The sequence below is a fragment of the Bacteroidia bacterium genome, assembly GCA_033391075.1.
In the GTDB taxonomy this organism is placed as follows: Bacteria; Bacteroidota; Bacteroidia; order J057; family J057; genus JAWPMV01.
Genome location: JAWPMV010000001.1, coordinates 3862233 through 3919903 on the forward strand (window position 1 = coordinate 3862233; position 57671 = coordinate 3919903).

The 57671-nt window shown below is 42.7% G+C and carries 43 protein-coding genes (1 of these 43 only partly in view); 19 read left to right on the plus strand and 24 right to left on the minus strand.

The window, feature by feature from the left end:
- Positions 1–63 precede the first annotated feature (63 nt).
- The 9 genes from R8P61_15495 to R8P61_15535 all read left to right on the plus strand — a co-directional run bounded on the left by R8P61_15495 (position 64) and on the right by R8P61_15535 (position 17004).
- Positions 64–3285, plus strand: a complete 3222-nt coding sequence (locus tag R8P61_15495) for a SusC/RagA family TonB-linked outer membrane protein (GenBank protein MDW3648469.1) — start codon at positions 64–66, stop codon at positions 3283–3285.
- A 20-nt stretch (positions 3286–3305) separates the two neighbouring features.
- Positions 3306–4724, plus strand: a complete 1419-nt coding sequence (locus R8P61_15500) for a SusD/RagB family nutrient-binding outer membrane lipoprotein (protein ID MDW3648470.1) — start codon at positions 3306–3308, stop codon at positions 4722–4724.
- Between the two features lie 70 nt (positions 4725–4794).
- Complete coding sequence (locus tag R8P61_15505; protein ID MDW3648471.1) at positions 4795–7653, plus strand: hypothetical protein; 2859 nt, start codon at positions 4795–4797, stop codon at positions 7651–7653.
- Between the two features lie 215 nt (positions 7654–7868).
- Positions 7869–9689: an FG-GAP-like repeat-containing protein gene (locus tag R8P61_15510; protein ID MDW3648472.1), complete on the plus strand. Its 1821-nt coding sequence runs from the start codon at positions 7869–7871 to the stop codon at positions 9687–9689.
- 76 nt (positions 9690–9765) lie between these two features.
- Positions 9766–12993, plus strand: a complete 3228-nt coding sequence (locus R8P61_15515) for a hypothetical protein (protein ID MDW3648473.1) — start codon at positions 9766–9768, stop codon at positions 12991–12993.
- Between the two features lie 174 nt (positions 12994–13167).
- Positions 13168–13935: a cyclase family protein gene (locus R8P61_15520; protein MDW3648474.1), complete on the plus strand. Its 768-nt coding sequence runs from the start codon at positions 13168–13170 to the stop codon at positions 13933–13935.
- An 8-nt stretch (positions 13936–13943) separates the two neighbouring features.
- Positions 13944–14933 (plus strand): hypothetical protein, encoded by a 990-nt coding sequence (locus tag R8P61_15525; protein MDW3648475.1) that lies wholly within the window; start codon positions 13944–13946, stop codon positions 14931–14933.
- A gap of 100 nt (positions 14934–15033) precedes the next feature.
- Positions 15034–15804 (plus strand): class I SAM-dependent methyltransferase, encoded by a 771-nt coding sequence (locus R8P61_15530; protein ID MDW3648476.1) that lies wholly within the window; start codon positions 15034–15036, stop codon positions 15802–15804.
- Positions 15805–15876: 72 nt separating this feature from the next.
- Positions 15877–17004 (plus strand): alpha/beta hydrolase-fold protein, encoded by a 1128-nt coding sequence (locus R8P61_15535; GenBank protein MDW3648477.1) that lies wholly within the window; start codon positions 15877–15879, stop codon positions 17002–17004.
- An 18-nt stretch (positions 17005–17022) separates the two neighbouring features.
- Here the strand turns inward: R8P61_15535 and R8P61_15540 are convergent, their stop codons facing one another.
- From R8P61_15540 to hisS, 3 genes are all read right to left on the minus strand, one after another.
- Positions 17023–19104 (minus strand): M48 family metalloprotease, encoded by a 2082-nt coding sequence (locus R8P61_15540; GenBank protein ID MDW3648478.1) that lies wholly within the window; start codon positions 19102–19104, stop codon positions 17023–17025.
- A gap of 122 nt (positions 19105–19226) precedes the next feature.
- Positions 19227–20039 (minus strand): hypothetical protein, encoded by an 813-nt coding sequence (locus tag R8P61_15545; GenBank protein MDW3648479.1) that lies wholly within the window; start codon positions 20037–20039, stop codon positions 19227–19229.
- A gap of 265 nt (positions 20040–20304) precedes the next feature.
- Entirely contained in the window at positions 20305–21663 is a 1359-nt protein-coding gene (hisS, locus tag R8P61_15550) for a histidine--tRNA ligase (protein MDW3648480.1), read from the minus strand.
- A 139-nt stretch (positions 21664–21802) separates the two neighbouring features.
- On the opposite strand from hisS, the gene R8P61_15555 reads away from it, so the two are divergent.
- Positions 21803–22783 (plus strand): SPFH domain-containing protein, encoded by a 981-nt coding sequence (locus tag R8P61_15555; protein MDW3648481.1) that lies wholly within the window; start codon positions 21803–21805, stop codon positions 22781–22783.
- A gap of 129 nt (positions 22784–22912) precedes the next feature.
- The gene (locus tag R8P61_15560) at positions 22913–23815 is read left to right on the plus strand and encodes a sugar phosphate nucleotidyltransferase (protein MDW3648482.1); all 903 of its coding nucleotides are present in this window, start codon (positions 22913–22915) and stop codon (positions 23813–23815) included.
- 50 nt (positions 23816–23865) lie between these two features.
- On the opposite strand, the gene R8P61_15565 is transcribed toward R8P61_15560, so the two are convergent.
- The 10 genes from R8P61_15565 to R8P61_15610 all read right to left on the minus strand — a co-directional run bounded on the left by R8P61_15565 (position 23866) and on the right by R8P61_15610 (position 36875).
- On the minus strand, positions 23866–25059 hold the full coding sequence (locus R8P61_15565; GenBank protein MDW3648483.1) for a serine hydrolase: 1194 nt from the start codon (positions 25057–25059) through the stop codon (positions 23866–23868).
- 6 nt (positions 25060–25065) lie between these two features.
- Complete coding sequence (locus R8P61_15570; GenBank protein MDW3648484.1) at positions 25066–27453, minus strand: penicillin acylase family protein; 2388 nt, start codon at positions 27451–27453, stop codon at positions 25066–25068.
- A 62-nt stretch (positions 27454–27515) separates the two neighbouring features.
- Positions 27516–28700, minus strand: coding sequence for a T9SS type A sorting domain-containing protein (locus R8P61_15575; protein MDW3648485.1), 1185 nt, complete (start codon positions 28698–28700; stop codon positions 27516–27518).
- Positions 28701–28798: 98 nt separating this feature from the next.
- Entirely contained in the window at positions 28799–30211 is a 1413-nt protein-coding gene (locus R8P61_15580; GenBank protein MDW3648486.1) for a pyridoxal-dependent decarboxylase, read from the minus strand.
- Positions 30212–30323: 112 nt separating this feature from the next.
- The gene (locus R8P61_15585; protein MDW3648487.1) at positions 30324–30848 is read right to left on the minus strand and encodes an NUDIX domain-containing protein; all 525 of its coding nucleotides are present in this window, start codon (positions 30846–30848) and stop codon (positions 30324–30326) included.
- A 9-nt stretch (positions 30849–30857) separates the two neighbouring features.
- Positions 30858–31355, minus strand: coding sequence for a hypothetical protein (locus R8P61_15590; GenBank protein ID MDW3648488.1), 498 nt, complete (start codon positions 31353–31355; stop codon positions 30858–30860).
- Positions 31356–31447: 92 nt separating this feature from the next.
- A complete protein-coding gene (locus tag R8P61_15595) occupies positions 31448–32776 on the minus strand; it encodes an FAD-dependent oxidoreductase (protein ID MDW3648489.1) in 1329 nt (442 codons plus the stop codon).
- 37 nt (positions 32777–32813) lie between these two features.
- Entirely contained in the window at positions 32814–33800 is a 987-nt protein-coding gene (locus tag R8P61_15600) for a glycosyltransferase family 2 protein (protein ID MDW3648490.1), read from the minus strand.
- Positions 33801–34023: 223 nt separating this feature from the next.
- A complete protein-coding gene (locus R8P61_15605) occupies positions 34024–36507 on the minus strand; it encodes an Hsp70 family protein (protein MDW3648491.1) in 2484 nt (827 codons plus the stop codon).
- A gap of 29 nt (positions 36508–36536) precedes the next feature.
- Entirely contained in the window at positions 36537–36875 is a 339-nt protein-coding gene (locus R8P61_15610; GenBank protein MDW3648492.1) for a hypothetical protein, read from the minus strand.
- A 162-nt stretch (positions 36876–37037) separates the two neighbouring features.
- Here R8P61_15610 and R8P61_15615 point away from each other — a divergent pair, with 162 nt between their 5' ends.
- On the plus strand, positions 37038–37550 hold the full coding sequence (locus R8P61_15615) for a hypothetical protein (GenBank protein ID MDW3648493.1): 513 nt from the start codon (positions 37038–37040) through the stop codon (positions 37548–37550).
- Between the two features lie 122 nt (positions 37551–37672).
- On the opposite strand, the gene R8P61_15620 is transcribed toward R8P61_15615, so the two are convergent.
- A complete protein-coding gene (locus R8P61_15620; protein ID MDW3648494.1) occupies positions 37673–38644 on the minus strand; it encodes an NAD-dependent epimerase/dehydratase family protein in 972 nt (323 codons plus the stop codon).
- A gap of 72 nt (positions 38645–38716) precedes the next feature.
- Between R8P61_15620 and R8P61_15625 the strand changes: the two genes are divergently transcribed.
- The 5 genes from R8P61_15625 (at position 38717) to R8P61_15645 (ending at position 44407) form a co-directional block, all read left to right on the plus strand.
- Positions 38717–39871 carry an arginase family protein gene (locus R8P61_15625; GenBank protein MDW3648495.1) on the plus strand — a complete coding sequence of 385 codons (1155 nt, stop codon included), beginning with the start codon at positions 38717–38719 and terminating at the stop codon, positions 39869–39871.
- Between the two features lie 47 nt (positions 39872–39918).
- Entirely contained in the window at positions 39919–40686 is a 768-nt protein-coding gene (locus R8P61_15630) for a class I SAM-dependent methyltransferase (GenBank protein MDW3648496.1), read from the plus strand.
- Positions 40687–40756: 70 nt separating this feature from the next.
- On the plus strand, positions 40757–41887 hold the full coding sequence (locus R8P61_15635; protein MDW3648497.1) for an FG-GAP-like repeat-containing protein: 1131 nt from the start codon (positions 40757–40759) through the stop codon (positions 41885–41887).
- Between the two features lie 387 nt (positions 41888–42274).
- Positions 42275–43567, plus strand: a complete 1293-nt coding sequence (locus R8P61_15640) for a DUF3179 domain-containing protein (protein MDW3648498.1) — start codon at positions 42275–42277, stop codon at positions 43565–43567.
- A 114-nt stretch (positions 43568–43681) separates the two neighbouring features.
- Positions 43682–44407, plus strand: a complete 726-nt coding sequence (locus R8P61_15645; protein ID MDW3648499.1) for an ATP-binding cassette domain-containing protein — start codon at positions 43682–43684, stop codon at positions 44405–44407.
- A gap of 78 nt (positions 44408–44485) precedes the next feature.
- Here R8P61_15645 and R8P61_15650 read toward each other — a convergent pair whose 3' ends face one another.
- On the minus strand, positions 44486–44911 hold the full coding sequence (locus R8P61_15650; protein ID MDW3648500.1) for an SUF system NifU family Fe-S cluster assembly protein: 426 nt from the start codon (positions 44909–44911) through the stop codon (positions 44486–44488).
- Complete coding sequence (locus R8P61_15655; protein MDW3648501.1) at positions 44908–46116, minus strand: SufS family cysteine desulfurase; 1209 nt, start codon at positions 46114–46116, stop codon at positions 44908–44910. The genes R8P61_15650 and R8P61_15655 overlap by 4 nt, the downstream gene beginning before the upstream one ends.
- Before the next feature lie 180 nt (positions 46117–46296).
- Here R8P61_15655 and R8P61_15660 point away from each other — a divergent pair, with 180 nt between their 5' ends.
- The gene (locus tag R8P61_15660) at positions 46297–47493 is read left to right on the plus strand and encodes a molybdopterin molybdotransferase MoeA (protein ID MDW3648502.1); all 1197 of its coding nucleotides are present in this window, start codon (positions 46297–46299) and stop codon (positions 47491–47493) included.
- A 79-nt stretch (positions 47494–47572) separates the two neighbouring features.
- Here R8P61_15660 and R8P61_15665 read toward each other — a convergent pair whose 3' ends face one another.
- The 8 genes from R8P61_15665 to R8P61_15700 form a co-directional block, all read right to left on the minus strand.
- Positions 47573–48103, minus strand: a complete 531-nt coding sequence (locus R8P61_15665) for an SRPBCC domain-containing protein (GenBank protein MDW3648503.1) — start codon at positions 48101–48103, stop codon at positions 47573–47575.
- Positions 48104–48152: 49 nt separating this feature from the next.
- Positions 48153–48953 (minus strand): RNA polymerase sigma factor, encoded by an 801-nt coding sequence (locus tag R8P61_15670; GenBank protein MDW3648504.1) that lies wholly within the window; start codon positions 48951–48953, stop codon positions 48153–48155.
- 23 nt (positions 48954–48976) lie between these two features.
- On the minus strand, positions 48977–50248 hold the full coding sequence (locus tag R8P61_15675) for a serine hydrolase domain-containing protein (protein ID MDW3648505.1): 1272 nt from the start codon (positions 50246–50248) through the stop codon (positions 48977–48979).
- Between the two features lie 90 nt (positions 50249–50338).
- Positions 50339–52057: a hypothetical protein gene (locus R8P61_15680; protein MDW3648506.1), complete on the minus strand. Its 1719-nt coding sequence runs from the start codon at positions 52055–52057 to the stop codon at positions 50339–50341.
- A 183-nt stretch (positions 52058–52240) separates the two neighbouring features.
- Entirely contained in the window at positions 52241–53338 is a 1098-nt protein-coding gene (locus R8P61_15685; protein MDW3648507.1) for an adenylate/guanylate cyclase domain-containing protein, read from the minus strand.
- Positions 53339–53390: 52 nt separating this feature from the next.
- On the minus strand, positions 53391–54953 hold the full coding sequence (locus tag R8P61_15690; protein ID MDW3648508.1) for a T9SS type A sorting domain-containing protein: 1563 nt from the start codon (positions 54951–54953) through the stop codon (positions 53391–53393).
- Between the two features lie 14 nt (positions 54954–54967).
- A complete protein-coding gene (locus R8P61_15695; GenBank protein ID MDW3648509.1) occupies positions 54968–55498 on the minus strand; it encodes a redoxin domain-containing protein in 531 nt (176 codons plus the stop codon).
- A 28-nt stretch (positions 55499–55526) separates the two neighbouring features.
- Positions 55527–55868, minus strand: coding sequence for a translation initiation factor (locus tag R8P61_15700; GenBank protein MDW3648510.1), 342 nt, complete (start codon positions 55866–55868; stop codon positions 55527–55529).
- Between the two features lie 315 nt (positions 55869–56183).
- Here R8P61_15700 and R8P61_15705 point away from each other — a divergent pair, with 315 nt between their 5' ends.
- On the plus strand, positions 56184–57671 hold the 5' portion of the coding sequence (locus R8P61_15705) for a TonB-dependent receptor (protein ID MDW3648511.1). It continues 1224 nt past the right edge of the window; 1488 of the gene's 2712 nt are visible here — the first part of the coding sequence; its start codon is at positions 56184–56186; its stop codon lies beyond the right edge, outside the window.

Genomic DNA, 57671 nt, shown 5'->3' on the forward strand with positions numbered 1-57671 from the left:
GAGAGTATAAGGGCAAATCTCTTTTCTCTTATAAGAGATACACTGTAACCTAAACTCTACTATATGAAGTATATTAGATTTCTACTAATTATTGGCCTTAGTATGATTTCTGCGAATCTGTTTGCCCAAAAAACAGTTTCCGGAACTCTGACATCCAGCGATGGACAAGCCCTCATTGGGGTAACCGTACTGGAAGAAGGCACAACCAATGGACGCTTTACTGATGATGAAGGTAAATATACCATCACAGTAGCTGGTCCGAATTCTGTTCTTGTATTTTCTTATACCGGCATGAAGCGGGTGATGATGCAAGTGGGAGATCAATCAACCATCAATATTCAGATGGAAGCTAGTGATCTTTTACTGGATGAGGTAGTTATATCTGCACTGGGATTTAAAGAAAGTAAAGACCAGTTGGGATCTACCTACTCTGTGATTGATCCGGTTTCTGTACAAAGATCCGGAGAAGCAAACTTACTCAATGCGCTGGGTGCAAAGGCATCAAACGTACGGATCAATCGTACCAATGGAGACCCCGGAGCAGGTAGTACCATCCGTATTCGTGGAGCAAATACCATCTCTGGTGATGGCTCTCCACTGGTCGTTGTAGATGGTGTTCCCCTGAACAACTCTACCACTTATGGAGGGGGAAATAATATCACCGGTGGAAGAACCGGAGGTACATCTCAGCAGTCTCGTTTGAATGATATCAACCCAAATGATATTGAGTCTGTTCAGATTTTGAAAGGTGCTTCTGCTGCAGCCCTGTGGGGAAGTAGAGCAGCCAATGGGGTAATCGTTATCACCACTAAAGATGGTGCTGCTGGTAAACCCAAAATCAATTATAAAGCTTCTTACTCAATTGACCGTATCAACGAAAGGGTACCTATGCAAACGGTATGGGGACAAGGTCGTAGCGGTTCATTCATAGCTGGTAATGCTGAATCCTGGGGAGATTACATTCCCGATCGTGCGGGTGGCCAGGATGAATTTGACATGAGTGGGGAGAGATTTGTAGCTGAAAGTGGTAATATCTATTACCCCATCGAATCGAAAAATTCCAGAGAAACCTTTGTGGAAGAAAACTGGAACGAAGCTTTCGGGAATGGAGGATTCTTCCAACAAGACTTTTCTATCAGCGGTGGTGGCCAGAAGGCTACTTATTTCTTCAGCTTGGGTAGACTGGACCAGGAAGGAATCATCAAGGGCTCTTCTTATGACAGAAACAATATCCGTTTCAACAATAAACTTTTCCTCACAGATTGGTTGACAATGACGACCAAGTCTTCTTATACTTTGACTAACTCGAATCGTATCCAGCAGAATTCAAATACTGCAGGTTTGATGCTGGGTTTGTTAAGAACATCCCCTGATTTTGATGGAAGAGACTATTTGGGAACCTACATCGATGATGATGGACAGGAATTCAACAGAAGACATCGTTCTTATCGTCGTCCCTTAGGAGATAGAGACAATCCCACTTATAATAGTGCAGGTTGGACCGTAGAGCAGCAAGTCTCTTCTTCTAATGTAAACCGTTTTACGGTAACTCCGATTTTTGATATCACTCCGACCAATTGGTTGCAAATCAAATTGAGAGGTAATGCAGACATCTCTGACGATAAGCGTGTTTATTTCTTCCCCATTGGATCAGGAGGTAACCGTAGCGTAGGGATCTTCGCAGAAGATATCATCGGTAGAAGAGAGTTGAACTTTGATGCGATTGCAAAAGGTAATTTCAAATTGACCGACGCCATTGACCTAACGGCTACTGCAGGATGGAGTATCAACGACAGAACCTATAGAAGAAATTCCGGTCAGATTACCGGTTTCCTCGTAAACGCTTCCAAAGAGACTACTTCTTTGAACACTGCTGCGGAAAACTCTGAATTTGAAAACTTCAAAACATTCAGAAGAAGTAATCGCGGATACGGTATCCTGGGATTTGATTTTGATGATCAACTCTTTGTAAACCTATCGGGTGGATATGAAGCATCTTCAACCATTAGCGATCAGTTCTTCTATCCTGCAGTTGATGCAGCATGGGATTTCACCAAATCAGGATTAAAGTCTGATGTACTTTCCTTTGGTAAACTGAGAGCTTCCTGGGGTAAAGTGGGTGTACAACCACGTTCACATGCTTTCCAAACACTGGCAGAAGGTGGATTTAGCTATAGCACCTATAGTGATCCGCTAAATATTTCACTCTTTGGTGGTGGATTTAGAATTGACAACAACCAGGGTAATCCTGACCTCCAGCCTGAGATCAAAACGGAGTGGGAGATTGGTACGGATTTGAGATTTTTCAATGATCGTCTCGCCTTCTCTTTCACTTATTATAGCAATGAGATCGATGGTATCCTCCTTGACGTAGACCTTTCGCCATCTTCTGGTTTCTCGACCAAATATGGAAACTTTGGCTCTATGGAAAATGAAGGAATCGAATTGGATTTGAGCTATGCAGCTATCCAAAAGCAGGACCTTTCATTGGATGTATTTGTCAACTGGGCAAAAAATGAAAACCTGGTAACTGACCTGGAAGGAACAGAAACCATTGACCTCACAGGAGCTTCTGTAAGTTCTCGTGCGATCGTTGGATATCCTTTAGGCGTACTTTATGGAACAGGTTCAAGAACCCTGGAAAATGGAGACTATGATTTGGATGAAAACGGTTTCCCACAACTGACCAATAGCCCGATTGTATTAGGTGATCCTAATCCAGATTGGAGAGGTGGAGTTGGATTTAACTTCCGTTGGAAAAATTTGGGATTGAATATGTTGCTGGAGCACTCTCAAGGAGGTGAATTCTCTCCTCGTACCCTTTGGGTATTGAGACGTTTCGGAACTACTATGGAAACTGCAAATCGCGTAACCCTAAGTCAGGACCTCGTAAACTTTGCTGGTAATACCATTCCTGCCGGATCTACCGTTCGTGGTAATATCGAAAACTTTGGAGGTGGTGATGTATTGCTGGACGAAAGTTGGTACCGTACCGGTATCGGTGGTGGATTTGGTGATAACCAAGCCTATAACTTCTCCGTCTTTGACGCGACATTCACCAAAATCCGTGAATTGACGCTGAGTTATACCCTGGACGAAAGCATGGGACTTCCGCTCAATGGAATCATTGTTTCAGCTACTGCCAGAAACGTTTTCAACAGAAATAAAATCGACGGTATTGATCCTGAAACCAGCCAGACAGGTGTAGGTAATGGATTTGGATTGGAGTATTTCACCAACCCACAAACTGAATCTTATGTATTCACCGTTTCAGTCAATTTCTAGTCTGACTTAATTTGATAAATATGAATAAGTATATAAAAGTAATCATCATGCTATTCACTATCTCTTTGGCTTCCTGCCAAAGTCTGGTGGACGGTATCAATGATAACCCCAATGATATCCTGATAACGGATATAGACGCGGATCTTTTCCTGACGGGTGCTATGTTGGCAAATTCGGTAGCACAGGGAGGACACCTTACCCGTATCAGTGGAATGTATAGTGGCCAATTGGTCGGCTTATCTTCTCTCTACTCTAACATCTATGGATTCTCTCTTTCTACAGCAGAATCTGTGGCTACCTGGAGTAGGGTTTATGTAGGTACAATTCCAAACCTTCGCCACATACGAGATATTGCTCCAGATGATCGACTTCTCGTAGGTATCACCAAGATTGTAGAAGCCCACGCAATCGGCATGGCAGCTTCTCTTTTTGGCGATGTACCATATTCGGAAATCAATAATCCTGATATTGTTGATCCAGTTTTTGATGATCAGACTGCTGTATTTAATGCAGCTATTGCATTGATCGATGATGGAATTAGCGATCTATCAGCTGCCAACAGCCGTCTTCTTTCTGCTGATATTTATTTTGAAGGAGATGCTTCCAGATGGGTGGAAGCTGCTAATACCCTAAAAGCAAGGTATCACATGCAAATGAAGGATTATGCTTCTGCCTATGCGGCTGCCCAAAATGGTATCAGTGATGGGGATGGTTCCTTGAAATACATTCCTCGCGGTGATGCAAGTATTTCTTCCGGAGACAAGAATCTTTTCTGGACAATCCTTGAAGGTTCTCGTGCAGGAGATATTGGTACTTCCAATAGCTATATGATCCAATTGCTGGATACAACAAGTGCTATCCAGAGAAACAATGCAAAAACTGACGAAACCGCTCGTTGGGGATATTATAGCATTGATCCTTCTGGGGGTTCTGCTAATAGCGGAATCATTGAGCAATTCGAACCTCAGAACCTGATAAGCTTTGAAGAGAATCAATTGATTCTGGCAGAAGCCGGTGCAAGAACCAATGGGCTTGCTACAGGTTTGGGACATTTGAACGACCTCCGTGCATGGTTCAACACAGGGGCTCATGTAAATAGCAATTTTTCTGGCCTACCTTTGAAATACGAAGCTTACGAAGTGGTTGATTTCGAAAATGGAGGAATGGAAAATGCGGATGGCCTTGATGCCACCAAAGCCCTATTGAGAGAGATCATTGAAGAGCGTTATGTTTCAGGATTTATGACTCGTATGCCTTACAATGATTCAAGAAGACTGAGAGCCAGTGATTCAGATATTGCGGTTCCTTTCTTCCTGGTGGATGGACCTAATCCTCCTTATTCAGAGCGCATGCCGTATTCTGATGATGAGTTGAATTCTAATGCAAATGCACCTGCAGAAGATCCCGGTATATTTACCAAAACAAAAGTTAATCAGTAGTTATCTTATATATATAATGCAGGTCCGGGGCTCCCTGGACCTGCATTTTCATTTCGCCCAAATACTAACAATGAGAACTATTACTAGCCTACTATTATGCCTGGCCTCTCTGAGTTTATTTGCTCAGGATGGAAGCCTCCCAATCGACCGGGCCCTGAGATGGAGAAATATCGGCCCTGCCAATCAAGGTGGAAGGATTGTAGACATCGAAGCCCAGGCCAATGACTTTACCAAAGTTTATATCGCTACTGGTTCAGGCGGGGTTTGGAAATCCAAGAATGCAGGTACCAGCTGGGAACCCATTTTTGACAAATACGAAACCGCCTCTATTGGAGATATTGCCCTTGATCCTCAGGACAATCAAGTCATTTGGGTAGGAACTGGAGAAGCCAATAACCGTAATAGTGTTTCATGGGGAAATGGGGTGTACAAATCCTCAGATGGAGGGAAGAATTTTCGATCGCTTGGCCTGGAAAATACGCATCAAATCGCGCGAATACTTGTTGATCCTACCGATAGTGAGAATGTATGTGTTTGTGCGATTGGACATCTCTGGGGATATTCCGGAGAAAGAGGACTTTTCCAAACAAAAAATGGAGGAAAAAGCTGGAAGAAACTAAAGAACGGATTGCCGGATGATGGAAAAACAGGCTGTACAGATCTTGTCCGTGATCCCAGCAATCCCAATGTACTCTACGCAGCTTTCTATCACCGCCTGCGTCAGCCCTGGCATTTTCAGAGCGGAGGAGAAGCTGGTGGAATTTATAAAAGTGAGAATGGAGGAAGAAGTTGGAAAAAGTTGAGCAAAGGCTTAGCTGCTCCCACCGGAAGAATTGGTTTGGCCATTTCGAAATCAAGTCCAAATGTTCTCATGGCATTGGTCGAGGCAGAAAAAACCGGAGACTTAAGTAAGCCCGGTAGTGGAGTATATCGTTCAGAAGATGGAGGCGAAAGCTGGAACTATGTCAACACCTACAATAATAGACCTTTCTACTACAGCCAGATACGCATCAATCCCCATAATGACCAAAGGGTTTATCTATTGACTACCCGCTTTATGGTTTCTGAAGATGGAGGAAAGAGCTTTATCAATGGAAGCCAGGATCAGGAAGTTCACGGTGACTTTCATGGGATGTGGCTGGACCCCAACTATGAGGATCGATACTATCTTGGAGCTGATAAAGGACTTTCGATCACCCATGACCATGGCAAAGGATTTCAATTGCTCGATAATCTTCCCATCGGCCAGTTTTATCGCATCAACCACGACATGCGTGATCCCTACTACGTCTATGGAGGATTTCAGGATAATGGCATGTATGGAGTCGCAAGTTTTAGTCGGGATGCAAGAGGTATTCTCAATGATTCCAATTGGAAGTTACACTGGGGAGATGGCCAATATGTGGTCGTCAATCCTTACAATTGGAGAGAAATGTATACCTCCATGGAGAATGGTTCTTATTATTCCTATGATCCCCTCACCCATCGCATCAAACGCATCAGCCCTTCTTTCAATAATATCCTGAATAGAGATGAGCATTTTTCTGATACCATTACGGATATGGCTTCGGCCAATCGGTGGAATTGGTCTGCGCCTATGCGCATGTCTCCCTCCGATCCCAACACGCTTTATGTAGGAGGAAATCATTTGTATAAATCAAGCAACAAAGGCAAAAGCTGGAAAATTATCAGTCCTGATTTGAGCAGCAATGATCGTATAAAAAGAAAGCAAGGAGTAAGCGGCGGAATAACTCCCGATAATACCGGAGCGGAAACCCATTGTAGCATTAGCAGCATTTCCATTTCCCCTGTCAATGAAGACATCATCTGGATCGGAACCGACGACGGCCAAGTGCATATCACCCAAAATGGAGGAAGCTCTTGGGAAAATATTCGTGAGGGTGTCCCAGAAGTGCCAAGCGGTATTTGGGTAAGCAGGATCAAAGCCAGTCCCTTTTCACCTGGAACTGCATTCCTCTCCTTTGATGGCCACAGAAGCGATCTATTCAAGCCCTGGATCTTTAAAACAAGCGACTATGGGAAAAGCTGGACCAAAATTGTTAAGGGAATAAAAGAGGATGAAGTAATCCGCCTCATTCAACCTGACGATCGAAATCCCAATCTGCTATTCTCGGGAACGGAAAGCGGTATATGGTACAGCCTGGATGAAGGCGAAAACTGGAGCCGATTTATGCCCAATATGCCAACCGTTTCTGTACTCGATCTAAAAATCCATCCCAGAGATCATGACCTCATTGCCGGAACTCATGGCAGAAGTATCTGGATCATGGATGATATCAGCCCCCTTCAGCAAATGAATGAAAAGGTGGAAAACAGTCCCATTCATTTATTTGAACAAAGAACCGCAACGCTTTGGGAAAATGTCAGTCGCGGAGGACAAAGGGGTCATTTTTGGTATGCAGGAGAAAATCCTCCTTATATCAGGAATACATCTAGCCTTGCACGTGCAGGATTTCGTAGCGAAGCAGCCATTTCCTACTTTATCGGAAAAGAAGCTACAGGAGACATTTTCCTCGATATCGAAAGCCTGGATGGGAAGCACAAAAAGACTATCCAGGTAGAAAACAAAGTGGGCCTAAATCGATACTACTGGAACCTTGAATTTGATGCAGAGCCTTATACCGTTGAGGAAAAGAAAGTGATTCACAAAGTCTTTGAAGAGTTGATCGCAATGGGAGTTTCTTCCAGAATCAAAGGCATGTATGAAAGATTCAAAATTGCCGAGGAAGCTGAAGAACAACGAAAAATTGTAGAGCCTCTATCCCAAGGCTACATCAGTGTCAACCTGAATAAAGATTTGCTCATGCCCAGAGCAGAGAAAGGAAGCTATAAGCTTACCCTCAGAATGGGAGATATCCATCAGGTACAAAGTCTGGAGATCAGGGATGATCCTCTGCTGGAAGATTAGTCCATCACGCTATTCATCAAAAAGGTCCTGAGCTATTCAGGACCTTTTTACTTTTTACGAAAAACCTCTTCTCAATCAAAAAAAGAAGTAGGTCTCGTACACTTTTTGCCTTCTTTCATATATTTCGAAGAGGTAAGTCTATTCGAAAAAACGGCTATTTATTTTTTCGGATAATTCCGAATTTAGTTTAATCAGACATTTTAGAAGACCTCTCTATGAAGCTCCACGTAATCCTGAGCCTTCCCTTCTATGTATTGTGTTACTACCTGTTCTTTTTCTCTTCCTCTCTGGCCTGGAGCCAGACGATGAACCGTTCCGGACAGGATAATAGCATCTTTGTTTCCCATACTGTATTTATGCCCAAACATTCCTATCCTTCCGGCGAACAAAACTGGACCATAGAGGCTGCGGATATGAATGGGGATGGATTTGTAGATTTGGTAACCGCTTCAAAATTGGATGGAGGGATTAATGTTCATCTCAATGATGGAAATGGGGTTTTCGAAGAGAAACAAACGGTCATTTGCCAAAAGAACAATCGGGCTTTGAGCATCTTTCATGCAAATGGAGATAAACATCCGGATATAGCGGTAGTAAGCGTAGATGGGAAATTGAGCATACTGGAGAATGATGGTACAGGCAAGTTGAGCCTGGTTGAGCAACATAAAGTCAGCATCATGGCCCATGATGTTCATGCTGCAGATATAGATGGGGATGGGATACAGGAACTCCTGCTTGCTGCGATTGCTTCACAGCAGGTAAAAATTTATTCCAGAAAAGGTTCAACAACTTTTCATCCAGCCAGTGTATTGAATACCGGTTGGGAACCGCGCAGAATCATATCGGGACACCTTAATGAGGATAATAAAATTGATATAGTAGTAGGATGCGATGATGGAAGAATCTATCTCTACCTCAATAAAGGGGATGGGACTTTTCGGGAGAAAGAAGCCATACATTCAGGATCATCCAATTGGGCGCTGGGTATTGCTGATTTCAATGAAGATGGTAAAATGGACATCGCTACCGCTTCTTATTTGGATAAGTTCCTCAGTATCCATATCAACCAGGGAGATGCAAAATTCGTCCGTACCCAGCAAATCTTATCCGGGGACCACAACTTTGATCTGGTCTGGGGAGATTTCGATATGGATAAAGATATTGATTTGGTTACCTGTTCCACAGTTGATGAAGCCATCAGCATTCACCTGAATGACGGCAAGGGATATTTTAGCGACCGAATCGGTGTACCATCCGGCAACTGGAATGCTGCAATCACTAAAGCTGATTTTGATGGAGATGGAGATCTGGACATTGCTTCTGCCTCCATCAATGATCACATGATCAATGTTCATCGAAATATCAGCCTCGAAAGCGTAGCTCGCAAAGTTCCTGAAAAGGAAGTCAAAAGTAGGCTGCCTTTCTTTTGTATCAGAGGAATCGTCAGAGATGCCAAAACAGAAGAGATCATTCCTTTTGCAGAAATCCGTGCACAAAATTCAGAAGGCATAAAGCTATCCAAAGTAAAAACCCGTAAAGATGGTAGTTATGAGATTTGCCTTAAACCTACCGAATACAAACTGGCGACTCAGGCAAAAGGATATTTTCATGACCTATCAGAAGTCAGTTTCATCCAGAACGATAGTACTCAGATCATAGAGCAGGATATCTACCTCAATCCGTTGGAAAAAGAAGCCAAAATCGTCCTAAAAAACATCTATTTCGATGTTGACAAAAGTAGCCTCCGCCCAGAGTCCTTTTTAGAACTCGAGCAATTGTTGGAAATCCTGCAAGGCAATCCATCTTTGATCGTCGAGATCGCCGGGCATACTGATAGTGATGGCACTGACTCTCACAATGATCAATTATCACAAGGTCGTGCACAGGCAGTAGTGAACTTTCTCAGTGAGGCAGGAATCACCATTCATCGCATGCGAGCCGTAGGCTATGGAGAAAAACAACCCGTCGCAGCCAACGATAGCAGAGAGAATAAGCAATTGAATCGAAGAACGGAGTTCAAAGTAGTAGATTATTGATTTCTTCCGTAATTTCCGAAATCGAATAAAGCAAAGCGCAGAGCTTTGTTATATAAGACGGAAAAAAAGAAGAAACATGTCTAACAAACTATTACACGCTACAAGCCTGCTATTAGGCTTTTTCCTGTTGGTATTCCCAACAGAGTCAATGCAAGCGCAAGAACTCGACATGGACCTGTTCAAGTCCATGAAAGCCCGCAGCATAGGACCCGCGGGTATGAGTGGCAGAATTACTGCTATCGAAGCTGTAAGCAGCAATCCCGAAATTATTTATGCTGGATCCGCCTCCGGAGGCTTATGGAAATCTGAGAGCGGAGGAATTGATTGGGAACCCATCTTTGATGAGGAAAGGGTCGCTTCCATCGGATCGATCTCTATTTTCCAGAAAAATCCTTCCATTGTTTGGGTAGGAACCGGTGAAGGAAATCCCAGAAACAGCCAGACGAGTGGAGCCGGCATCTATCGCAGTTTAGATGGTGGAAAGAGCTGGGACCTCATGGGCCTGGAAAACACACGCAACATTCATCGTGTCATCGTCCATCCGGAAAATCCCGAGATTGTATACGCAGGGGTTCAGGGTTCCGCCTGGGGAGATCATCCAGAAAGAGGAGTTTATAAAACTACTGACGGTGGAGAAAACTGGGAGAAAATTCTCTATACCAATGAGCAGACTGGAGTTGGAGACATGGTTATGGATCCTTCCAATCCCAATAAACTTATCGTAGCTATGTGGCAGTTTTACCGCAAACCCTGGACACTTAAATCAGGGGGAGAGGGATCAGCCATGTATATTACCCATGATGGAGGAAAAAACTGGACGAAAAAAACCGCAGAAGATGGTTTGCCCAAAGGAGAATTAGGAAGAATGGGTTTGGCAATTGCAGCAAGTGATCCCAATCGGGTTTATGCCCTGATCGAATCCAAAAAGAATGCTTTCTATCGCTCGGATGATGGAGGAGTAAGCTGGAGAATGACCAGCAGCAAAGATGAAATTGGTAACCGCCCTTTCTACTACTACGACATTTTCGTAGACCCACAAAATGAAAACCGCATTTACAGCATTCACTCTCGGGTAACCATCAGTGAAGATGGCGGGAAAAACTTTTCATACCTCTTTGACTACAGTGCTGTTCATCCCGACTTTCATGCATTCTATGCCCATCCGGAAAATAGCGATCTGGTCATGCTGGGTAATGATGGGGGAATGGCAATTTCAAGAAATAGAGGAAAGACCTGGAGGTTTATCGAAAATCTACCTTTAGCCCAATACTACCACATCAATATCGACAATGAATATCCCTACAATGTCTATGGGGGAATGCAGGATAATGGTAGCTGGAGAGGTCCCGCCTATACCTGGAGATCTGGAGGTATCAGAAATGGATATTTTGAAGAATTATTTTTCGGAGATGGCTTTGATGTAGTTCCGGATCCCGAACATGCAGATCGTTATGGTTATGCTATGTCACAGGGAGGAAATGTAGGACGTTATGACCTTAAAACAGGAAACACCAGTTTCATCAAGCCTTTGCATCCGGATGGTGAATTTCTTCGCTTCAACTGGAATGCCGGTATTGCTCAGGACCCACATGATCCTGCAACTATCTACTATGGTAGCCAGTATGTCCACAAAAGCACGGATAGAGGAGCAAACTGGGAGATTATTTCGCCCGACCTCACCACCAACGATCCCGAAAAACAAAAGCAATTGCAAAGTGGTGGACTAACCTATGATGTTACGCAGGCAGAGAACCATACCACTATTCTGGCTATTGCTCCAAGTCCTTTGGAAAAAGAAGTGATTTGGGTAGGAACAGATGATGGAAACCTACAGCTCACACAGGATGGAGGAAAAAGCTGGAACAATCTCAATGAAAAGCTGGAAGGCGTTCCCATGGGTAGCTGGATTCCCCAAATCCATCCTTCTACCTACAATGAAGGAGAAGCTTTCGTAGTCGTAAATAATTACCGTAGAAATGATTGGACTCCCTTTCTCTACAAACTGACGAATTATGGTAAAAAAGTAGAACGTATAGTAGGAGAAAATGATGTATGGGGATACTGCCTCAGTTTCGTTCAAGACCCTATTGAACCTAATCTCATGTTCCTCGGAACTGAGTTTGGGCTATATGTAAGTGTAGATGCCGGAAAAAAGTGGACCAAATGGACACATGGATTTCCAACTGTATCTACGATGGATATGAAGATTCACCCACGCGAGCATGACCTGGTGATCGGTACTTTTGGTCGTTCTGCCTTTGTCCTGGATGATATTCGTCCATTGAGAGAAATCGCAACAGAAGGGAAAAAACTCATGGAGAAAGAACTGCATGCTTTTGCACCTCCTACTGCTGTTAAAGCCAATTACCGCCAGGCTACAGGTACTCGTTTTGCGGCTGATGCCATTTATGCTGGTGAAAACAGACGAAGGGGAGCGATGATGAGCTTCTACCTTAATCCCAAAAAAGTTGAAAAGAAAAAGAAAGAAGCAGAGGAAGGAGAGAAAGAAATGGTAGCGACTAGAGGAGGCCGCAGAGGTCCCGCTAAGGACAGTGTAAAAGTCAAAATTTATGATGCCTCCGGAGCCTTGATCCGTACCCTTAGGGTCGTTCCTGATACCGGCGTAAATCGCATGTACTGGGGCATGGATAAAGAAGGCCCCAAGTTCCCAAGCAGAAGACCGGCCAGACCCGGAGGATTTAACTTCAACAGAGGAGGTCAAGCGATTATGCCGGGAACTTATAAAGTCGTAATGAGTTTCAGAGAAAGTATGGACTCTACGCAGATAGAAGTCATCATGGATCCCCGTTCAAATCCTGAAGAGAAAGACAATCTCAAAGCGATGATTGCCTTACAGGAAGAAGGAGCGGCCTACATAAATACCCTGAATACAGCTGTTGAGAAACTGAAGGATGCACAGGCTAGCCTTAAACAGGTCAATGCCATGATGCCAGCTAAAGATGATCAAAGTGATGGGCATAAAGCAGTAGCCAAAGAAGGAAAAGCTATGTCAAAAAGCATCACGGAAATGATGAATGCCGTATTTGGAGAAGATGGGAAACAAGGTATATATCGCGATCCCAATACCATTCTGAATAAGGTAACTACTCCGGGTCGATACCTTCGTTCGACAGCAGCCTCTAAAAATGGCACCCAAAGAACGGCTTTAGACCATGCGAAAAAAGCAGCTACTGAATTTGAGGAAAAAGTAGAAGCTTTTATGAGCAATGAGTGGAAAGCTTTTACAGAAAAAGTAAAAGATCTTCAGTTAAGTCCTTTCAAGGATTCAGCTGAGGTAGAATAAACCTGGCTATCAGCATCCCTGTCATTGCGAGCCCGAATTTCGGGCGAAGCAATCTCCTTAACGCCTAATGATTATTTGTAGCTAAGGGGATTGCTTCGGTTCCCTCGCAATGACAGCTGAAGCTGATATTTATCCCTAAAAACGATCACCCGCATAATAATAACCCACACTAGAATGAAAATCGTCGATCTCTCAAAACCCATACAGTATAATCCGGGTGATCCTTCATTTATGAAGGTAAAGATCAAGCATAAAGCTCACAAAAAAGCAAAATGGCTTCTGAGAGCTTTTGGCCTTCCCTTCAAACTCTTTCCTAAAGGCTTTAAAGGATGGGCAGACGACAGCATTCAGAAAATGGGCGTTCATTCTACTACCCATATAGATGCTCCCTGGCATTATGGTCCGGAATGTGAAGGGAAAAAAGCTAAAACGATCGACCAGATCCCCCTCGAATGGTGCTATGGAGATGGGATTGTGATTGATATGAAAGAGAAGGCCGATTTCGATGCCATTACCATTGAAGACATAAATTCTTTCTTGGAAAAAGAAAGCCTGGTTTTAAAACCCGGGATGATTGTACTTATCAAGACTGGACGAGATCAACACATGGGTACCAAACGCTTTTTTACTCATGGTACAGGCATGAGTGCGGCAGCAACCGAATACCTGATTGATCAGGGAATAAAAGTCATGGGTATCGATCAATGGGGTTGGGACCTCCCCCTCCCCTATTTGATCAAACAGGCAAAAAAAACCAAAAACCGCGAATTGTTCTGGGAAGCACATTTGGTAGGGAGAGATAAAGAATATCTACATATGGAGCAATTGACCAATCTGGATGCCCTGCCTTATACCGGCTTTAAAATAGCTGTATTTCCCTTAAAAATTGTCGGAGCTTCTGCTGCCCCTGCCCGGGTAGTGGCCATCATGGAAGACGTTTAATACTGAATATGAATACCTGGTTTAAACAACTCTGTGGCTTTGAGGAAAAAGATCCTGAAAACCTAAGAGCAAATATTGAGTTGGAGGGCAATATGATGCGTTCCAAAGCAAATGGAAAAAGCATGATCTGGGGAAAATTAGAGTGCCCAAGTCTACAAGAACTCAGACAGACTTCCCGCCTCAGTATGTATAAAGAATCTCTCAGCTTGCGGGAAGAAGTAGGTAATGTGCAGGATTTCCATTTGGACCCTTCACATGCAGCTGCTTTTTTTCAGGCAGCCTCGCAATTCAATTTATTGGAGATGGTTGATCCTCACACTACTCCTGAGGAAGGCATCGGCATCTACGACTATGATAAAACCCAGGGCCCTGCCTGCGCCATCGCTTGTGGGGCAGGAACCATTTACCGCAATTATTTTGTAGAAGTGGATGGGCAAATAGGTCAAAAGGAAGACCGACAAATTGATTGTCTGAAAGAATTGGGAGAAGCATTGGGGAATCTTGAGGAAAGGCTCTGGCGAATGCAAAATGGATATGCACTGATCCGATCTGAAGATGCTCTGGAAGAAATCGATCATAAGATTCGCAGCTCTACGCTTGGAGAAAGAGAAGAACTGAAATCCCGACTCCGCATCGGCTTACAATGGGATACCCAGGTTACGCTCAATGAATCCACTCACTTAGTAAGTCAAGCCTATTGTTCCGCTTTGCCTGTTGCTTACAATCAACTGCCGAAAAAGCATTGGGAAAGCTTTGCCAGACTGGTTCTGGAAGCTTCCTATGAAGCAACTTTACACGCAGCTCTCATCAATTTTCAAAAAACAGGAAACCCCAAGGTCTTCCTTACCCTATTAGGAGGAGGAGCATTTGGGAATGATGCGGATTGGGTATTTGATTCTATTCAAACAGTCTTGGCTCAATTTGCTCAAAGTCCGCTCGAACTTATCATGGTCAGTTATGGGCAAAGCAATCCGCGTATCTCAGAACTGATTTCCTGATCTTCGTATATAGGAAGTAAAGGCAAAACAAGAAATGGAGAATTGAAGCTAGTTTTTCTTTCTCATCTTTTGCTCCTTGTCTTTCATAATCACCCTTCCTATGAATCACTTCGCCTCAGCGGCAATGGCTAAGAGGTATGCGCAAGGCAGACCGTTCTACCATAGCCTCATCCTGAACCATATCCTCAATCATTTAAGCATTGAAAAGAAAATGGGTCGGGCGCTAGATATCGCCTGCGGAACCGGCCTATCGACCCGTATCCTTCCGGATTTAGCAGAAGAGGTTTTCGCTACGGATCTTTCAGAAGAAATGTTGGCATTTGCTAAAAAGAGGGTCGAAGCCAGTTTCTCCCTTTCCCCTGCAGAAAAACAGCCCTTTCCCGCCCATCACTTTGACCTCATTACGGTAAGTTCGGGCGTACATTGGTTTGATATAGACTTGTTTTTGAAAGAAATAAAGCGGCTATTAACAAAAGATGGCTATTTGATCCTGTATGACAATTTCTTTTTAGGCCAAATGAAGGAAGAAGAGAGCTTTAAAGCCTGGACAAAAGAACGATATTTCTCAAGCTTCCCTACCCCGGCAAGAAACCGAAATTATGATTGGTCCAAAGAAAATCTGGCAGCAAGAGGGTTGAAGCTTGAGGTAGAGGATAATATGAAAAACGAATATCCATTCTCTCATCCTGAACTTTGCACCTATCTCAGCACCTTGAGCAACATAAATGCAGCCGCTACTAGTGGAAATTACTCCTTTGAGGAGATTGATGACTGGCTAAAAAAGGAGCTTCTCCAATTTTATCTGACCGATGACGAAAAGAAGCACATATTGTATAGGGCAAACATAAAATATATCAAAAAAATATTTTAAACTTGCGAATATACCGAGAATACAAACATTTGATCAAATACGCATAAACCCCATTTATAACCCAAACAAAACATGAAGCAATCGCGCTTTCTGCTCATTACTGCTCTCCTTATTTTTTCTATTTCCTTATCTGCACAAGTCAACAACCATCATGAGGATCAGGTCTTGTATTCTTCCCATTTAGATGAATATCGTGGCATAAAGATCAGCCTGCCTTCCGATTATGATCAGCATAACAAAAGTTATCCGGTTTTATATGTTTTGGATGGCGAATGGGTTTTTGATTATGCCATCGGATGTGTAGATTTTTTGTCCAATGATATCCTGGGACAAATCCCCAAAATGATTGTGGTTGGCATCCCCAATACGGACCGAAAACGAGACCTATTTGTCAACCTGGAATCCGATGGTTCTTATCATCGTTTTCTCAACTTTATGGAGGATGAATTGATTCCATTTGTTAATAAAAAATTCAGAACTAATGGCTTTGATCTCATATATGGATGGTCTTCCGGATCTGGTATCTGCACTCAATTACTGGCTAGTCGTCCCCAGCTTTTTGATGGCTATATAGAAAGCGGATCAGGAATTGGCAGAAGGACTGAAGCATTTTTATACCAAGAGCTTGTAAAGCAGAATTATGACAATACCTACCTCTATGTAAGCACAGAAGGAAAGAGCCCTATCAGAGTGGAAGGTGTAAGGCGATATTCCATGGTACTGGACTCTCTCAAACCCGAGGGGCTACATTACAAATTTGAAGTATTGGATAAATTGGCGCATCTGGATGTTCTTTCTCAGGGCCTTTATGCAGGTTTGAAATACATTTTTTCTTCCTTTCAGGTGCCGGAGGAAACCGTGCTGGAAGGAACAGCTGCTATCCAATCTTATTTCACCCAACTAAATAAAGCCTATGCTTTCGAGCTGGAGATTCCCGTCGGAATCTTCACAGAATCAGCTTCCATCCTGGAACAAAATGATCAGCTGGAAGAAGCCATAAAACTTTTGCAACTGGGCATAGCTACTTACCCTGAATCTCCAAATTTGGCAGGAAGCCTGGGAGAATTGTACGAACAAAAACAGATGCTTCCAGCGGCAAGAACCTATTATCAAAAGGCCATGGATCTATCCAAAAGAAATCAGATTCTTCTCTTCAAATACCAAACGCTCTTTCAACAAATCAAAGATGCAGATGGATAGATCCAGGGAGTACTATGTTTATTTCAGGGAAAGCTGATATGCTAAAAATTCTTTTTTCATCTTAAATGAAACCACCTGATTTACTTCGACAAATTTACTGAGCGTATTGATGAGAAAATTGAATTGATCTTCATTGAAGGCTTCATAGGCAAAATAGTTTAGACTGGATTTCTCGTATTTAGAAAACCAATCCAGCTCTTCTTCTGAAAGATGCTTTCTCAGCTTCTCATATTCCAGGTATTCTCTCACTGCCTTTTTTAAGCGCAATTCCTCGTATTTTAGCTTTTGGTCTATTTGTCGTGCTTCGTCCAGGTCAAGAACTCCTATAAATATTGGATGTATAATCTCCATGAATTTGGCATATAGGCTAATATTTTGACTAGCCCGCCCCAATTGTTCCTGCACATCTTTGTAATTCTGTTGGTAGTTTTCCTTTTCAGCTTTCTTTTGGGCCTGACTCGAAAAATACTGGTAGGATTCGCGATCAATCCTAGCCGTTTCAGCCGTCTGCTTGTCGATTTCCCCATCTATGATTGCGATAATCTTGTTCACCTCTTTTCGCTTATACTTCTGCCCATCATAATCAAAGGATTTTACCTTGATTTCTTTATTCTTTATCTGTACCAGGGTTTGTTTATCCTGGTGAAGATAACCGTTGTCCATGAGGGCAAGAATGCGGTCTTTGTGGTAAATCTCTTCAAAGCTTTTCAGGGATTCCTTTACCGGGCTTTTATCGAGCCCAATATCCAGGGGGAAATAATTATCGTAAAAGCCATGGTAAGCTTCAGGAAAGGAATATTCTTTATGATCTGCTTCCAGTTTTTGCTCAAAATCAGCTTGAGTAAGGTTCTGGACTGAAACTTCTGGCCCAAACTCTACTCCTGCATACATCAACTCAGTAAATTTCTTTTGTGTCTCCTCCGGGTTCTTAAAAAGTGTCCACACACTATCTTCTACTGCTTTAGTCGGGATATTATAGGCCTCCAAATGAGAGACCCGATCTTCATAGCTGGGGTGTGAAGCCCATTGGTCTTCCACACTAACTTTAGAATAATCAAGCTTTTTGAAACTTTGCTCATTAGCCTGAATAAATGAGTCTTTGATTTCAAACTTATTCTCTTCTGCGAAATTCCGTTGAACTAAGGCAAAATTGTCATAGATATTCTCAGGCTTATATCCCTGGGCCAACCATCCATTGTATTTCTCAATTAAAAAATTGTAGCAAATGCTGGCAATTTGTACCCTTTGCAAAGCCGGACCCATGTGATTGGAGCCAGTAACTTTAGCAGAGATTGCATCGGCATGAAACTCCATTTGCCGAGACAAACTCATATAGGACTTATTTACAAGGGTGTAAACCTTTTGCAGGATTTTTTGAATCAGTCCCACCACCGCATAAGTGATCGCACTGGTAATCGCAAAGTAGCCGCCATCTTTTCCCATGCTGTCCAGGTTCCGTTCAAAGTCATCATTCTCAAACAACATATTGTAAATCACCTGATTCACATTGTAGATATAACTTCCCAGCTTCATACTTTTTTGGGAGAAATGCCCAAATTCATGTGCAAGGATGGCTTTAAATTCTGTCAGATTAACAGCTGCTACAACTCCAAGGCCTATGTTGAGATTCTTCTTTACCGGAAAAAACATACTCCAGAAGCTGGAATCATAAAAGACACTGGCATTTACCTGATTGGAAAGGTAAATCCGCTTGGGTTTTGGGGAATCAGTTTCTTCGTTTACCTTCTCTATGAAAGCGAATAAGTCTGGTTCTTCAGATCTTTTTATCTCCACCATTCCCGAACGGTCGGCTTTCTTTGAAGAAAATATAAATTTGATCAGGAAATACAGAACCATTAAGCCCGCCAGAACCATCGCCAAACCTAGCATCAGGGTAATGAAGCGAGGCACAGCACTGACCATCATTACCCCCAGATATCCTAATAAAATTGCTAAGCCAATGGCAGCAGTCATTAAGACTACATAGGTGAACAGGAAAAGGATAATAGAGAGGAAGACCTTGAAGGCCTCTTTTCTGAAGTTGGGATTTACTTCGCCAAGGGTTTCTGGCACCTGAGCCGGTTTCAGAGGATAATTCATGATTGTGTTAAATTCTTAGGATTGATTGTGTTTTCTAATGGAAAGCAAATAAACATTTATCCTATAAAGAGCAAAATCACAATAAGGCATTGCATTTCATCCCATAACAAGAGAAAACCCACTTACCTGATCGGAAGGCTAAAGCCTACTACAGGAATAGGAATCGGGAACCAATACTTACTGTTTCTCCTTTGAAATCGCGCCTGTCCGCTGCTTCGATCAACAATTGTATACGTATAGGTATTATACAGACTTGAAACTCCCAGATCCAGATTACCTTTCCAGCTGTAAATCCTCAATGCCAGAGAAAAAACAAAATGCCTATCAATATTTTTTCCTCCTGATTCTCTGGAACCATTTATACGGACATACGGACCTTCAAAGCTTTGCTGTAAAAAATAATTCTCACTGATCAGGTCCAGCTTCCTGTTTAGTTGCAGCTTTCCGCTCAACATCAGAAAAGAGGGATGGTATTCACTTTCGATGGGTGTACCGAAGGCTATACTGACATTGTTCATGCTGTTTCCGAAGGTCGCTATTCCATATGGAGATACAAATCCCGAACGATTATAGGCATCTGTGCTTAATATTCCTCCTACAAATACCCCGCCTCCCAGATGAAAATTTTCATGAAAGGAATACCCATACTTCACATTGGCAAAGGAGATCAGGCCTCCTTCGCCCAACAAAATGAGGAAAGAAGATAGAAGTAATTCAACGCCTACATCCACAGAGACATTATTGGAAATACCCAGATGTAATGAATTTAGCGTTATTCCATTATTGCGATATCTGATTTCTCCTTTTTCCATGGGAATCGCAGAGGGTCCAAAGAGATACTGATCCGGCATAAAGTTTTGTGCATGTACAGGAGATTTCCCAGTCAAACAAAAGAGTAAAAGGAAAAATGTGGGGATTACAAATTGAGTCTTCATATGTAGAAATATTATTTATCAGCTAGAGGTGACAAATACGACTTCCACATGCAGAGCTCCTCAAGGATTTATACAGGCAGATGGCTAAGAATAAGAAATTGTGCAAAAATGAGAGAATTCTTCAGGAGAAATACGGATGTATACTAAATGGATATACCTAATCTATCTGATTGGCTGAATTCAGGAAAATTTATTGAGGGAGAAACAAAAAGCTGCCATTTCCTTTTCGAAGGAAATGGCAGCTATATTTTCTGAAGTCAATAAATCAGTTCGCCAGAAGCCTAACGATTTCTTCGACCATTAATGAGCTTTGTTCTCCGCTACCCATATTCTTGATCTGATACTTTCCACTTTCCAATTCCTGCGAACCAATCATAATGGTATAGGCGATTCCTTTTTTATCCGCATAGGAAAACTGCTTTTTCAGCTTGGCTTTTTCGGGATAGTACTCTACGGCTATCTGAGACTTCCTCAATTGATTGAGCAATTGGAGAGAGGCAGCACGGCTTTCTTCTCCAAAATTGATGATAAGTGCTTTGGCCGAAAGAGAAGGCATGTCTTCAAAGAGTCCCAGTTCTTCCATAACCAGGTAAATGCGATCCGCTCCGAAGGAGATTCCAACCCCTGATAAACCAGGCCTTCCAAATACTCCGGTAAGATTTGCATAGCGACCTCCTCCTCCAATACTCCCGACTTTCACTCCATTGGCTTTTACTTCATATATGGTCCCGGTATAATAGGTCAGGCCTCTTGCGAGCAGCAGATTGAACTCTACGGTAGCATTATAGGATTCGAAATAGGAATAGGTATCCAATACCTCTCTCATTTCTTTTACCCCCAGACTTCCTTCCTCTGAGTCAGCTAGTTCTTTCTCGAGAAAGTCCAGTTTTTCCTGATTAGTCCCACTAAAAGAAATCAGCTTGAAAAGCTTATCTGCAGCATCGCCTGGAATTCCTCTTTCGCCCAATTCTTTCCTTACTCCTTCTTCTCCAATCTTATCCAATTTATCAATGGCCACACACATATCTGTGAATTTGTCCGACTGTCCAATGACATCGGCAAAGCCTGCCAGGATTTTGCGATTATTGACCAGGATGGTAAAATCCTTGATCCCCAGATTGCTCAGGGCCTCATCATAAATGCAGATATATTCTGCCTCGTAGATCAGAGAATCTGAACCAACTACATCAGCATCGCATTGGGTAAATTCCCGATAGCGACCTTTCTGTGGACGATCAGCTCTCCAAACCGGCTGTATCTGGTATCTTTTGAAGGGCAAAGAGATTTCATTCTGATGCATTACAACAAATCGCGCGAAGGGCACGGTCAAATCATAGCGCAGAGCTTTCTCTGCGATCTGAAAACTGAGTTTACGGGCATCCTCGAGCTCCGTGGCTTTATTCAGGAAATCTCCTGAATTGAGGATTTTGAAGATCAATCGATCTCCTTCTTCTCCGTATTTTCCTGTCAATACGGAAAGCTTTTCCATAGAAGGTGTTTCTATGGGAGCATAGGCGTATTTTCTGAAAACATCGCGAATCGTATTAAAGATAAATTCTCTTCGCAAGCTTACCTCCGGCAGGAAATCTCGGGTTCCTTTAGGTATAGAGGGTTTATTTGACATAATTTCTTGTAATGGGGCGCAATTTAGTATAAATTTCTAAAGCATTTGGAGCATTTTTCCATGCTTTTCTTCAAGATTTTGGACTTTTTCTTTTTTTCAGAGTCTTTCGATAAATGAGCTAAACAAATAATCAACAGATATGGAACCAATAATAGGACTCGCAATTGCAGCACTCGGTGGACTCGCGGTAGTCAAGAGTGGCTGGGTAGTCGTAAAGCAACAACAAGCAGCCGTCATTCAACGATTAGGGAAATTCCAGCGAGTTGCCCCCGCAGGACTACAATTCAAAATACCATTCATTGATGTGGTAGCTGGCAGAATGAGTCTGAAAGTCCAGCAATTGGATGTACCGGTTGAGACGAAAACTTTGGACGATGTTTTTGTTCATCTTAAGGTTTCTGTCCAATACCAGGTCGTCAAGAGTAACATATACAATGCCTTCTACGAATTGGAAGATCCACAAACGCAGATCACCGCATACGTATTTGACGTTGTACGTGCAGAGGTGCCTAAAATGAAGCTTGATGAGGTATTTGCCCGTAAGGACGATATCGCTATCGCTATCAAGGCCGAACTCAACGAAGCTATGGAGAATTACGGATACGGAATTGTCAAAGCTTTGGTTACAGATATTGATCCTGATCCACAGGTAAAGATTTCGATGAACCGTATCAATGCGGCTGAGCGTGAAAAAGTAGCTGCTCAATATGAGGCAGATGCAGAGCGTATCAAAATTGTAGCAATTGCACAGGCAGAAGCCGAAAGTAAGAAGCTACAAGGTCAAGGTATCGCGGATCAGCGCCGTGAGATCGCCAAAGGTCTGGAAGATTCTGTAGAGGCCCTAAACAAAGTAGGCATCAACTCTCAGGAAGCCTCCGCTTTGATTGTTGTTACTCAGCACTACGATACCCTGCAAGCCATGGGTAGTAGCAATAAGAGTAACCTCATCCTGCTGCCAAACTCACCCTCAAATGCCAGTGATATGATGAATCAAATGATTACTTCATTCTCTGCTGCAAGTATGATGGGAGATGAGTTGAAAGCAGCCGGTAACGAAAAACGAAAAATCAGAAGTCATAAACCCAATGAACCTAACTTTGGGAACTTACTAGAAGAATAAAGGGTTCACACCATATTATACACCTAACGAGGCGTGAGGAATTCATTTTCTCACGCCCTTTTTATTTATGAAAAAGACTTGCATAGCTGCTTTTTTGGTGGCAGTTTCGCGCTAGGAAATCAATAAAACATGAAACCTACCTTAGTTATACTTGCTGCGGGAATGGGAAGTCGCTACGGCGGCTTAAAACAAATAGATGGTGTGGGACCCAATGGAGAAGCCATCATTGAATATTCTATATACGATGCCATAGAGGCAGGCTTTGGGAAAGTTGTTTTCATCATCCGTGAAGACATAGCGGAAGCATTCAAAAATTACTTTGGAAACAAATTTGAAGGCAAAATTGAAGTCGATTATGTATTCCAGGAGTTGTACAAACTTCCTGAGGGTCTAGATTTGCCTTCACAACGTCAGAAACCCTGGGGAACTGGCCATGCCATGCTTATGGCGAAAGATGCCGTAAAGGAGCCCTTCGCCATCATCAATGCAGATGATTTTTATGGCAGGGATGCGTATAAAGTCATAGCCGAATTCTTCAAGGATCAGGACATCAATAGCAAGGAATACTGTATCGTAGGCTACCACTTGAATAAAACCCTGTCAGATTTTGGATCCGTATCACGAGGAGTTTGTGTGAGCACGGATGAAGGCTATCTGGCCTCTGTAACAGAAAGAACCTCCATCGAGCGCAAAGAAGGAAAAATCTTCTTTTCTGATAATGGTGAGGATGTAGAATTAGAGGAAGAGACACTCGTCTCTATGAATTTCTGGGGCTTCTCCCCTACTGTATTCGATTATACAGAATCCTATTTCGTTGATTTTTTCAAAGAAAAAGGACAGGAGCTAAAGTCGGAGTTCTACATTCCCTTGATTGCGACTAAAATGATCGAATCAGGAGCAGGCAAACTAAAAGTACTCAGTTCTGATGCACAGTGGTTTGGCGTAACGTATCGGGAAGATAAGGAACATGTGATGGGTGAAATTGCCAAATTGATCGAAGCAGATGTTTACCCGGAAAATCTTTGGGCCTAACACACTTTAAACATATAGCCGGCGAGTCTGAATATCAGGCTCGCCTTTTTTTATAGAATCCCTTCCTCAACCAAAATATCAGCGATCTGATCCACCTTCCGGAAAGATTGGCCGTCTCCGAAATTGGCGAGGCAAATGATGGCTACTTCTTCTTCCAGGAAATATTTAATCTGGCTGCTGATGCCCCAATCTCCCCCGTCCCAGGCAGCTATGGGTTTGCCATTAAAGTCTCCGATGTATAAGCCAAAGGCCTGGTTATTTCTTCCATGGGGAAAGGCTTCTGTCCGATGTATGAGATCATAAAAGCTTTGACCCCCAAAGCTCTTCGTATGGAAATTGATGCACCATTTCGAGAGGTCCTCTATGGTCGTCATTACCCCACTTCCTCCATAGTGCGGAGATATACGAGGATGCTGAATGAAGTCTCCCTTTTCTCCTACATATACTCCACTCTCTCGATAGCCCTCTATATTCTCCTTTGTCTTGAAATTATAGGGAACTACTCTATCGGGGATGATTTGGGTAATGTCTGTATGAATCAGGCTGTTATTCATAGCCAGGGGTTCAAATAGCCTTTCTTCCATAAATTGATCAAAGGGCATAGCACTGACTTTTTCTACAATCTTCGTCAGGAGCATCCAGTTCACATTGGAATAGTCCCATTTTTCACCTGGAGTAAATTGAAGCTTTTCTTCTGCCAAAACTACTTCGATGCAATCATCAATATCAAAATGTAATAAGGTGTTCCAGGATTGCCCATCTGGCCTATCGAGTCGGTAATAATCTGTAATTCCGCTGCAATTGTAAATGAGGTGTTTGATCTGGATATCTTCCGGATACTTTTTCAATTCCGGGATAAAATCCTTTGCAGACATCTCCAAATCCAGCTTTTCCTCCATAATAAGAAGAGCAATGGCTGCTCCCGTAAATTGCTTGGAAACCGAGGCTATGCTAAATACAGAATGCGTACCTATGGGAATCTGATAATCCAGATTTGCGCTGCCATATCCTTTTCCATACAAAAGTTCCTTTCCTTTTACTACTCCTATGGCATAGCCTGGGCTTGCAATTTTTTCATATTCCTTAAAAAGCTCGTCTATCCTTTTCTGGACCTTTTCATCCAGCTTTGACTGATTTTCTTCCCTTTTTTCCTGCCCCAGCAATTTCTGCATAGACCAATAGCCAAAAGGGATTCCGATTAGTAAAAAAACAAATAGTAGAATTCGGGAAGTAGCGGTTTTCATCCTGCATTATTTAGGTATAAGGACTCGATGTTCTTTCGAATGTTGCAAAACCTTCTCCTTTGAATAGTGCACGGGGAAAAATTGATTTGTTGCCCAAAGTTCAAATAAGTTCTTGTAGAAAGGACTACGTATGTCGCCGGATTGGCCGGGAGAATTCATACCCAGACAATTATCCCAGTTTTCTGTATCCACAATGAAGCGGAAAGATGCTCCCGAGCGCTGATTCAGGCCATTGCTGGTATTGTTGACGGTCAAACCGTAGCCTCCACGGGGATAAGGCCCCGCTTCAAAAATAGAGCGCAGTGAATCATTGACTGCCGCACTCAGCGGATGGAAAATTTGCACATGTTTATTCTTCTCCTGTCCATACTGCCACTTGCTCTGATCTTTCCCCAGTCTTTTCTCCAAAGTTTCCAAAGCTGTTGAGAGGCTTTTCCTCAGTACTTCCTCCCTATCAGCTTCATAAAGCACCCAATCTATAGCAAGCTTCATTTGAGGATAATAGAGACTTTCTCCATGAAAATTTAGCAGAGCTGGAGGCACTTTGGCCACCACATAACTTCTCCGAATAGCACTTTCCCATTCCACATAAATAGAAGCTGTAATAGAACCCGGTTCTAAGAGATAATCCCAATCCAGCAGAGCCGCTTTGGCAGCCTTCAGTTTTTCATCTTTCAATTCAATGTTCTTTAACATAGGGACAAGCATTCTGGCTGGAATGGAGAGATAATCTGTTTGATAATCAGCCATATCCGTCATGCTATGTTTTCTGCCTCTGTCAATCAATTCTGCTAAGCGATCGCCTCTGTACGTATCACCCCAACTATATCCTACTGCATCCCAATATTCATAGTCCTTGGGAGTTACATCTTCATTGGCGGTAATGATGTATCCATTTTCGGGATTATAAATATGGGCTTTGGCTTTGATAGGTAAATAACCATCCCATTCAAATCGGCCATCTCCCGGTACCGGTACCATTCCACTAAAGTTTCGGCGGATCGGGGCAATTCCTACTGCCTGCCATCCAATATTTCCTTCGCGATCTGCCCAAATCATATTCTCTCCCGGGATATGGCTATAGTTACATGCCTCCCGAAACTCCTCCCAGTTTTTGGCCTGATCCATACGCAAACTGGCCAAATAAGGAGAACCACCCACTTCCAACCAGGCACAACGAATCGCATAGGCTTTATTTCTTTTTTCATCCACAAAAGGAACTGGACCATGTACGGTATACCTATATTCGACCTTTTCTGGCTTTTGTCCTTTCACCTTTATCTCATCCTCAATGATATGCATATCCAACCATTGCCCTTTGTGCCAGTATTGATTCTTGTTTTTGGGATTGATATCATATACATACATATCTTCTCCATCCGTACGATACACCGTTAGTCCCCATGCACCATACTCATTATGTCCAATAGAAATGCCAGGGATTTCGGGTTCTCCTCCTCCAATGACATTCCATCCGGGAGCTACCAAATGAGACATATAGCGAAGAGAAGGAGCTGCCAGTGTTCTATGAGGATCATTGGCCATTATAGGATAACCGCTTTGGGTTCTGCTTCCATCCACTACCCAATTATTACTGCCAATACTTTCCAACTCTTCCTGAAGGAGGGCTTTCCTTTCTTTTTCCTGTATTTCCGCTATATACCTAAAGGCATCTTCCTCATTTCTCACTTCGGCAATCAGGTCCTCAGGTTGAAAGATGACAGGTCTTCGGTAAGCATCATAGAGTTCGAGGATATTTTCGGAAAGCATTTCCAGGCTAATGGATTCATCCATATTCAGTAGAGGGTCTTTCGGATGAAACCAATTGATCTCCCGAACTTTTTCTTCCGATGCAAGTCGAAGCATCAAACCATTTGCCCATTCCTGCCCAATATTTCCCAATAAGCCCTGATGACGGGAAATAACAACAGCTGGCGTCCATTTTTGGGGTTTGATTCCCAGAAGAGAAAACTCCAAAGGGAGAAGATCAGGATTTCCTTCTGTTTCTTCAATATAGGCATTGACTCCTTTGACAAAAGATTCAATGATCAGTTTTCCCCTGTCATGGTAGTAGTTCATTTCCTGATCCATATCTCCCCGAAACATGAATAGTCGAGTCCCTATGTCTCGCTTCAATTCTCTTGGCCCTAAAATTTCTGCGACTGTTCCCGTCGCCTGCCTGCGCCAGACTTCAAATTGAAACAATCGATCCCGGGCAGCATTATAGCCTTGCGCAAAAAAGAGGTCTGCTTCATTATCTGCATAGATGTGGGAAATCCCGTATTCATCTGTATAGATATTTACCTCGGCCTGAAGTCCATCGAGTTTTTGGGATTGTGAAAAGAGGAAAGAAAAAGCCCATAGGCTTATGAGAGTAGTAAGTAGTTTTTTCATCTTGATAGTCTTAGAGAAATGAATCTACAAAATTGTAGTCCCTAATTCCATCAGGTCGAAATTTATTCACATGATTTAATGAATTTAGCGCGATGCAAGACCTCTTTTTCCTGAGAAACCTCTATAATGTAGTTTCCACAATTGAGGGAAGAAATATCCAGCCGATTTTGATTGCTGTTCATCGAAGCCTGGGAGATTAGTTGACCCAATTGGTTGATAATGGCCAATTCATATTGTATCAGATCAGTTTCAATAAGCAAATGATCCCGGGCAGGATTCGGATACAATTCCCAAAGGAAATCAATGCTTTCCTCCATAGAAACTGCATTACAAAAATCCAGTCCTCCCTGATCCAAATAGTAGAGCTGCAAGAAATCAATCATAACCCGTCCCATACTATCGGCAAATTGCTGACGATCGTCTTCCTGAAAACGAATATCCTGATTGCATTCTGCCTGAATGGCATCTATACTTCCTCCCTGCTGCGAACCATATCGTCGAGTATTGTATCCTCCACTGAAATAGGATTCACCGTTCTGGGGGGCAGGGTCGAGGTCTGAGGGCACACTGGGGTAATTACGATCTTCCAGCAAAGCTCCCAGGCTTTGGGTCCCGCGGACAAGTTGACTCAGGGAATTGGATTGACCATCAGCCAGAATCAGGTTTCTGATGCTAATATCATTTATGTAGAGAGAGTCATTGAGGCTACTATTGGGCCGGCGAAGTTCCGATCCACTTAGTAAATATCCGAGCTCGATACGCTGGATGTCATGGCCATGTCCGTGCAGGTCCAGAAAAAGTCCTTTTCCAAAGGCCTGCATGATTTGATTTTCTGACGAATCGATAAAAGCATGATAGGAAGTCCAGGCAGCTTCGGCTTCTGGATTTGAATCTGCTGCTTCTCCTATCGCTCTATTAGCATCGAGTTTTTCTCTATGAAGGAGGTTGATGACCACATGGGGATAGCAGCCTGTTTGTAACTGAATGGCAGCTGCTATTTCTCTTCCCAGTTCCTGTGTATAGGAATCTTTTACATACACACAACCACTACAATCGCGATCTGGAATACTTTGAGGTTTCAGTTCTCCTCCATGAGGGACAGAGATGATGAGAGGTAAATTGCCAGCTATGTACTCGACATAATTATCAGAGCTAAAATAGGATTCCCCGGGAATTAATTGGGCAAATATTGAGAGCGGGAAACTGAGGATCGCAATCAATACAATAGGGAAAGGCAAATATCTCATTGGGCAGAGCAATTCTAAGCGCTGAAGGTACATATTTTCAGGGACTTGGGTGATCAATTTATCAGCTCTTCAAATCCCCTGTTCTTTCAGACAAATTTCTAGAGAGATTTCAATGCTTCATTGAATACCTCAAGGGCATGGTCAACATGACGTTTCTCAATATAGGTTTGTCCGATCACCATACGATAAACGTATGAACCCTTAATTTTTGTATGAGAAACAAACAGTTTTCCGCTGTCATTGATGATTTCCAAGAGTCTGGCATTTACTGTATCCAGTTCTTCAGCTGACATTCCTTCCTCTCCTTTGTATCGGAAACAGCTGAAATTCAGGAAGGGTTCTAGTAGGAGTTCAAAAGAATCACTCTTTCTAATTTCCTCAGCAAAATATTGATTCAGTTCAAGCTGAGATCGGAGCTTTTGCTGAATACCTTCCAGTCCAAAGCCTCGCATAACAAACCAGAGTTTAAGGGCTCTGAATCTTCGGCCCAAAGGTACTCCCCAATCCCTGTAATCGTTTACCAGACCGCGGGTTCGGGTCTTAAGATATTCGGGTAATATCTCGAAGGTTTTCAAGAGCACCTCTACATCTTTCACAAAATAGACCGTACAATCAAAATTGGTAAAGAGCCATTTATGGGGGTTGAATACAAAGCTATCTGCATCCTCTATTCCTTCTATCATCCAATGGTATTCGGGCAACAAAAGTGCTGAGCCTGCATACGCAGCATCCACGTGCAACCAAACTTCATATTTTTTACAGATTGCAGCTATTTCTTTAAGAGGGTCAACGGCTACTGTACCTGTCGTTCCTATTGCTGCGATTACACAGCAAGGCTTAAAGCCAGCAGCTATGTCCTCCTGTATTTGCTTTTCCAGTTCTGCAGGAATCATGGCCATTTTTTCATCCACTGCTATCTTTTTCAGGTTCTTTCTACCAATTCCTGCGATTACTACTCCTTTTTCTATGGAGGAATGGGTTTCAGAAGAACAATAAATTCGCAAATTATTGGGAACGCCCTCTTCATTGGATTGAAAATCGGTGGAGACTTCCCGAGCTGTCAAAATGGCTACCAAAGAAGCTGTCGAAGCTGTATCCTGTATTACTCCCTCAAAAGTAGTCGGGATTGCCATGGCTTCCCTCAACCATTCCATCATGCGCTCTTCCAGTTCTGCGGCGGCTGGCGAAGTATCCCAAATCATGCATTGTGCAGCTATGGCAGAAGTTATGAATTCAGCATAGAGGGATTCCACCGAACTGTTAGCAGGGAAATATGCGTGAAAATTGGGATGCTGCCAGTGGGTAACTCCTGGTAAAATGATTTCTTCCAAATCTTTGAGCATATCTTCCAAAGACTCTGACTGGGCAGGCATGCTAGCAGGGATTTGCTTATAAATATCCTTAGGCTGCACCTTGGATTTGACCGGTAAATCTTCAAGTTGATCAAAGTAGTTTTGAATCCAGTCTATTACCTGGGGAACATGTTTTTTGAAGTCTTTGCGATCTATCATGTTTGGAGGATGCTATTTTTGAATTAGGTAAACAAAAAGAGCCTGCAAGATAGAAATCCTGCAGGCTTCAAGTCTATATTTTTCTTAGAAATTATTTTTTAAAACAAGGGCATCAGGATTTGGGGAATTCCATAAAATCTCGCTCTATTCCCCGAGTCCTCAACCAATCTCTCAAACCTATTCCTGTACCTGCCGGCCAGGGCTGAACTTCTTCTATGGGAACAAGCTTATAACCGGTCAATTCGCTTTCATCTATGACGATTTCGCCTTCTTTGGCTACCACATGATATACCATCAGAATCTGATTTCGCCTGTAGAACTTATACATGCCTACAAAGCTTCCTATTTCTGCATCCAGGCCGGTTTCTTCTTTTACCTCTCTCAAAACAGCTTCATCCGGCTCTTCTCCTCTTTCCAAAAAACCTGTTACCAGTGCATACCAGGATTTGGGCCATCCAATACTTTGCACCAAAATTAAGTGCCCGTCTCTTTCAACGATGGCACATACAACCGGAATAGGATTATTCCAATACACAAAACCACAGCTTTCATCCTTGCAAACTTTACGAGCCTGTCCTCCTCTTTCTTCTTCAACCAAAGGCTTAGCACATTGAGGGCAAAATTTATAATTATCCATGTAATCGGATTAGATATTTGTATGGGCTTCAATTGGATAATCTTCTGTCAGACCTCCAAATTGTTGCAAATGATGAATACAATGCTTGTAATGGAATCTTTCCCAGGCCTCAAAGCCAATCTTTCCAAAAACCGGGTGCAAAATCTCTGTACCGGGATTTTCTTCATGAAATTTATAGAAAGCACCCATAGCTGAAAGGAGTTTGCTTTTTGCTTCATCCAAATTGGGGAAGCGCAAATCCATCAATCCTTCTTTGGGCACTCCAACTGCTTTGAAATTTTTCCAGAAAGCTTCATCTGTATTTAGGAAGGCCCTCACTTCCGGCAATTTATCTTCGGGTGTAACACATGGGAGACCGATTTCCTTTCTACCCAAATAGAAAAGAGCGCCTAAATGTTCGACCATGTGTTGAGGAGTCATAATCCCAAATCTGGCTTCACTATTTTCATCTATGCGATCCAGTGCTTTGGGGATTTCTTCTTGTATGAAAGTACGCGCAGTAGACATAGTATGATAGCTTTTTCGTTTTATCCAAAGCTAAGCTTTATTGGATAAAAGAAAAGCTTTAGCCAGGTTTTTCCCTGACTTATTAAATCAGTTTAAGCCAGTACAATTAGCTCTTTGGCACAACTCTGATAGGTATGTTTCAGAATGTCTTTCATAAAAAATCGGCCATTCCCCCGACCAATAAAGCGTACATTTTTCAGTTTTTCGTCCAATGCATTTGCCATTGCTTCGCTCTGCTCCAGAAATTGGATTTCAGGAACAGGAAAGCCTGCGCGGATGGATCGATAGCCTTTGTAGACACAATTGTGCTCATCAGAAAGCAAACCTATGGTCTTTAATTCTCCCAGGATATCATCCACTTTCGCTTCAAAATCAAATATATCATCTGCCAGTACTTCGGTGGTACATCCATAATAAGGACCATCCTGGGCCAGATTCTGGTAAATGCTTAGCCGGGCGGAATGCAGAGCAGGATCGTAAACATTGATATAAAAGCATTTTGTATCTAATGGCTGATCGAAAGCAAAGTCATAGAGTCCTGTTTTTCTAAATCGAGGTCTCGGGAAGTTGGATGAAGGATCTAGCAGGCGAGAAAGAAAGGCCGGCGGAACAGACCATATCAATTCATCAATCGCCATGACTTTATCCCCCAAAGCCAACTCTTCAACTTTTCCTCCTTTTTCAAGCACAGAAGTAATTTTAGTTCCTGCTAAATAGCTTACTCCTTCCTTTTCCAATTTTTCCATAAGAAAATCTATCCAGCTTCCTATTCCTCCTTTACGTGGATAAATTTTCCTCGCTCCAGGAGCTGGATAATGATAGCCAAGGGCCTCATCATAATTATCAATTTTTTTCAGTCTATCGGTAGTCTCTGCATCAAAGGCCAGAACCCGGTTCATATCGAAAAAATAAATGGCATCTTTGGTCAGTTCAACAGGATCCTTCCCCATAAATTTCGAAACTACCTCTTTCATAACCTCTCTGTAAAAGAGCTTCCCAAAACGAGCGATCATCAATTCCTCAAGATTTTCCGCTTCATGACTTCCTTTTGCTTTCAACAGCTCCAGAGAAGCTCGGATAGATTTATGTTCGGGGAGTACAGCGGTATTGACGAAAGGACTGATTTCACTCAAAATGCCTCCATAATAATTGCCCGAGTCTCCCGGATTGAAAAAGAGGTAGTCCTCCTCTGTCATTCCTCCAAAAAGGAATTCATCCAGTTCTGCAAGTCCACAATCCCCTGCTACATGAGTCCCATAATCAAAGGTTCCAAATTCATGTGAATCACTTTTCAGTAATCCACCAGCTCTGGGACTTAGTTCGATAAGATATACCTTATGTCCTTTTCTTGCCTCGAAATATGCAGCTGTGATACCGGCTATCCCTGCTCCGACTATTGCGACAGTTGTAGTTTCTTTCATATTGATTCCTGTTTACCAGGCTATTGAACAAGCGGACTTAAATACGTTGTCCGATCAGAGAATGCTTTTTGAAAAATACCCGGAACAATCCTTCAGAAAGAAAACTTTTACCCGAAAGCTCATACAATTTCGAAAGTAGGGAGGCGGGTATTGCCAGGATACATTTGGCCAGTAGACGAGATTTGAATCCCGGTTCAGAGCTATTGAGCATCTCTTTGTAGAGATTCATATCTGCCATATTCTTTGCAGCTCGCATAAAATACATCCCTCTCAAACAGCGAGCATGAAACTGTTTGAGGTTATATTTTTTCATAACTCTCCAATAGAAATCCTCTTTGAGCAATTCCTGATATCTTTTTATCCGAATTCCTGCATTTATGGAGCTATGAACGGTTGACTCATTTTCTCCGATTGCATCATTATAAATCATCAGGGCTTCATGGATATAATACCTGTTTGCAATAGCGTCAATCTGATACCAAAGTACATTCGCATCTCCCGGCAAGTCGGGATTGAGGCGTTTATCTCCAAGAAGTTTTGTTTGAGTGATCGCAAAAAAATCTCCATTACCCTGCAAAATGATCTTCTCCAAAGGCATGTATTGGTCATGATCAAATCCGGTCCCAGTGAAGGATCGGTCTATACTCGACATAGCATTGCAGGTAATTGCGGTTACGGTAGGGTCTATTTCCGTTAGGACTCGCATCATGCGTTCGAAGCAATTGGGCAGCAGAAGGTCATCATCTCCCATTTGAGCAAACCATTCTCCTCCAATATTATCAAAGGCAAAGTTCATCCCTCCGGCGCTTCCCAGATTTTGCTCGACATGGATTACCCTGACTTTTTCGTGCAAGGCATATTTATCCAGAACGTCTCGGGTATGATCCGTACTCCCATTATTGACCAGAACCAATTCAAAGTCCCGGTAGGTTTGATTCAATACACTATGGATGGATTCCTCTATGAGGTGAGCGCGGTTGTAAGTGTAAATGAGCAGGCTGATCTTCGGTTTACGATCTTCCATATTTGTAGGATAATGTTTAGTTGAAAGTAGTCTCCAGGATTACTTTCATTAACATATCCACAAGTATCAATACACTTTAATCATCAAAAAAAGGAGCGTAGCCTTATATCTTCAGCTCGATGATTCACAAGCAATATATAAAAATGAAGGAGAATCACAATTTACCTATCCTCCAAACGACCAGATATTTGCCCTAATCGTAGTTTTTATATTTCTTCTCTTCCTAATTCAATCCCGTGCCTCCAAATTTCACCTGCTTTTTCTGATCTGCTGGCAGGAGCTCACACAGTCGATTGATACAACTTCTCAATTTCTCGTCATGATTATTTTGCATGGCGTGATTTCCTTCACGTATCAGTTCATTGGCCTGATGAGGATGGGTAAAGCCTCCATAACTCCCTGCGGCCAAGTCTTTGAAAAATTCACGAATGAAACGGGGATGTTTCCAGCGTACTTTCCAGTTGTGCTTGCGCACTTTTGAGATGAGTTCACGGATTTTGACGGAACTATTGGTTGCCAGAACGGACTTTTCCTCGGAAATTATTTTCTGGTAAGTATCCTGATCCTCCTCTTTGGGGGGATAAGCCATGAAAATAAATTCCATGAATCGCTTGGATTCAAAGTATTCATTTTTAATGCGAATAACCTGCTTTTCCCGGGTCAATTCATCGACCTTTTGAGCGAGTTTTCGTTTCTGGTCCTCGATCTGGTATTTATTGTCGGTGATATCGTCTTCACTCATTTCCCGGGCATTATCAGCCAACTCCAGGAGCTCAAACTCCATATCTACCAATTCCTGAGCCGTTTCGAAATTACTTTGTGCTTCTGCTTCTGCAATTTCAGAACGGATTTTTTCTGCCAGCGCATAGAGTTCTTCAACCAGACGAGGCAAATTCACCCTTCTTTCCGTTGGATTGAATTGATCCTCATATTCCTGATCTGTCATCATGAGGTAGGTATTGATGCTCAGGTCGCGAGATTCTGAAATTTCCAGACTTATTTCCACATCAGAGCCCCTAACCAAATCACGATTCAGGTCTTCTCCGGTAATAGAGATAAAACCGATCGGCTGGGTAGTTGCTGGAAGGGCTGAAGATGGGCCTTCGAGAATATTGATGGTCAGGCGTTGGGAAGAACCTTTGGCAATGGTTCGACTGATTTGCTTGACAATGGTTTTCTTTGCAGGTAGAATGGTATTTTTTTCAAAAATGACTTCGAGTATGGTGGTATTATTCTCTACATCATCAATCTCGATACAGATATCATTGGGAAGCGGTTGCCCAACTACAGCATATTTCCCCTGGCTGATCCCAATCGCTTCTGCATCAGTCACAATAGCATTATTCTGGGCATCAAAAACCTGCAGGCTAAATTCATTATAAGCACCTTCTACCAAAGGCAAATCCAATTGGATCTGAGAATCAAGCTTCACCAGTCCTGTATCAAATCCACCATCCAGTCTCTGGATGCGGTAAAATAGTCCTTCTGTTTCTCCTTCAAAGCGTGCAATAAAATACTCCTCCTTTTCCTTACTGGCTTTTTCGTAAGCCATTTTTACCTTGAGCTGAATATCTTCAGGCTGATCTTCCTCTTTCTTTTTGGCAGAAATATTTAAGCTGGCTCCATAAAAGGCCGCTCCCACAGCTACCACTGTAGTTGGATCCGCCTGCGTATTCACTTCTACTTTAAGCTTTTTCGCTACCTGTTCTCTGACATAGGGGATATAGGTAGATCCTCCTACCATCAAGACAAACTTGAGGTCTGCAGGTTTGAGTTGATTTCTTTTTAAGATGCGCCGAGTGAGGGTCAGGGTTTGCTTGATCTTCTTTTCGATCAGTTCCTCAAATGCTTCTCTCTTTATTTCGACTGAAAGTTGAATTTCTTTTCCCTTATTATCCTCAAAACTAAATTCTATTTCACTACTTGTATCAGTAGAGAGTTCATGCTTGGCATCTTCAGCCAGGCGAAGAAGTTTCAGATAAAGCGCATTGTATTTACCACTTGCACTTTTCATTTCCTTTTTCAGGCTTTTGAATTTGCCTTTCTTCTCCATTTCTGGAACGACGAGTTTCTCGACGATGGCCTGGTTGAAATCATCTCCTCCGAGGAAATTATCTCCTTCATGGTCAATAATCCTCATTTCTCCATCCTGAATCTTGACCAGAGCTACATCAAAGGTACCTCCGCCAAGGTCATAGACCAACCATTGCCCTTCTTCAAAATCTCCCGCATGATCCTGATTTGCATAAGCCAAACTTGCTGCAATAGGTTCCTGTAATAACCTTACCTCAGAAAAGCCTGCCCGAAAGCCTGCTTCCTTGGTTGCATTGGATTGAATGGTATCAAAAGAAGCAGGAATCGTAATAACAGCTGCATCCAATTTTGCTCCATTCTGAACAAAAGTTTTTAACTCCTGAAGTACAAATGCAGAAAGTTGGATCGGATTCAGGCTTTCCTCCCAATCATCTGCTTTCCAGCTTTCGGTAGTTCCCATCTTTCGTTTGAAACTACTGATGACCGAGTTCGGAGATTGAAGGATATATTCTCTTGCTTTATCCCCTACAATGATCTTCCCTTTTCGGAAAGCAATGACTGAAGGAAGGGTATCTCTTAGGCTAATGGGATGCTTGCAAATCTTTACTTCTCCTTTGTGGAAAAAAGCAAGAGCAGAATTGGTTGTTCCGAGGTCTATGCCAAATGGGATCATGTATATATAGAAATCTGTGTCGTGTAAACTTATTTTTGGGCATCCTTCTGAGCGACTATGACAATCGCACGTTGGATAATCTTTATAAATCCGTCTTCTTCAAGGCGAATGATGGGCTTAAGGGTTTCCTGTATAAATAGATTTTCCTCCGAATCTCCACTAATACTGGCCTCACAATCCGTTCTTGTTTCATCATATGCCTCTCCCGTAGGATCGTAATAGCTCAAACCCAAAGATTCCCAGGCAGCTCTGATGCGCCTGAAATTGCGTTCGAGATTAGGGCCTTCTGGCTGTGCGTTTATTTTCTTTTCAAGGTCAAATACCTGATTGATTATCAGGATATATTGTTTCAGTACGGGCTCGTCCATTCAGAATGCCTTTATCAGTTTTACTTATCCTGGAAACTAAAGTTACAGGATTGCGAGGAATAGTATCAGTTGTGCCTCAAAATCTTACCATTCGCGAATGTGATCACGGAGAATGGAATTGGACTGCTTAATTTAGGATTGTCAATCGTCCTTAACAAGCGCATGAAAGCATTAGCGGTCTGCCCACATGTAAACAAACCCTATCTTTTCATTCTTTTCTCTCTGCTCTTTTTAAGTTGCGGGGATAGTGCTATTTCAGAGAATAATAGACTTAGGGAAGAGATTTCAGCGCTAAGCAAAGAAATTCAATTTATACGTACAGAAAATGCTCGTTTACGCGAGTTGAACGGAGAAGAACTTCAAATTGGATTTGAAGTTCAGATAGCTGCATTCAAAGAGTTTAACCTCCACGCCTACTCAGACGAGCTTATTCGTTTTCACGAAAAAAAGGGCTTTGATTACAACAAATATGTCCTGGGCCAATTTAGCCACTATGAAGATGCAGAGGCCTTCCTCAAAGACATTCATCGCATGGGAATAAAAGATGCATTTATTGCTGGTATTGTAGATGGAAAAAGGAGTAGCATTCCAGAAGCCAGAGTAGCAGCAAGAGAGTATTATGGATTTGATGCACTCAATGAGTTCGCTGCAGATGAAAGCACAGCTTGGGATTGAAATGAATAAAGTCCTTTATACTTGATTAATGGAAATTCGCGCTCATGCTAAAAGATGTTCATGATTGCGGGTTGTTTAGCATTTTTAATGTAAAAAGGGAAACGGGGACTGTGCGAAAGGGTTCAAGAAGCCCCATAGGCCTCGGCCGTTTCTTTCAACAATTTCCTTATCGAACTATACTCCAGCCCCAGTCCCTGAACTTTCGATCCATCATAAGAGCGAGACAACATAGCGCTTCGCATACTTTCCAGAGAAATAATTGGAGGTTTTCCTGTAATTCTTGAAAGCAATTCGGATAATCTCCCTACCCATAGGGTCGGATATTCAGGCAGGCGCATGGAGGGAGGCTTTTTCCCTAAATCTTCAGCAATCCAGCCAAAGATTTGTTTGAAACTGAGATTTTCGGCAGAAAGCAGGTAGCGACTTCCATTTTCTTCTTCAGTATTCAACAATAGGGAAATGGCTTTGGCCACATCCTGAGCCGCTACAAATCCATTAGCTCCGGGATTATAGAATCTTAAACCTTTATCTACAATGCTAAACATCTTGGGAGTGCCATTTTCCCATTGATCATCAGGCCCCAGAATTACCGAAGGATTTACCATGACTGCCTGAAGGCCTTCAGCTATTCCTCTGAGTATTTCCAATTCGGCTTTGTATTTGGACTTTGAATACCAGGAATTTCTCACACCTGCTGACCAGGGAGTATTTTCCGTAATCGGGCTACCATTCTCCGTAATACCAATGGCAGCAATAGAGCTAACATGCACCAATTGCCGCACTCCGGCATCCAGACAGGCATCCACAACATTTGAGGTGCCTTGAACATTGATTTTGAGAATCTTGTATTTCTCCCTTCGCCAAAAACTCACATAGGCTGCAGCATGAACTACCTGGTCGATTCCTTCCATTGCTTTCTCCAGCGAAAGCACATCCAGTATATCTCCATCGACGACCTCCACCATAGGTGCCCAGTCCGGCAATTTTCGTGAAGCAGCATTGCGGACCAGTAGCCGAAGCTCATGCCCTTCATTCAATAGCTCTCGCACAATATGCTTGCCCAAAAAGCCAGTTCCTCCCGTGATGAGTATCATAAAATTTGTAAGTAGCTCAAATTTGCTTTTTTCACATTCCTTCAAAATTGAGAAAAAATATTTAATTGCATCATGGATTTGTCGGTATTTTTTCAAGCAGCGGATTTACTAAGAGAAGAAAAGGAGTATACAGTTGGCCAATTGGGAGCCCGTATCCGCGATCTGAGCCATTGGGAGGAAGCAGATATCATCTTATTAGGTAATCTGGAGGACCGGGGAAATAAAGCCGGCAAAGAGCTTTCACAGGCAGCAGATAAGATCAGAGAGAAACTTTATGAGCTTTCTTTGCCCTATTCTGAAATAAAAATAGCTGATTTCGGAAATCTTAAACCCAAAGAAAGCATCGAAGCTCACAATGAGATGTTTGCCTATGTCTTGCGCACTTTGCTGGAGCAGGACAAGCGGGTCCTGATTTTAGGGGGAGATCAAAGCATTACCTATGGGCAGTATCTGGCTTATGAGGATAGCGGAAAAGAAGTAGAGTACGTACACATAGATTCCAGCTTTGACCTTGAAGATGCTGACAGGGGTTTTCATGAAGCTTCTTTCAACCATCGCATCTTTCTCCACAAACCCAATTTCCTCTTCAACTATTCCAATCTGGGCTTCCAGCGATATTTCGTGTCCGAAACGGAGATAGATACCCTAAAGTCTCTCAACTTCGCAGCCCTCCGATATGGGAGTATCTTTGGCAATCTGGCTTCTACAGAGCCCTACATGAGAACTGCGGATATGCTAAGTTTTGATTTTTCTGCAGTAAAAGGAACGGAAGCTCCCGGAGCCAATCGGATTTCTCCCGGAGGATTTTCAGCCATGGAAGCTTGTCAAATGGCTCGTTATGCGGGCCTGGCATACCATTTAAATAGCTTTAGCCTCAGCCAATTCATACCCGAACAAGATCAATTGGATCAAACAGCTCTTCTCGGTGCCATGATGTGCTGGTATTTTATGGATGGCCACGGAAATCGCCAGGATGATTTTCCCCGAAAAGACCGCAAGAACCTCAGAAAATATGCGGTACAATTGCATGCCAGCATAGATAAAATCAATTTCTTCCAACACAGAAACAGTGGGAGATGGTGGATGGAGGTTCCTTATGATTTAGCCAATGGCAAGAAAGCCAAGCCTTCCCGATTGATCGCCTGTAGCAAAGAAGACTATGAATTTGCCAAAGGGGATGATATTCCCGAACGCTGGTGGCTGACCTACAATAAGCTAGAGAAATAAGTACCTCTTAACGAGAGCAAGCCTTAGCTTTCTAACAAACTTAAGATATGAATTCAGAGCTCAACGATGAAAATCGCCAGATGTGGGACAGTAATGCTGACTTCTGGAATGAAAAAATGGGATTGGAAGGCAATAGATTTCACAATGAACTTATTGCGCCCCATAGCCTGAATTTTCTCAATATTTCAGCAGGAGACCGTATGCTGGATATTGGTTGTGGAAATGGGATTTTCGCCCGAAAAATGGCCGCAAAAGGTGCAGAAGTTCTCGCCTTTGATTTCTCCCCTCAAAATATCATAAATGCCCGTTCCTATCCCACAGATCAAATTACCTATCAGGTACTGGATGCTACGGATAAAGCAGCTTTACTGGATTTGGGGAAAGCCTCCTTTGAAGGAGCAGTTTCCAATATGGTCCTCATGGATATCCCGGTAATCCAGCCGATGTTTGAAGCCACTTTTGAATTACTAAAGCCAGGAGGAGCCTTTGTTTTTTCCTGCATGCACCCCTGCTTCAATTTGAGTACCCATGTGGAGTTGAAAGAAATCAGGGATGTAAAGGGTCGATTGCATGAAGAAAGTTTTGTCAAAGTAGGAGAATATATCCAGGACAGCCGAACTACCGGAGAGGCCATCATAGACCAGCCCGTTCCGCAATATTACTTTCACCGTCCCCTTCGGAAGATTTTCCAAATTGCCTTTGAGGCAGGTTTTGTATTGGATGGATTTGAAGAACCGGTTTTCACTAGTAAGAAGGAGAAATTTTTCAGAGAAATTCCGCTTGTCATTATTTGCCGGATGAGGAAAATGAAATAAATTCCTTTTCTGCTCACCATAGAGAGCTTTTAGCTCATGCATTCTGTACCTTTATAAAAACCCACTATCCATGCGCTACTTAGTCTTCAGCTTCCTATTGCTATTCTCCTTTTCCCTTTCCATAGGTCAGGATAGTTTCTTCTATAATCCCAACAATCGCTTTTCGCTGGGAACGGAATCCAACAGGACCTCTTCTGTAAGTGCAGGAGATCTGGATGCTGATGGAGATATTGATATTGTGGTAGCCAATGGAAGACATTGGCCGGAGCAGAATCGCGTATATCTCAATTCGGGAGATGGAAGTTTTACAGTTGCCTATGATCTGGGGAAATATCGCTCCACGACCTATGCCGCCGAATTGGGAGATTTGGATGGAGATGGAGACCTCGATATAGCGGTTGCCAATGATGATGCTCCCAATCGACTCTTTTTCAATGATGGAAAAGGGAATTTCACAGAAGGTGGTCATTTTGGATTTGACTATGCTCCCAGTCGCAATCTCAATCTCAATGACCTGGATCAGGATGGGGATTTGGATATTTTGATTACCAATAGAGGCCGGGTAAATGAGATTTGTTTGAATGATGGAAAAGGGAATTTCGGGGAAAGTATTCCTTTTGGAAATGAGGATGATTCTACTATAGACGTTGCCATTGCAGATCTGGATAATGACGGTCAAAAAGACATCATACTGGCCAATAGAGACAAACAACAGAATTTCATTTGCCTTAACCGCAAACTCAATTTTGATACGCGTATTCCCTTTGGAACAGGTAAAGATGAAACCCGCTCAGTAGCCATTGCTGATTTCAACCAGGATGGAATAGCAGATATTCTCTGTGGAAATATTCGGGAAGCCAATCGCATTTACTTTGGAGATGCTAATCAGGATTATTCCCAAAGCCTGGAACTTGACAGCATGGAAGAAAGGACCTTTAGCATCCTGTGTGAAGATTTTGACAAAGACGGAGATATAGATATCGCCCTGGCAAACTCTGGCAATTCTAATGCATATTATTTGAATTCAGGTGAAGGAGAAAGCTTCCAGCGAATCGTCTTTGAAGAAGGAGAACACGATACCTATGACATCATTTATGCCGACCTGAATGGCGACGGATATGCGGATTTGATTGAGGCGAATTCCGGTTTTTTGAATCTCTATTTTCTCAATGCTTTTGAGCGATGGAAGAATAGGAATTAGAGTACGTATGTGTTGTGGTGTTTTAGTGTTGTAGTTTTGTAGTTTTGTAGTTTTGTAGTTTTGTAGTTACCATTTTGCTCTAACTCTTGCACTTGAACTTGAACTTGAACTTGAACTTGAACTTGAACTTGAACTTGCACTTGAATTTATCTTCCCATTTACCAAACCAAATCCTCCCAGGGTTTTTCCCTTCGTCCCTGTCGTAATATTGACAAAGCCTCATTTAGGAAAAACTATATTCTTGATAAAGAAGTATGAAAAGCAGCGGTAGCTGTGAATCAATTAATTTTTCAAGATTAACTCATGTACAGGAATAGTTTCAAGTTTTTTTTCATACTCATACTCTTTTTTATTCAGAGCACTTCCTGTACTTCACAGGGACAAAATATGAGTAGAAGTCATTTAGACGGAAGCGATCTTTTTCTGGCTTTATCCGGAGACAGAAGTCGAAGTAGCCAGGATGTAATTTTAGAAGAGATTGAAGAGAATTGGCAGCCAGGATATGAAATCATGGCTTTAGAAAGTATTTATCTATTGAGAGATTATCGACTTTCCTCTCAACTATGGGCTTTGCTCAATAAAAAAACAGGAAAAGTCTATGGAGCCGATTTTGATAAATGGTACGATTACCTTTGGAACAGAGATCAGCATATCACGGCCTCTTATGCCGATTTCAAGGCACTATTGTATAAACGAATAGATCCGAAATTTGAACAATATTTTGCTGGCCGGCAGAAAACAGCCTTGATCAGACTGGATGAAGTTAGATGGGGAGGAGTCAGACAGGACGGAATCCCGCCTTTGCGCGGACCGGAAATGATCTCAGCAGAAGAAGCCGATTATCTCGAAGACGATCATATTGTTTTTGGGATAGAGCTAAATGGCGATGTCCGAGCATATCCCAAACGCATCCTTGCCTGGCATGAGATGTTTGTTGATGAAGTCGGAGGAGTGCCTGTTGCTGGTGTGTATTGTACTTTATGCGGAACAGTCATCCTCTACAATACAGAGCATGATGGTGTAAAGCATGAGTTGGGAACCAGTGGATTTTTATATCGATCCAATAAACTCATGTATGACAAGGCCACTCAATCTCTTTGGAATACTTTACAAGGCGCCCCGGTGATAGGACCACTGGCAGGAAAAGGAATAGAGTTGGAATTTATGAGTGTGGTTACTACCAGCTGGGGCGAGTGGAAATCCCGTCATCCCCAAACAAAAGTCCTTTCCTTGAATACTGGGCATAGAAGAGATTATGGAGAAGGAGTTGCCTATCAGCAATACTTTTCGACTGATGAATTGATGTTCAGTACTCCCTTTAAGGACCGAAGACTGAAAAACAAACAAGAGGTATTGGCCCTTAGATTTGGAGAGGAGCAGTTGGCAATTTCGACGAAATTCCTCAAAAAGCGACCCATTTATACAGATAAAATAGGAGAACAGGAAGTCTTGGTTTTGACAGATAGAAGTGGGGGAAATCGGGTTTATGATCCCAAAGGGCTATTGTTTACTTCTTATGATGGAGGTTCTGCTTTGGTGGATGAAAAGGGAGTAAAATGGAAGTTGGAGGAAAGTCAGCTTATTGCTGAGGATGGGCAAAAACTGGATCGTCTTCCCTATCACAGAGCCTTTTGGTTTGGATGGTTAGCGGCCTTTCCAGAGACAAGATTGGTGAAATAGAAAAAATAGTCTGTCCTCCCGGAATCTACTAGATGTCCGGGATGACAAACTTTTTGGAGGATTTAGCGCTTGATACCAGCAAGCCTTTCTCCAATTTTTCTTAGCTTCGTTGGCTTGATCCAACTGAAAAACATATACAAAGCCTTTGGCACTCAATCTATCCTGGAAGACATCTCTCTGGAGATTCGAGAAGGCAGTCGCTTTTGTCTATTGGGAGGAAGTGGCAGTGGAAAGTCTGTAACCATAAAACTAATTCTGGGTCTGGAGGAACTGGATGAAGGAGAGCTTTTTATAGATGGCAAATTGAGCTGGGGGTTCAAGCCGGAAGACTGGCAGGAATGCCTATCCAATTTTGGAGTAGTCTTTCAGGGCGCAGCTTTGTTTGATTCCCTGAATGTCCTCCGAAATGTGGGCATCAAGCTATTTGAAGAACGCCAACATAGCCCCTCTCAGATAGAAGGACTGGTCGTAGAAGCCCTGGAAGCCGTAAACCTTAGCGGCGACATTCTCCAAAAATATCCCGCTCAACTTTCAGGCGGAATGAAAAAGCGGGTAGCCATTGCCCGAGCCATCCTACACAAACCCAAATATCTGGTATACGATGAGCCTACCACCGGACTTGATCCCGTGAGCGCAGCTGTGATAGACGAGCTGATTCAAAAGCTTTCAGAGGACAGTGAACGCACTTCTATCATCATTACCCATGATATGCATACCGTTGAGCAGATAGCCTCTGATGTAGCCATGATTTATGATCGAAAGATTTTATTTCAGGGAAGCCGGGAGGATTTCTTCCATAGTGAGCGCGAGGAAATAAAGGCTTTTTTGAAAAGGAGTTGAAGAAGTGTTTTAGTTTGGCAGTCTTGTAGTTAAGAAGTCTTTATCAATACCAACTACAACACTAAAACACATTTCCATTTAATCTTTCCCCACAAATTCCACCATCTCTTCCCATGCCAAAGTCGCGCATTTCATTCGGCCGGGAAAATCACGGGCAGCTCCGAAGGCTTCAAATTCTTCAGGCAGTTCATCCGTCTTTCCTTCTTCAGTCAAACTCGCTAAATATTCCCTTGCCATTTCCCGAGCCTCTTCCAGGCTTTTTCCTTCCAGGAATTCCACTAAGACAGAAGTAGAAGCCTTTGAAATCGCACATCCGTATCCATGAAAACTCAAATCCTTGATTTTACCATCCTTTAGATCGAAGTACAAATGAAAACGATCTCCACACAGGGAATTATAGGCATCCAAATGCTGGCCTGCTTCTTCTCTCTTTTCATAGTTCACAGGCTCTTTGCTGTGCTTGAGAATGACACTTTGGTATAATTCTTTGAGTCTGGGATTCATGAGAAAAAGCGATGAATATTTTTGAGTTCAGCAGCAAGGCGGTCTATTTCTTCTTCCTGGCTATATATACTAAAAGATGCCCGAGTCGTAGCAGGTATTTCCAATAAATCCATCAAAGGCTGCGTACAATGATGGCCTGCCCGCACAGCTATTTGTTCAGCTCCTAAAAAAGTAGCTACATCATGCGGATGTACATTCCCCAACATAAAAGAGACTATCCCACTACAATGATCTGATTGTCCGATAATTCTAATCTCTGGGACCTCCCTCAGCTTATCCAGGGCATAAGCTCGCAGTTCTTTCATTCGTTTATGAATTTCCCCTCGATCAAAAGCAGCCAAATAATCTACTGCATAACCTAATCCAATTACACCGGCAATATTCGTAGTGCCAGCTTCAAATTTCTGAGGCGCAGGAGCAAAAGTCGTATCCTCATAACTCACCAGACGAATCATATCCCCTCCAAAGCGTACAGGCTGCATTTCTTCCAGATAAGCCGCTTTGCCATATAAAACACCTATACCCGTAGGTCCAAACATCTTATGTCCGGAGAACGCCAGAAAATCACAATCCAAAGCTTTTACATCTACCGGCACATGGGCAATACTCTGAGCGCCATCAAGAAGAACGGGAATATCATACTTATGCGCTTCGCTTATCATTTCCTCTACCGGATTGATACTTCCCAGGCTATTGGAGATATGCACCACCGCCAGCATTTTCACCCGATCGCTTAGCATTCCCTGAAAAGTCTTAATATCAATTTCTCCTTTTGCGTTTAGGGGAATGATGCGAAGCTTTGCACCTCTCCATTTGCAGACCATTTGCCAGGGAATAAGGTTGGCATGATGCTCCATAGCGGAGATCAATACTTCATCACCGGGATTGAGTCTTTGAGCTAAAAATCCATGCGCGACCAGGTTGATGCTATCCGTAGTGCCACTTGTGTACACGATTTCTTTTTCCGAATCCGCCCCAATCAGGGAAGCGACTTTTTGCCTAACGGCCTCATATTTGGCACTAGTTTGAGCTGCCAAATCATATATGCCTCTATGGATATTAGAATTCTCAGATCGATAGAAGTTGGTAATCCCGGCAATAACGGACTCAGGTTTATGGCTGGTAGCCGCACTATCCAGATACACCAGCTCGGGATGCTGGCTAAAAATCGGAAAGTCTCCTCGAATATCTGTAACGGACCGCATATATAACTCTGAGCTGGAAATAGAATAAATGCTGAACAGCTAACAAATTTAGGAAAGATAAGTTTTAAATTTGCCCGCTATAAGACTCATGAAGATAATTGACAATAATGAATCCATCTGCCATCCCGGACATCTGATAGATTCCCGAATGACAAGATGTATTTCTTAGTAAGACGAAATATGATAGCTGTAGAAGAAGCCCTCCGATTAATCTCCGAAAATACCTTCGACTTTGGAACCGAAGAAGTTCATCTCGATAATAGTTTGGGAAGAATCCTCCGAGAAGATTTTTATGCCGATAGGGATTTCCCTCCCTATAATCGGGTAACCATGGATGGAATAGCCATTGCCCATGCAAGCTTTGCTTCCGGACAAAGGAATTTCAACATAGAAGGCGTAGCGGCGGCAGGCTCTCCCCAGCAAAGACTTTCTGATCCAACCAACTGTCTGGAAGTAATGACAGGAGCCATATTACCTGCGGGCTGCGATACTGTGATCCGATATGAGGATTTAGCGGAAGGTGATGGGCAAGTGAGGATTCAATTGGATAGCATGATCCATGGTCAGAATGTTCACAATAAAGGAGAAGATAGGGCTCAGGGTTCCGTCATTGTTAAAAAAGGGAAGAAAATATCTTCTGCAGAAATTGGAGTTGGAGCAACGATAGGGAAAGTGCAGGTCAAGGTGAGTTCTTTGCCCAAGACTCTGATCATCTCAACCGGCGACGAACTGGTGGAAATTCAGGAAAGTCCCCTCCCCCATCAAATTCGGCGGAGCAATATTCATCGACTCAAGTCCACCCTCAGGAATTACGGCATAGAAGCAGATAGTCATCATTTTGATGATGATTTCGAAGAGATCAAAAACAAACTTCAGCGTATGATTGAGGAGTATGACGTAATTCTCTTAAGTGGTGGAGTGAGTAAAGGAAAATTTGACTATCTGCCCGAAGCTTTGGAAGCCGTTGGCGTTCAAAAGCTGTATCATAAGATTCAGCAAAGACCAGGGAAACCAATGTGGTTTGGAAGAGCGCCCAAGGATACCTTTGTATTTGCGTTACCCGGAAATCCCGTTTCTTCTTTCCTCTGTATGCATCGATATTTTCTCACTTGGCTTAGAGAGTCTTTGCAATTGCAGGCAGCGGATATCCCCCAGGCAGCCTTAGCTGCTCCCATCCATTTCAAACCCAATCTCACCTATTTTGCACAGGTAAAACTATCTTATACGCCAGAAGGGAAGGTACTCGCCCATCCAGTAGAAGGTAATGGCTCTGGCGATCTGGCAAATCTGGTCGATGCAGATGCATTCATTCAGCTTCCACAAGGAAAGGATGTGTATGAAGCCGGAGAGGTGTATGCTTTGTTGTTTTATAGGTGATAAAACGTGTTCTAGTGTTCAGGTGTTCTCGCATTCCATTTAACACTAGAATACCAGAACACCTGCGCACAAAAACACTTTATTTCCCCCTCTCTATCTCCTCAGCTTCTTTCTTCAAATCGGCCGCAAACTGTTCGAAGGAGGCGTCGAAAGGAGGAATGCTTCCTGCTGCCATGGGGAACATCAAGCCACCGATTTTTTCACGCATTTCAAATATGCATCCGTCGGCAGTCTTCCTAAGGGTATACTTCCGCACGCCCTTAAAAAAGGGAGCCGCTCCATCAGACCAAAGCATTTTCTGTTCGGGAATCATTTCTTTCACCTTGAGTTTGAAGGTTCTCTTTTCATCGACCACAGACTTGAGCTTGATTTTGTTTCCCTCTTCTATATCGCCTTCAAAAAAGGTGATGGTGGAGTTCCAGCGTGTGATATCAGAACCATTGGTGAGGAGGGACCAAACTATGGCCGGATCAGCTTTGATCTCAATAGACACCGCAGTTTCCCTGCTAAAGGTTTTTTTTAGGGTACTTGCTTTCCCGTTTTGTGCTTGTGTGAAAGATGGATTTGCCATAATTGTCAGGATTAGAAAAAATACTTGAAAGTTCTTCATTGTTTAATTTTTCCTCTTTGACGTCTGAGGAAAAAGAAATGATAGGATTTCAATCACTTTTTTCTAATAAATTTTCCATGACCTTTCTATTGTGCTCTAAATGATGGAGTTGCAGTTCGGCCGCATCAGAGGTAAAGGGGTCAATTCCCTGTACGATCTGCATGCGAAGGTCGAATAATTCGTCTTTTGTTTTCTTTTGTGCCTCTTTGTACATCTTAATCTTTACCAGTTCCTCCTGGCTATTTTGTTTGGGATTAAAGATGCCATTGAGCTCGGTACATTGATGACAGATGCCTTCCTGATTTATCAGGGAGCAGCGACGATCAAAAATCTCGAGCATTTTGGTACGTGCCTGATGTAAATGGTATTTGACAAGGGCATCAGTCCTATCCATGATCTGGGCAATCTCTTTCACCGTGAAGTTGTAAACTTCCTTTAGCAATAAACAAATCTGCTGTTCCAACATCAGCGACTTCCCTATGCAGGTAAAACAGAAGGTAATATGCTCCTTGATTTCAAATTGCCCTTGGGGAGAGGTCATCCGGATATTCATGGCCTCCTGAAAGAACTCCCGATTGGACATGGCAGCTTCTTTGCAGATATCTCCTACATTTTCCGGCCATCTTTTCTTAGCTCGAAGAAGATCGCGGGCCAAATTAGAAGCTATGCTAAATATCCAGGTTTTCATGGAAGAGTCTCCCCGAAAACTATCAATCTTTTCAGAAGCCTTTATAAAAGTATCCTGAAGAATATCCTCCGAATCCTGCACAGAAGCAGTCATTCGGAGGAGGTATGATTTGAGTTGACCTTTACTTTCTTCGAAAGTGGTAGTCAGTTCCTGAATTTTCATGATCGATTTGAAAAGATTCTTCTCTATTCAAGGATTGCCTGATAAACCAGCGAATGGAATTCTCTTTGGTGATTGAGATGCGCATAAGGCATCAACTGTATCATCTGAATGATGATGAGATCTTCTTTAGGATCGATGCGGAAATAGGTTCCGGCTGCACCTCCCCATCCATAAGTTCCCTTAGAACCCAGATTATTGGTGGCAGCCAGGTTTTTGGTAACTGAGAATCCCAGTCCAAAACCAAAGGCATCGGTTGGATGAACCACCGGTCCACCGGCATGTTCTATTCCTTCCGTATGTACCTGAGTCATTAATTCAATACTTTTAGGACTTAAAAGTCTCTTTCCATTCAATTCTCCCCCATTTAACAACATCTGGCAGAATTTGAAATAATCTTCAGAAGTTGAGAGTAGGCCACCCCCACCGCTAAACATTGTAACTGTTTTGGCGAAGCGACTTTTGGAAGGATGATCCTGTACATCAATACCACCCATCATTTTGGGTTTGTAACAGGTTGTAAAACGATCCACTTTTTCCTGTGGAACTTCAAAGAAGGTATCATCCATTCCCAGAGGGGAAAAGACATGTTCTTTCAGGTAAACATCAAAAGATTGGCCGGAAGCTACCTCTACAATGATCCCTAAAATATCTGTTGAGATTCCATATCTCCAGCCTGTTCCGGGTTGAAAGTACAAAGGCATAGTTGCCACCTTATCCGCAAATCCCATCATGGATTGTTCAAACCAGAATCCAGTAGCACGATACATTGAATCTACATAGGTTCCCTTTCCCCAGCCATATCCTAAACCGGAAGTATGGGTAAGCAGATCCACAATTCTCATAGGTTTCTTTACAGCCTCCGTTTCGCCACTTTTGTCATCCTTTACCACTGCTTTCATTTTCTTAAAGGAAGGGATGTATTTATGAACCGGATCATCCAGCTGCAGTTTTCCTTCTTCATAAAGCATCATGATCGCGACAGAAGTAATCGGTTTACTCATAGAATATATCCGAAAAATGGAGGATTCATCCATTTTCTTCCCACTCTCCTTATCAGCAAAACCCATAGATTCAAAATGAATGATCTTGCCTTTTCGGGCTACGAGGGTTTGCATACCTGCAAACTTATTTTCGTCCAGGTAAGATTGGAAATGGCTACCGATCCGGCCTAGCCTTTCCGCAGACATGCCCACTTCTTCGGGGCTACTCATATAGCTGTCTTGCGCCTGCCCGGTGGCTAGCACAAACAAAAAGACAATACAGAGGGAACTGAAATATTTCAGGTAGGTATTCATAAGTAGTTTTTAAAGGCCTAAATCGTAATTAAGATAGGCAGGAATTCAGGAGAATGAAAATAGGGCAGCCTAAATCAGCTGCCCATTGTATTATTTTATTCTGGAAGAACTTAATTCTATATCTGCTCCTGACCAGGCAACTGCCAGAAGGACTTCCATCTCCTTTGCTTTGGCATTTTCATTTAATTTCTCATAGGCCAGTTTCATCCCGTGATAGGCCCAGCCATTTTTAGGCAATCGCTTGAGATCTTCTTCATATGTTTGGAGCGCAGCTTCATAATCCCCTGCCTCAATTTGAACTGCTCCCAAATGATGCCTTACGGAGAAAAACCAATCCGGAGGCTCATTATAGTTGAGGGCATCTTCTATTTCGATTGCTTCTGATAAAAGACTCATACTCTCTTCAAATTCTCCTTCGGATGCTAAAATTTCAGCTTTGAGCACTCGTTTTCCAATCTGCAGCAAATTAGCTACCGAGTTGATGTCCCAAATCGTCATTTCTTCGAAAGACTTATCCGCTGCGAAATCCTCTAGTTTTTGCAATTCCGATTTTGCCTTATCCATTTCTTTTTTTCCGAGGAAAGCCATCCCACGGGAATAGGCCCGTATCGCATTAGGGTATTTGAGGGACGGATCATGTTTAATCCTTTCCAAGATTTCGTCCCACATCCCAAACTTCACATAGATAAAGTAGGGGATGGTATAATAATGCTGGAGCGTACCCCAGCCCGGTTCTTTCATGAGCTGTTTATGGGTATATGTCGCTGTTTTTATCGCTCCTTCCAAAGCCCATTTGCTATTTCCTTCCAAAGTAGCTGTAGCTGCGAGGAAATGATAGTTGTGGGGATATAAACCCAATGGATAGGCTCCCTGTGCATGGCAATTGGAAAGATAGATGCTATCTACATCCACTGCTGCAATATTTGAAAGGGTTCCTTTATGGTATTCACCCGTACGGATATGGATATGAGAAGGCATATGAACCAAATGCCCGGCTCCCGGTACCAGACCTTTATCGAACATCTCCGCACTTTCATTTCCCAAATCAGGATTATTTGAAGCTTCTACAGCATGGATGTAAAAGTGATGAGCACCCGGATGCTTTGGATTGATATCAAAAACCTGTTCGATAGCAGCCAATATATCCGGTGTCCATGATTTGGGATTTCCTTCTTTATCCCATAGGTCCCAGGGGTGCAGGTCCATGACGGATTCTGCATACATAGCTGCGATATCCGCATCATCGGGATACTGATCAAAAACTGATTTCATGGCTTCCGAATAGGCGATATCCAGGGAACTTCTATCTTCCGGAGGCTCTGGAGTATAGCGATTGCCCATTGCTTGTATCAAAGCCTGTTCTTTAGGGCTTGTATTGGGAGCCAATTCGATAGCTTTTTGAATGGCAGCATAGGCGCGCTCATAATTATCGCTTTCCATGCCTGCATTGTAATTCGGTCCCAGGACATAGGAAAATCCCCAATAAGCCATGGCACATTCCGGATCCAGCTGTGTCGCGTAATAAAAAGAACGGGCAGCTTCCCCATGATTGAAACCATAGGCGAGGGTCAATCCCTGGTTAAAATATTTTTGAACCAATTCATTTTTCGTGCTAATGGGAAAATTCAGCACATCGAGTCCATCCAATAAGGGGGCTTTACTTTCTGTTTTGAACCAATCAATATCCGAGCTTTTTGCGCCACAGATGTTGTAGGTTTTCTTAGGACTTGCAGCGAGCTCTTTTTTAGGGCTCTCACAGGAATTTAGTATGATTCCTATACCTGCGATAATAAATAATAGGCGTTTCATGTATGATATGGTATGATATGTTGTTTGTTTGCTTACCGATATACGGAGGGAAATTCTCGAGAGATACCCCGGTTTTCCGTTATTTTTTTTGCCTTAAAAAGAGTATCGCTTTTTCTAAAGGATACAGATAAGGAGGAATTTTTTTATTAAAAGTTGTACATGAGTCTATAAGTCAGGCTCCATTTATCCGACCTTCTGTTTCACATCATAGAGTTCCATTTCTTTCTCTTTCCCTTTCAGGTAAATAGAACCTCGTGATTCCAATTTCCAGGCTTCCACATTGCTACTCAAATATGCTTTCAGTTTCTCAGAGATAAGCAGGCTGGAATTCAGCGCATTGCACTTCGACTGGATACGGGCAGCCGTATTTAGCACATCTCCCGAATAGGTAATTTCTCTTTTTATGATGCCCACCTCCCCGGCAATTACCTGTCCCAAATGAAGACCTGCTTTAAACTCCGGAAAAATACCAAAAGCCTGTTCATAGGCTTCTTTTTTCTCCATCAAGCCTTCCCTGATGTTAAAAAAGCAAGATAGGCAAAGGGCTTTTTCCTCCTCCTCTCTTTCCATATCCCAGGAAACTACCACCTCATCTCCTACATATTGATAAATCTCAGCTTTGGAGAACAGGATCGGATCGGTAATATCGCTGAAGACTTCTTTCAAAAACTCATGGTACTTTTCCTCTCCCAATTTCTCGGCTATCGTTGTTGAGGATTTCAAATCCAGAAACATGAAGATTCGATTTTCTTTCAGGGGCGAATGATACTTTCCAATAATCATTCGCTGGAGGTTTCGAGGACCAAACTTATCGCTGATTTGTAGGGTAAATTGAGTAATCACAACCACTATTCCCCAAAAAACCACATTCTTGAGATGCTCGGTTGTCATGATTTGCTCGAAAAAATACCGTTGAGCAACTGGATTTCTAAAAGGATTGCCTGAGAGGAAATAGGTACCAAAAGTTGCCGTTACCAGGGTTATACAACTTACAATCAGCAGAAAGATGCCTCCAGCAGCCAAAATAGACTTATAGTAGGGTCGGCTCCTCGAGTGCTTATTTATCTCGGTCAAAGCGATCCCTCCCAAAAAGCCGCCCATCAAACCGGCAAAGCAATTAAACGCAAGGCTTCTAAAGAAAGAATAGCTTTCAATAGCTCCTTTTGATATACCGCTCATCAGGAGGAAATGGTCGTAAATAGTAACAAATAGGCCTATTGACAGCCAAACCAGGGTAATGTCCCAGACCCGGCGCATTTGAATAGCCTGGCTAGCATTCATATCTGTATTATTAGGTTAATGCTGTCCTAAGAATACAAAATTTTGCTGATAATCAGGGTTTTATGACAAATTTTTGTGTGTCAACAAAACCTTTAGCATCAATTTTAAGGATATAAACCCCCGGGATCAGATGTTCTGTATTCACGGGCATTTGATGAGTTCCAGGACCAAAGGGAGCATTAGACTGAACTTCCTTCATCAGTTGCCCTTTCACATTATAAATCGCCATATTCACCCGATTGCTTTGGCTCAATTTAAATCTGGCTTGAATTTCTCCTTTTGCCGGATTGGGGAAAATATCGAATAGTCGATTGCTCCCAACAAAGAGTCTATCCTCATCATCTGATAAAACGATATTCTCATCACCTGGCTCATAATCCACATAGGCAATGGGAAGGAAATACATTTCATCTTCGGTTCGTTCTCCCCAGCTAGAGAATTGGGGAGGATTGTTGGGATTTTCGGGATTGTTGCTGGTATTGTCATAAGTCGCATAGGCATGTATAGAGGAGCCTTGCTCAACTTTTATCAGACGGTCGAAAGAGTAGGTTCCCTGCCAGTTGAAGTCCCATTGAGGAATGGAAATCAGATTGGTGGTATCGCCCTGCGGATCGATAGCCATGATCTCCCAACTTTGTCCCAGCAGATGCATATGCGGAGAAATACTGATCAGGCTCAAATCTCTGGGGGCCTGCCATACTCCGTGAAAAGTCTTCACCTGGTTGGCCGGAATAAAGAAAGGAGGATTAGTGATAGTTCCGGGTAAAGGGAGTAAAATCTTATAGTCAATTTGGCGTTCGAGAGGTCGATCTACGAAAAAGATATTTACACTGGAAGAATCCCATTCGTCTATGGGTGAAGGCGCATAATGCATTTGAATTAACATATCTGCTCCTCGAGGAATGATCTGTCCCGTTCCTTCCGGATAGAATCTAGGAATTTGTCCCGGCACATAACTCGGATATAAATTATCGATAGCACCTGTAACGCCAAATCCTCCAAATCCATCATATCCATATCCGGCTTCTCTGGCATCATTGGCCCTGCCGGTTCCCGTTGTATCGGCCGAAATCAGGGCATGGTGAACAATCTTTCGGTTTCCGGGTCTTAATTCCACTGCTGCGACTTCCTTATCCTCTGAGAAATTAGTAGGCAAAACAAATACCCGATAACCATCTTCATTATTGCCGTTATGTTTGTAAGCTTCAGCAAAGGAGAAAACTACATCCGGAGTACCCAAAGCAGAACCCGAAGGATAGGTAGGTGGGTCGGTAAAATCAGCAGGATCTCCCTCTGGCGTACCTCCATCTGCCCATTGTGCGATGAGGGAAATTTCATCATCCGTAAGGAAATTTTCACCTAGAAAGGAATTGTACTCAGGATCTGCTTTCCAGGGAGGCATAATCTTTTCAGCCGTAACGTATTTGATGGTACTGGCCCATGTGGATACTTCTGCATAGTTTGTCAAAGCCATGGGACCTATCTCTCCCGGCCTATGGCAAAAGGTACAGTGATTGTAAACAATGGGAGCTATATCTCGATTGTAGGTGGGAGTTTGGCCCAGAAGAGGAAAGACAAATGAGATACAAAAAAGAATGAGTAGTAGCTTCTTCATAGGGAAAAATAAGCTTAGGGTTTCTGAAAACTAATAAAGCAGCCAACAGCCTGGGTGCGGGAGATTTCCGGATCACGACCAGCGAGGACATCATCCAATGCATCCTCAAGTTCATGTTTTGTGATTACTCTTCGCCGGCGTCCAGGTCGATCATAGGCATTATCTATTCTGCCTCGATATATAATTTCCCCTTCAGCATTCGTCAAAACAACCTCCGGAGTGATCTGTGCTTCAAATAAACGGGCCAGGGCCTGATTTTCATCCAGCTTTAGTTCAAAAGGGAATTGGTATTTTTCTTTAAATGCCTGAATCTTATCAGTTCGAGAATCTGAAAAGGGGAAAAGGCCGGTAAAGCTGATTCCCTCTTTTGCATATTTATCATGTAATGCTCGCAAAGTCAGGCTGTAGTATTGGCACATGGGGCATTCCTCTTCGAGGAATATATATAGATAGGCTTTGCTTGTGGAAGTCTCTCCCTGAGCCCACAGAGAGCTACAGATGAATCCGCTTAATACAAAGGTCAGGGACAGAGCAAGTCTTTTCATACAATTTGATTCTCTTTTAAAATACAAATTATCCTCCGGACTGCTTGCTTTTGTAGCCCATCTTGCTGAGCTCGTTTTTTACTTTGTCTACAAAATCTCCTTGCAGCAAAATTTCGCCCCCTTTTACCGAACCTCCACACCCGCATTTCTGCTTGAGGGTTTTCCCCAAATCCTTTAGGTCATCATCCGTTCCTACAAATTGGTAGATTTTGGTGACCATTTTATTCCCTTTAAGACGTTGGCGACTGATCCGCAAATCCTGTTGCTGGGGAGGCAGGGTTTCTTCTACATACCCTTCATCATATCCATATTCGTAATCCGGGTCTGTAGAGAAAACGATGCCGGATTTTTTATTTCTTTTCTTTGCCATGTGGGTAAATAAGGTATTGGAGTTGGGCTGTGTTGATGTCTTAACGATAGAGATTTGTAAAATTAGGGAATATGGGGGAAGGAACCAATGGGCCGTATTTTATCCTATCTCCGCTTTTCAAGCAACATTCTCTCTAAATTCAGCTCGCTAAGAAGCCATAAAGCTTCTTAAGGGAATAAGACTCGTGGCATCCAGAGCCCGATCTCATTTTCCAAAACAAACAGAATCCTTGCACTAATTTGATTTCCTTCTTTGTATATTAGAGACAAGAGCAAAGAACTATCAAAATATTAGCCCACTCATCGTGCAAATAGAATGAAGTATCTTGCTTTTCTCCTTTTCCTCAGCCTTATTATATTCCCTTTTTTAGAGGTGAAAGGGCAAATTGCAAGAACCGGGCAAGTCCTATCCATTTCATTTACCGAAGCCTCTTTAGCTGAAATCTCTCTACAGCTGGAGGAGAGATGCAATTGCAAGATATATCTGGCACATTCAGAAAGTAGTTTTAAGCCCCTTACTGCCAGCTTCCAGGACCAATCTGTAGAAGAAATACTAAGCAATATTCTAGAAAATACCCCCTTAAGTTTTATTTCCTACGATCAACAACTCATCGTCATAGGAAAGCGAAACAATATTGAGCGCAGCCGCAGTGCAAAATCCTATCAAAGTCTGGAAAAGAATATTGAGATTTTGAGAGCGCCTGAGCCGGGGATAGAGGTGATTGGAAAAATCGATGGGAATTCTGAGGGAAAGCTCCCTCAACTAAGCGGAAGGATACGTGATCAGGAAACAGGAGATGGAATTTCCGGAGCCACTGTTTTTATTAGCTCTGCTGAGCGCGGAACAAGCAGTGATCAGGAGGGTAGATATACGATTGAGTTAGAAGCTGGATCTTATGATTTAATTGTCCAATTCATTGGATACCGGAAACGAAAAATTCCTATCAGGCTGATCAGTTCCGGGCAGTTGGACATTTCCCTCATCAAAGCTGATATCCAATTAGATGAAATCGTACTGGAGGCTTATGCCAGTGACAGAAATGTAGAATCAAACCAAAGCGGCTTGATCAGAATAAACATGAAAGAAATCGAAAGATTGCCCAGCTTCCTGGGAGAAGTAGATGTGGTAAAAAGTCTGTTATTACAACCGGGGGTTTCTTCTATAGGTGAAGGCAGTAGTGGTTTTAATGTGCGAGGAGGAAACACAGATCAAAACCTGGTATTGCTAGACGAAGCCATGTTATTTAATAGTAGTCATGCCCTGGGATTTTTTAGCACTTTCAATTCGGATATCGTTCAAGATGCGACCTTATATAAAGGCAACATTCCCGCAAAATATGGAGGAAGGATATCTTCTGTACTGGACATGGGCGTAAAAGACGGGAATTTCGAAAAAATCAACATAAAGGGAGGATTAGGAATAGTATCAAGCCGACTGATGATAGAGGGACCTATCAACAAACACAAAACCTCCTTTTTAGTCTCAGGCCGGAGCACTTATTCCGATTTTCTGTTAAATGCAATCAAAATCCCGGAGGTAAAAGCCAGTTCCGCTTTCTTTTATGATGCCAATATCAGATTGACGCATCGCATTGATGATCGAAACATCATTTCCCTTTCAACTTATCAGTCAAAAGATAGATTCTCCTATAATGATGAATTTGGCTTTGACTATCAGACCTCAATAGCTCAGATGTCCTACCAAAGGATCCTGGGCAAGCACGCACTATCCAGCTTCAATCTTGTTTACGGAGCCTATCAAAGCAATCAGCAGGAATTGAGACCCAGTATAGCCTCTAGCCTT

Bases quoted from the DNA above. Each gene is read 5' to 3' on its own strand.
- R8P61_15600 (MDW3648490.1), bottom strand. From the start codon at position 33,800: ATGGAAGATCGTAAACCGAAGATCAGCCTGCTCATTTACACTTACAAC.
- R8P61_15635 (MDW3648497.1), top strand. From the start codon at position 40,757: ATGCGCTACTTAGTCTTCAGCTTCCTATTGCTATTCTCCTTTTCCCTT.
- R8P61_15660 (MDW3648502.1), top strand. From the start codon at position 46,297: ATGATAGCTGTAGAAGAAGCCCTCCGATTAATCTCCGAAAATACCTTC.
- R8P61_15540 (MDW3648478.1), bottom strand. From the start codon at position 19,104: ATGAATTATCCTCTGAAACCGGCTCAGGTGCCAGAAACCCTTGGCGAA.
- R8P61_15530 (MDW3648476.1), top strand. From the start codon at position 15,034: ATGAATCACTTCGCCTCAGCGGCAATGGCTAAGAGGTATGCGCAAGGC.
- R8P61_15650 (MDW3648500.1), bottom strand. From the start codon at position 44,911: ATGAATCCCAGACTCAAAGAATTATACCAAAGTGTCATTCTCAAGCAC.
- R8P61_15560 (MDW3648482.1), top strand. From the start codon at position 22,913: ATGAAACCTACCTTAGTTATACTTGCTGCGGGAATGGGAAGTCGCTAC.
- R8P61_15545 (MDW3648479.1), bottom strand. From the start codon at position 20,039: ATGAAGACTCAATTTGTAATCCCCACATTTTTCCTTTTACTCTTTTGT.
- R8P61_15515 (MDW3648473.1), top strand. From the start codon at position 9,766: ATGTCTAACAAACTATTACACGCTACAAGCCTGCTATTAGGCTTTTTC.
- R8P61_15655 (MDW3648501.1), bottom strand. From the start codon at position 46,116: ATGCGGTCCGTTACAGATATTCGAGGAGACTTTCCGATTTTTAGCCAG.
- R8P61_15610 (MDW3648492.1), bottom strand. From the start codon at position 36,875: ATGGACGAGCCCGTACTGAAACAATATATCCTGATAATCAATCAGGTA.
- R8P61_15495 (MDW3648469.1), top strand. From the start codon at position 64: ATGAAGTATATTAGATTTCTACTAATTATTGGCCTTAGTATGATTTCT.
- R8P61_15700 (MDW3648510.1), bottom strand. From the start codon at position 55,868: ATGGCAAAGAAAAGAAATAAAAAATCCGGCATCGTTTTCTCTACAGAC.
- R8P61_15665 (MDW3648503.1), bottom strand. From the start codon at position 48,103: ATGAAGAACTTTCAAGTATTTTTTCTAATCCTGACAATTATGGCAAAT.
- R8P61_15575 (MDW3648485.1), bottom strand. From the start codon at position 28,700: ATGAGATATTTGCCTTTCCCTATTGTATTGATTGCGATCCTCAGTTTC.
- R8P61_15605 (MDW3648491.1), bottom strand. From the start codon at position 36,507: ATGATCCCATTTGGCATAGACCTCGGAACAACCAATTCTGCTCTTGCT.
- R8P61_15570 (MDW3648484.1), bottom strand. From the start codon at position 27,453: ATGAAAAAACTACTTACTACTCTCATAAGCCTATGGGCTTTTTCTTTC.
- R8P61_15680 (MDW3648506.1), bottom strand. From the start codon at position 52,057: ATGAAACGCCTATTATTTATTATCGCAGGTATAGGAATCATACTAAAT.
- R8P61_15590 (MDW3648488.1), bottom strand. From the start codon at position 31,355: ATGTCTACTGCGCGTACTTTCATACAAGAAGAAATCCCCAAAGCACTG.
- R8P61_15620 (MDW3648494.1), bottom strand. From the start codon at position 38,644: ATGATACTCATCACGGGAGGAACTGGCTTTTTGGGCAAGCATATTGTG.
- hisS (MDW3648480.1), bottom strand. From the start codon at position 21,663: ATGTCAAATAAACCCTCTATACCTAAAGGAACCCGAGATTTCCTGCCG.
- R8P61_15670 (MDW3648504.1), bottom strand. From the start codon at position 48,953: ATGAAAATTCAGGAACTGACTACCACTTTCGAAGAAAGTAAAGGTCAA.
- R8P61_15535 (MDW3648477.1), top strand. From the start codon at position 15,877: ATGAAGCAATCGCGCTTTCTGCTCATTACTGCTCTCCTTATTTTTTCT.
- R8P61_15695 (MDW3648509.1), bottom strand. From the start codon at position 55,498: ATGAAAAGACTTGCTCTGTCCCTGACCTTTGTATTAAGCGGATTCATC.
- R8P61_15595 (MDW3648489.1), bottom strand. From the start codon at position 32,776: ATGAAAGAAACTACAACTGTCGCAATAGTCGGAGCAGGGATAGCCGGT.
- R8P61_15640 (MDW3648498.1), top strand. From the start codon at position 42,275: ATGAGTAGAAGTCATTTAGACGGAAGCGATCTTTTTCTGGCTTTATCC.
- R8P61_15555 (MDW3648481.1), top strand. From the start codon at position 21,803: ATGGAACCAATAATAGGACTCGCAATTGCAGCACTCGGTGGACTCGCG.
- R8P61_15510 (MDW3648472.1), top strand. From the start codon at position 7,869: ATGAAGCTCCACGTAATCCTGAGCCTTCCCTTCTATGTATTGTGTTAC.
- R8P61_15580 (MDW3648486.1), bottom strand. From the start codon at position 30,211: ATGATAGATCGCAAAGACTTCAAAAAACATGTTCCCCAGGTAATAGAC.
- R8P61_15585 (MDW3648487.1), bottom strand. From the start codon at position 30,848: ATGGATAATTATAAATTTTGCCCTCAATGTGCTAAGCCTTTGGTTGAA.
- R8P61_15565 (MDW3648483.1), bottom strand. From the start codon at position 25,059: ATGAAAACCGCTACTTCCCGAATTCTACTATTTGTTTTTTTACTAATC.
- R8P61_15520 (MDW3648474.1), top strand. From the start codon at position 13,168: ATGAAAATCGTCGATCTCTCAAAACCCATACAGTATAATCCGGGTGAT.
- R8P61_15675 (MDW3648505.1), bottom strand. From the start codon at position 50,248: ATGAATACCTACCTGAAATATTTCAGTTCCCTCTGTATTGTCTTTTTG.
- R8P61_15685 (MDW3648507.1), bottom strand. From the start codon at position 53,338: ATGAATGCTAGCCAGGCTATTCAAATGCGCCGGGTCTGGGACATTACC.
- R8P61_15625 (MDW3648495.1), top strand. From the start codon at position 38,717: ATGGATTTGTCGGTATTTTTTCAAGCAGCGGATTTACTAAGAGAAGAA.
- R8P61_15615 (MDW3648493.1), top strand. From the start codon at position 37,038: ATGAAAGCATTAGCGGTCTGCCCACATGTAAACAAACCCTATCTTTTC.
- R8P61_15505 (MDW3648471.1), top strand. From the start codon at position 4,795: ATGAGAACTATTACTAGCCTACTATTATGCCTGGCCTCTCTGAGTTTA.
- R8P61_15525 (MDW3648475.1), top strand. From the start codon at position 13,944: ATGAATACCTGGTTTAAACAACTCTGTGGCTTTGAGGAAAAAGATCCT.
- R8P61_15500 (MDW3648470.1), top strand. From the start codon at position 3,306: ATGAATAAGTATATAAAAGTAATCATCATGCTATTCACTATCTCTTTG.
- R8P61_15630 (MDW3648496.1), top strand. From the start codon at position 39,919: ATGAATTCAGAGCTCAACGATGAAAATCGCCAGATGTGGGACAGTAAT.
- R8P61_15690 (MDW3648508.1), bottom strand. From the start codon at position 54,953: ATGAAGAAGCTACTACTCATTCTTTTTTGTATCTCATTTGTCTTTCCT.